The sequence below is a fragment of the Roseibium sp. AWQ4_290 genome (assembly GCF_056160985.1).
On record NZ_JBSWYG010000011.1, the window covers coordinates 57,672 to 115,342 of the forward strand.

A 57,671-nucleotide genomic window follows, 5' to 3' on the forward strand; every position below is an offset into this window, starting at 1 on the left:
ATTGGCAGCAGACTCCTGCGGGCGGCTGGGAGCGCAAAGCGTAATACCAATCCCCTTTGATAGATGCCCAGCAAAGGGGGCTCTATCAAAGGGGATTGGCAATACGGCCTGAAAGAGAGGCGCGCATGAGCAGATTGAAAGTATCGTCGGCAGAGCTTGTGGCCCGAGCAAGAGCGCGGATCGTGGAAGTCGAAACCGCGGACGCCATCGCAAAGCTGCAAGAGCCAGATGTTGTTTTTGTCGATCTCCGGGACATCCGCGAGCGGCAGAGACAGGGCTTCATTCCCGGCAGCGCCCATTGCCCGAGAGGCATGATCGAATTCTGGATCGACCCGGACAGTCCCTATTTCAAGCCGGTCTTTGCGGAAGATAAAAAGTTCATCTTTCATTGCGCTGCGGGCTGGCGGTCCGCTCTTACGGTGGCAACGCTGAAGGATATGGGGTTTGACGCCGCCCATCTGAAAGACGGTTTTGCAGATTGGGTGGAGAAGGGGGGCCCGGTCGAAAAGAATGAACCGGAAAAGACCGGTCCGCAGGCTTCAAAAGAACACTGCGATTAAACGGGTTTGCCTCCATTTGACCGCGGTGAGCTCTCAGGCGCGCTGCGCGTGTGGGGTCTTAGCCTGCCTCTTCAAATTCGGCGGACAGCTCCAGCCATTCTTCTTCGGTCTTCACCAGTTTCTTTTCGCAATAGGCCCGTTCCTTGGCGAATTTGGTCGCCCGCTCCGGTTCCTTCTGGAAAAAGTCCGGATCGGCCAGGGCCGTGTCCAGCTTGCCGATTTTTTCCTGAAGGCGGGCCATCTCCTTTTCCGCCGCATCAATCTTCTTTTTGAGCGGCTTTAGCTGGCTGCGCTTTTGGGCTGCTTCCCGGCGCTTTTCCTGGGCGCTGGCCTTGTCCGCATCCTCTGCCGCCACCCGGTCCCGGGCTTTCTGAACGGCCTCGGGCCCCTGCAGGATCAGGCGGCGGTAGTCTTCCATGTCGCCGTCATAAGGCGCAACCCGGCCGTCCGCGACCAGCCACAGCCGGTCGGCGCAGGCTTCCACCAGATGCCGGTCGTGGCTGATCAGCACAACGGCGCCTTGAAAATCGTTGAGCGCCATGACAAGCGCTTCCCGGCTGTCAATGTCGAGGTGGTTGGTCGGCTCATCGAGGATCAGCAGATGCGGGCCGTCAAATGTGGCAAGCCCCAGCAGCAGCCGGGCCTTTTCCCCGCCCGACAGATCCTTTGCGGGCGTGTCCATCCGGTCGGTCGGCAACCCGAATCGGGCGACGCGCGCCCGGACCTTGGCTTCGGGCACATCCGGCATCAGCGCGCGCACATGGGCAACGGAGCTTTCGGCCGGTTTCAGCTCATCCAGCTGGTGCTGGGCAAAAAAGGCGATCTTCAGCTTTGATGCTCTGGCCATCTCGCCGCCCATCGCCTCGAGCCGCCCGGAGATAAGCTTGGCGAAGGTGGATTTGCCGTTGCCATTGGCGCCGAGCAGGGCAATCCGGTCATCCGTATCGATATTCAGGGTTAGGCCCGAGAGGATCTTTGTATCGCCATAACCTGTCGACACGCCTTCCAGCTTCAAAATCGGTGGCGCCAGAAGGGCTTCCGGGTCGGGGAAGTGGATCGGCTTGCCGCTTTCTTCCGTAAGTGCAGCAATCGGCTGCATCCTTTCCAGCATCTTGAGCCGGGACTGGGCCTGCCGGGCCTTGCTGGCCTTATAGCGGAACCGGTCGACAAAGGCTTGCATGTGCTTGCGCTGGGCGTCCTGCTTTTCCTTGGCCTTTTCAGCGAGGATCATGGCTTCCCGGCGCTGCCTGTCGAAACTGTCATAGCCGCCGGAATAGAAGGTCAGTTTGCCCCGCTCCAGATGCACTATACTGTCCACCGCCTTGTTCAACAGATCCCGGTCGTGGGAGATCAGCAGCACCTGGTGCGGATAGCGAGCGACGTAGTTTTCCAGCCAGAGCGTGCCTTCGAGATCCAGATAGTTGGTCGGCTCGTCCAGAAGCAGCAGGTCCGGTTCGGAGAAGAGCACGGCGGCCAGGGCAACGCGCATGCGCCACCCCCCGGAAAAGGACGAGCAGGGGCGTTGCTGGGCAGCCGCATCAAAGCCGAGCCCGGACAGGATCGCCCCGGCGCGCGCTTCCGCGGTGTGCGCCCCGATATCGGCGAGCCGCGTATGAATGTCGGCGATCCGGGTGGGGTCGGTTTCCGTCTCTGCCTCTGCGAGCAGCCGGCTGCGCTCCTTGTCGGCCGCGAGCACCACGTCCATCAGCGTTTCTTCCGTGCCAGGAGCCTCCTGGGCCACCTGGCCGATCCGTGTCCGTTTTGGGACCTGCACAAAGCCGGTTTCGGTGGCAAGGTCCCCGGTGATGATTTTGAAAAGGGTCGACTTGCCCGCGCCATTGCGGCCCACAAGACCGGTTTTTGCTTTGCCGGGCAGGCTCACATTGGCCTTGTCGATCAGGAGACGGTCCCCGATGCGGTAGGTGAGGTCAGAAATCTGCAACATGGCCGGATGTTTGGCGGAGCCGGAGCGGCGATGCAAGCAGAAAGCGCGCTGGAAAAGCGCTGGGCCTCCATGTTGTGACATTGCCGCAGGCTGGGCCTGGGGAAAAATCAGCCGTTCTCTTGCAGTGTCTGGAGAAAAAGCTCTGCAAAGCCGCCAAGCAGCTCGTGGCAGATGACGACTTCCCGCGTGTCCGGATCCCAGAACGCGTTGTCCTCGCCGCAGGTTTCCGCCTTGAACGTGACATTCTCGGGCAGGTCGTACAGCGCATCGATCTCCTGCGCGACCATATCCATCAGCCCTTTCTTTTTCAGAAAGCTAGCCAGAAAGGCAAGGGGGGCGGGGGCCGGATCATGAAGGATCGCAATCCGGCTGGCCGGGTGGTCTTGTTTGTGCAGATGAGGGGCCGTCACAAGGTCCCAGGAATCTGCGGTCTGCTCAAAGTCGTCGGCACAGCTGTCGATCCGGTCCTCAGGCAGGTTCAGATCCCTGGCAAGGTCCAGAAAGGCCGCTTCATCGGTGCCGACCATCAGGCACAGAATGCGGTAGCCGCGTTGTTCGTCCAGATCATGCGCCCCAAAAAAGACCAGAGGCCCCTGATCGCTCTCCGCCTGCAGGAACCAGCCTTCCATGGCGTGGAAGAGATAAAGATCCATCTCGTCCGTGTCGGCACTTAGCATCGACAAGGTGGCCAGATTGTCGACCGCATCTTCTTCCTGGGCGAGGACAGGGAGCCCGAGTTCGGACACGAGCATGTGACCGGCTTCGTGGTAGATCACGAACAGCGTGTTTCCGGCGATGAAGTCATAGAGCTCCTGCCGGTCTTCTTTTGACAGACTGTCAATCTGTGACTTGAGACCAGAAAAGGCCGGTCCGTCGGGCTCCGCTTGATCCTGGGCGGCCAGGGTTGCGCCGGGGCGTCCGGTCACCGCTGCAAAGGTCAAGAAGAAGAGGACGAGAAAACCGGACATTCTTGTCATGGCAGGGCCCTTGAGCCGGAACTGAACCACCGTGCTGTTACGTGTGGTTTTGCCGCTAGGTTAGGCGCAGAGGGCACTGTTTGCCAGCGCGCCAAGAGGAGTGCTGGCATGAATCTTTTCTGCAACAGAGGCCTTGCGGAGCTTCCGGCGCACCGTGACATGAAATTGTCATGCCGGGGCCCCCTTGCGGGCGCGGCGGCGCGCCGTTATTAAGGCCGCGAAATTTCTGACAATCTGCGGGTAGCACCGGGCTGGCCCGCTGAAGAACCGAGAAAGACCAAACCATGGCGATTGAACGCACGTTTTCCATGATCAAGCCGGATGCAACCAAGCGCAACCTGACCGGCGCTATCACCGCAAAGCTGGAAGAAGCTGGCCTGCGGGTGGTTGCGTCCCGCCGCGTTTGGATGTCCCTTCGTGAAGCTGAAGCTTTCTATGCAGTTCACAAAGAGCGTCCGTTTTTTGGTGAGCTGACCGAATTCATGTCCTCTGGCCCGACCGTTGTTCAGGTTCTGGAAGGCGAGAATGCCATTGTGAAGAACCGTGAAGTCATGGGCGCCACCAACCCTGCAGAAGCTGCGGAAGGCACTATCCGCAAGGAATTTGCGCTGTCCATCGGCGAAAACTCCGTCCATGGGTCCGACGCTCCGGAAACGGCTGCGGAAGAAATTGCTTTCTGGTTCTCCGGCACGGAACTGGTCGGCTGACGTTCCAGTCTTCTTTTTTGGAAAAGCCGGTCCACAAGGGCCGGCTTTTCTTTTTTTGGCATCTTTCTCAGCGGTGAGACCGCCTTTTTTTTGCGTGTCCAGGCGCGCAGGCGCGCTTGCAGAGAGCTGCCCGGCGCTTGACGGCGCCCCGGTTTGTTTTCCATAAGTCAGGGTTCCGGAACGCTCTCAAAAAGCCAGCCGATTGGATCTTTCATGAATCAGCAAGCGCCCAAAAGCACTTTTTCCACCTGCCCGCATGACTGTCCGTCATCCTGCGCGCTGGATGTGCATTTGACCCCTGAGGGGGGCGTGCGCCGCCTGAACGGGGCGAAAGACAACAGCTATACGGCTGGGGTGATCTGCGCCAAGGTCGCCCGCTATCCGGAACGGCTCTACCACCCTGAGCGCCTGACACAGCCCCTGCGGCGGGTTGGTAAAAAGGGCGAGGGCTCCTTTGAGGCGATTTCCTGGGAGGCGGCGCTTGATCTTGTTGCCGCGAAGTTTCTGGAGGTGGAGGCCGAGTTCGGTGCCGAAAGTGTTTGGCTGAACCACTATGCGGGCACAATGGGCCTCGTCCAGCGCGACAGCATTCACCGCTTGCGCCACGCCAAAGGCTATTCCCGCCAGTTCGACAGTTTCTGCACCAATATGGCCTGGACCGGCTATGTTGCCGGAACCGGCAGCCTGACCGGGCCGGACCCCCGCGAGATGGCCCTCTCCGATCAGGTGGTGATCTGGGGCACCAATCCGGTGGCCACCCAGGTCAATGTCATGACCCATGCCATTGCCGCCCGCAAGAAACGGGGCGCCCGGATCATCGTCGTGGATGTCTATGAGACGGAAACCATGAAACAGGCGGATCTTGGCCTCATTTTGAAGCCCGGGACCGATGCGGCTCTGGCCTGTGCCATCATGCATGTGCTGTTCCGCGATGGCCATGCGGACCGGGACTATCTTGCCGCCTATACCGATTGCCCTGAGGAACTGGAAGCCCATCTCGAAACAAAAACTCCGGACTGGGCGGCTTCGGTCACCGGTCTGAAGGCACAGCAGATCGAAGACGTAGCCCGGCTGATCGGGGAGACGAAAAAAACTTATTTCCGCCTCGGCTATGGCTTCACCCGCTCACGCAACGGCGCGGTTGGCATGCATGCGGCAGCGTCGATTGCAGCGGTAACCGGATGCTGGCAGCACGAGGGCGGGGGTGCGTTTCACAACAATGGCGGCCTCTTCAAGTTCAACAAGGAGATGGTCGAGGCGAATTCCCTGCGCGATCCGTCTGTGCGGGCGCTCGATCAAAGTCTGATCGGCCGTATTTTGACCGGGGATGACACCGCGCTTCTGGGCGGACCGCCGGTCAAGGCCATGCTGATCCAGAACACAAATCCCATGTCCGTGGCCCCGGAACAGGAGCTGGTGCGCCAGGGGTTCTCAAGGGAAGATCTCTTCACCGTTGTGCATGAGCAGTTTTTGACCGAAACGGCAGAAATGGCCGATCTCGTGCTGCCCGCCACGCAATTTCTGGAGCATGACGACATCTATAAAGGTGGTGGCCACCAGCATATCTCCCTCGGGCCAAAAGCCGTTGAACCGCCGGAAGGTCCAAGAGAGAATATATTTGTTATCAATGAGATTGCGAAGCGGGTTAAAGTAAAACCTCATCCCGGCTTCGGGATGAGCGCCCGCGAGCATGTGGACTGGATGCTGCGCGAATCCGGTTATGGCAGTTTTGAAGAACTGGAGGCTGAAAAATGGCGGGACTTGCAGCCCGATTTCAGAACGTCCCACTATCTGGACGGTTTTGGTCACGCGGACGGGAAGTTTCATTTCAAGCCTGACTGGGGGCGGTCCGCTGCGCCCAACAAACCGGAAGACGGGACGATCTTCGGCGCGTATGCCGACATGCCGGTGTTGCCGGACCAGTGGGACAGCATCGATCTGGCCGACGCGCAACACCCGTTCCGCCTTGCCACGTCCCCGGCACGGTCCTTCCTCAATTCGTCCTTCAACGAGACCGAGAGTTCGCGCAAGAAGGAAGGGCGGCCGGAAGTCTGGCTGCGTCCGGACGATGCAGCCAGGTTTGGCATTGAAGACGGTGCAAAGGTGAAAATGGGTAACAGGCGCGGCATCGTCACGCTGCATGCCCGCCATGTTGCGAGCTTGGCGCCGGGTACGGTGATTTCCGAAGGGCTGTGGCCGAATGGGGCGTTCGAGGACGGCAAGGGCATCAACACCCTGACCGGCGCCGACCCGGTGGCGCCTTACGGGGGCGCAGCCTTTCATGACACCGCCGTCTGGATCAGACCGGCCTGACGAACAGCTGTGCGGTTTCAAACAAGAAAGTGGCAGCGCCGTTTCAAAGAGCGCTGCCTTGTGCGTTTCAGGGGCGCTGGGGCTGCCTCAAAGGGCTCTTTCAGAAGTGCCCCTAAAGCCAGACCAGATCCGGGACGGCCGCCTCTTCAGATCCGGTGAGGACGCGAGCCCCGGATATTTTCGTCCGGCCGCTGGCAACCAGCGCGAGCGCTTGCGGGTAGATCTTGTGTTCCACGTCCAGGACCCGCGCTGCCAGCGTGTCGGGCGTGTCGCGGTCCAGAACGGGCACAGCCCCTTGCGCGATGATTGGCCCGTCATCCATTTCCGCTGAAACGAAATGGACGGTCGCGCCATGCAGCTTGACCCCTTCGTCCAGAGCCCGCTCATGGGTGGCCAGTCCCTTGAAGGAGGGCAGCAGGGCCGGGTGAATGTTGATCATGCGCCCGGCCCAGGCATTGACAAGAAACGGCGTCAGGATGCGCATGAACCCGGCAAGGGCAACCAGTTCGATCTTGTGATCGCGCAGGACCGCATCCAGCGCCTTTTCAAAGGCTTCCCGGTCGCCGCCAAAATCCTTGTGGTCCACCGTTGCGGTTGCAATACCAAACTCGGCGGCCCGCTCCAGGCCCTTGGCCTCGGGCCGGTTGGAAACCACAAGTGAAATCTCAGCCGGATAGCTTGGCGCCATGGAGGCCGAGATCAGAGCGCCCATATTGGTGCCGCGTCCGGAAATCAGAACGGCTGTGCGTTTGCGGCTCATGCGCCAAACCCGAAACTGTTGTCAAACAGCACCGGCTGATCCCCGGCGGCTTCAATCTGGCCGATCCGGGAGACGGTTTCTCCTGCTTCTTCAAGAACGGCAGTCACTGCAGCCACGTCCTCGTCAGAGACCACCAGCACCATACCGATGCCGCAGTTGAAGGTGCGCAGCATTTCGCCTTCGGCAACGCCGCCACTCTTTGCGAGCCAGTCAAACACAGGAGGGGCGGAAATTTGGGCCAGATCGATCCTGGCGGAACAGTTTTCCGGCAGAACCCGGGGCAGGTTTTCCGGCAAGCCGCCGCCGGTGATATGGGCCAGCGCCTTGATGCCGCCGGTGGCTTTCAGGGCGGCCAGCAGCGGTTTGACATAAATCCGGGTCGGTTCCATGAACGCCTGCCCAAGGGTCTTGCCCTTGGCGAAGGGAGCAGCGTCGTCCCAGGAAAAGCCGCTCAGGCCGATGATCTTGCGCACCATGGAAAAGCCATTGGAATGCACACCGGAAGAGGCAAGGCCCAACAGCACATCGCCTTGTCCCACATCCTTGCGCGGCAAGATCCGGCCGCGCTCAACCGCGCCGACGGAAAACCCGGCAAGGTCATAGTCGCCGTCACCATACATTCCCGGCATTTCCGCCGTTTCCCCGCCGATCAGGGCTGCGCCTGCCAGTTTGCAGCCCTCTGCAATCCCGGCCACCACTTCGCTGGCCGTGTCCACATCCAGCGCGCCGGTGGCAAAATAATCGAGGAAAAACAGAGGCTCGGCCCCTTGCACCACCAGATCGTTGACGCACATGGCGACGAGGTCGATGCCGACTGTCTTGTGTTCGCCGGTTTCAATGGCAATCTTCAGCTTGGTGCCGACGCCGTCATTGGCAGCCACAAGGACCGGGTCCTGGAACCCGGCGCCCTTCAGGTCAAACAAGCCGCCGAAACCGCCAATGTCGCTGTCCGCACCGGGGCGCGCCGTTGCTTTGACCAGCGGTTTGATCCGCTTCACAAGTTCGTTGCCGGCATCAATATCAACGCCGGCATCGGCGTAGGTCAGACCATTTTGTCCGGTGGGCTTGGATTGGCTCATGACAGCTCCCGACAGGTTGTGCGCGCGGCCAAGGCCTGCTTGCGTTCAAAAGTCACTGCCGCGCATACAGCCTTGCGGGCGGTTTCACAAGGCCCGGCGCGCGCCATCACCGCAATTCCGCCAGCTCTTGACCGGGGCAGGCCCCCCAACCTATGTGCAGCACGGCTAGGGCTGTAAGACTTGCTGTCCGCGTTGTGGCCTTAGTGGTGTATGGTGGCACGTAGAGTGGCAGTGCTGCCCAGATCTCATTCGATGGATCCCCGTTCGGGAGGAATTTTATGACTTTGCGCCGTCAGGTCCAGTTCTGGCTCATTTCCCTGGCCGTCTTCTGTGTGTTCCTGTTTGTCTTTTCCGGTGTGCTGCTGCCCTTTGTCGCCGGCATGGCGGTTGCTTATCTGCTGGACCCGGTCTGCGACCGGCTGGAAACGCTGGGCATGGGCCGGTTGTGGGCGACGCTGACGATCCTGCTCACTTTCCTTGTGGTGCTGGTGGTGTTCTTTGTGCTGCTGCTGCCGGTCTTAGGCTCGCAGCTTGCGTCCTTCCTGGAGCATTTTCCCGACCTTGTGCGTGGACTGCAGGCGCTTTTGGCAAAGTATTTTCCGGCTAATCTGGCAACATTGGCCGGGCTGTCGCCAACAGATCTTCAATCCTCTCTGACGAATTTGATCGGGCAGGGAGCGTCTTTTGTCGGCAAGCTGGTCCAGTCGATCTGGAGCGGCGGCCAGGCGCTCTTGTCGATCCTGTCGCTTTTTGTCATCACGCCCGTGGTGGCGTTCTATCTGCTGTTGGACTGGGACCATATGGTGGAGCGGATTGACAGCTGGATTCCCAGGGATCACTTGCAGGAAATCCGGGGACTGGCGAGCGAGATGGATGCAGCCGTTGCCGGGTTTGTGCGTGGGCAAGTGTCAGTCTGCGTCATCCTCGGGTTTTTCTATGCGGTTTCTCTTGCACTGGTTGGGCTCAATTTCGGATTGCTGATCGGCATGGCCGCTGGTCTTGTAAGCTTCATTCCGTTTGTGGGCGCTGTGCTTGGCTTTGTTCTGTCCGTCGGCGTGGCGCTGGTCCAGTTCTGGCCCGATTGGCCCTGGATTCTGGTGGTCGGCGGCATCTTTGCGGTTGGGCAGTTTCTGGAAGGCAATGTGCTACAGCCAAAGCTTGTGGGCGAGAGCACGGGGCTGCATCCGGTCACGCTGATGTTTGCCCTGTTTGCCTTTGGATATCTCTTTGGATTTGTGGGGATGTTGATCGCCGTACCGGCCGCAGCAATGATCGGGGTGCTTGCGCGCTTCGGCCTGAAGCAGTACCTAGCAAGCCCGGTTTACAAGGGGATAAGACGTTCCTCAACGGTACCTGAAGAGTTAAGCGAAGAGTAAGTGTTAGGATGATGGGCGAGCCCCCCCGCCAATTGCCGCTGGAACTGCCGCACGAAGCTGCCCTTGGCCGCGATGACTATCTTGTCGGCGCGTCCAACAGGGCCGCCTTTGAGCTGCTGGAACGCTGGCCCGACTGGCCGTCTCCGGTGGTGATCCTGGCCGGTCCTGTGGGCTCGGGCAAAACCCATCTTGTGCGGGCCTTTCAGGAAGACACCGGCGCTGCGGTCTGCGCCGCGCCCGACTTGAGTGAAGCTGCGGTGCAGGATCTGGTGGCCGCGCCGGCTGCGGTCATTGAAAACGCCCATCTTGGCGTGGTGGACACGGCTTTTTTCCATTTGCTGAATGCGTCCCGGCAGGCAGGCAAGAATGTGCTGGTGACCAGCCGCACCTGGCCGGCCAGCTGGAAAATCACGCTGCCGGATCTGATGTCGCGCCTGCGGGCGGCCACCCCGGTGGAGATTCTGGAGCCGGATGACGATCTCCTGCGCCGGGTTCTGGTGAAGCTTTTTGCCGACCGCCAGATTTCCGTTGATTTGGGTGTGGTGGACTATCTCGTCGTACGCATGGAACGCTCGCTGGAGGTTGCCCTGCGCTCGGTGGAAGCCATTGACCAGGAAGCGCTGGCCGGACGGGTCAGGATCACCAAGCCGCTTGTTGGCCGGGTTCTGGAAATTGTGCAAAAAGGACAGTGAGTTGCCGCCTTGCGACATTGGTGTCATTTGACTGTGCGGAACACCATGCTACTGACGGCGGCAGAGAGCCGGGCAAGGGTTGCACAACAAGTCTGAAAAAAGGGCACGCCATGGATGAGACGACCGATCTTTCGGACATTCTTTCCGCATCATCTGATCTGCGGGGGCAGGATGATCCGGCGCCGGAAATCAGCCTGGCCCAGTCGCCCGCCCGGTTCATGAACCGGGAACTGTCCTGGCTCCAGTTCAATTTGCGGGTTCTGGAAGAGGCCATGAACACGTCCCATCCCCTTTTGGAGCGGGTGCGGTTCCTGTCGATTTCAGCCAACAATCTCGATGAATTCTTCATGGTCCGCGTTGCCGGGCTGCGCGGTCAGCAGCGCGCCGAGGTCACGAACCTGTCTGATGACGGGCTGACCCCCACCGAGCAGCTTGAGAAAATCAGCGAGGCGGTGCGCGACCTGCAGGCCACGCAGCAGAAAATCTGGGTTGAGCTGCGCCGGGAAATCGCGGGCAAGGGCATTGAAATCCTCCATGGTGACACGCTGGCCGACAGTGACCGGGCCTGGCTGCAGGACTATTTCCTGTCCTATATCTTCCCGGTGCTGACCCCGCTGGCCATTGATCCGGCCCACCCATTCCCCTTCATTCCCAATCTCGGCTTTTCCATCGTCTTCGATCTGGCGCCTGTGTCGGGCGGGCGCGGCATGATTGCGCTTTTGAGAATTCCGAACCAGGTCGACCGGTTTGTACGCTTGCCCAATGACGGCAATGGTGCAGCGCGGTTCATCGCGATTGAGCGGGTCATCAGCCTGTTTATCGGGCGGTTGTTCCCCGGCTACGAGATTCGCGGCAAGGGCGCGTTCCGGGTCATCCGGGACAGTGATCTGGAAATTGAGGAAGAGGCGGAAGATCTGGTCCGCCTGTTCGAAAGCGCGCTCAAACGGCGCCGCCGGGGCTCGGCCATCCGACTTGAAATTCAAGACACCACCCCGCCTGCATTGCGGGACTTTGTGGCCGATGCGCTTGCAGTGGAAGACAGCGAGATTTTTCTTGCCGATGGCCTCCTGGCCCTGAATAACCTGTCGCAGATTGTCGATCTGGAACGCTCGGACCTGAAATTCGAGCCCTATTCCGCGCGTTTTCCCGAACGTATCCGGGAACATGGCGGGGATTGCCTCTCGGCGATCCACCAGAAGGACATCGTTGTTCACCACCCATATGAATCCTTCGACGTGGTGGTACAGTATCTGCGCCAGGCGGCCCGTGATCCCAATGTTGTGGCCATCAAGCAGACCCTTTACCGGACCTCCAACAATTCCCCCATTGTGAAGGCACTTGCGGAAGCCGCCGAGGCGGGCAAGTCGGTCACTGCGCTGGTGGAGCTGAAAGCGCGCTTTGACGAAGAGGCCAACATCAAATGGGCGCGGGATCTGGAACGGGCCGGTGTTCAGGTGGTGTTCGGCTTTATTGAGCTGAAGACCCATTCCAAACTGTCCATGGTGATCAAACGCGAACATGGCCAGCTGAAGACCTATTGCCATATCGGTACCGGCAATTATCACCCGATTACGGCGCGCATCTATGAGGATCTGTCCTTCTTCACCGATGATCCGGGCATTGCGGCAGATGCGGCCAAGGTGTTCAATTTCATCACCGGCTATGCTGAGCCGGAAGAGCTGCAGCATCTCGTGATTTCTCCAGTCAACCTGCGTCAGCGCATGCTGGAGCTGACGGAAGCCGAATGCGATCATGCCCGGGAAGGCCGTCCGGCACAGATCTGGATGAAGATGAATTCTCTGGTCGACCCGGAAATCATTGATGCGCTGTACCGGGCCAGTCAGGCCGGAGTGCAGATTGATCTTGTCATTCGCGGGATCTGCTGTCTGCGCCCGGGGATTGCGGGCCTGTCGGAAAACATTCGGGTTAAATCGATTGTCGGCCGCTTTCTGGAACATTCACGCATTTTCTGCTTCGGCAATGGCCAGGGGCTGCCGTCGCCGGAAGCCCATGTCTATATCGGCTCTGCCGACCTGATGCCGCGCAATATCGACCGGCGCGTGGAAGTTCTGGCGCCCTTGCTCACCTCGACCGTGCATGAGCAAGTGCTGGACCAGATCATGGTCGCCAATTTGAAGGACAACCAGCAAAGCTGGCGCATTCTGCCTGATGGCAGCCATGAGCGGATTGTCCCGGCCGCCAACGAAGAGCCGTTCAACGCGCACCGTTACTTCATGACCAACCCGTCCTTGTCGGGACGGGGAAAATCCTTGAAGAGCGACCGGCCAAAGCCGTTCCTGAAACGGCAAAAACGAGGATAAGATGAGCAGCCAGTTTCAGCCGGCCCGGGGGCGGCTCAATGGAACCGGACCTGTCGCGGTTGTCGATATCGGCTCCAATTCGGTGCGTCTTGTCATCTATGAGCGCAAGGCACGCACCCCGACCATGCTGTTCAACGAGAAACTGCTGGCCGGCCTTGGCCGCGGGATCGCGGCAACCGGGCGGTTGGCGGAGGAATCCGTCACGATGGCTTTGGGCGAGCTGGCGCGGTTCAAAGCGCTGATCGACCACACGAGCTGCAAGGAACTGCACATCATCGCGACGGCTGCAGCCCGGGATGCGGAAAACGGCCCGGAGTTTGTGCGCGAGGTAGAGCGCTTCCTGGAGGCGCCGGTACGGATTCTCGATGGAAGCGAAGAAGCCTATTATTCGGCCCTTGGTGTGATCGCCGGGTTCTGGCAGCCCCGCGGGATTGTCGGTGATATGGGCGGCGGCAGCCTGGAGCTGGTGGAGATCAAAGGCCAGAAACCGGGCAGCGGGGCGACGTTCCCGCTCGGGGGCTTGCGCCTGTCGGAAGAAGCTGAGGGCAAGATCGCCAAGGCTCGCAGGATCACCGAAGAGGCCCTGAAAGGGTTTGACTGGCCGGACCTCGCGCTTGGGGAACGCACGTTTTATGCCGTGGGCGGCACCTGGCGTTCCCTCGGCCGTCTGCATCTCATGCAGAACAAATATCCGCTGCATGTGATGCACAACTACGAAATCGGCGCTGAAGAGGCGATTGACTTCTGCCGCAGGATTGCCGTGCCCAATCTGGAGGGGGTTGAGCAGGCAGAGGTCGTTTCCAAGCAGCGCCGTCCGCTGGTGCCCATCGGGGCCGTGGTACTGGAGCAGGTGTTGACAGCCATGAAGGCTGAGCGGGTGGTCTTTTCCGCAACCGGCGTGCGCGAAGGGCTGCTGCATGAAAAGCTGCCCGGCGAAATGCAAAGACATGATCCGGTGATCGAAGCGGCCCGCGAATTGTGCATCTTGCGGTCCAGGTCGCCGGACCATGCCGATGAGCTGATCCAATGGACCGATGACATGTTCCGGACCCTGGACATTGAAGAAACGGCCAATGAACGGCGCTTGCGCCACGCGGCCTGTCTCCTGTCGGATATCGGCTGGCGGGCCCATCCCGACTACCGGGGCGAGCAAAGCCTCAACATCATTTCCAATGCGTCTTTTGTCGGGCTGGATCACGCCAGCCGCGCCTATCTGGCCGCAGCCGTTTTCTACCGCCATCAGGGTCTGAGGGAAGGGGCACTGTCCGAGGTGATCCGACATTTGTTCACCGACCGCCTGCGCATCCGGGCAAAGGTGCTGGGGGCGGCGTTGCGGGTGGCGTCCCTGCTCAGCGCGTCAACATCCGGCCTTCTGCCCAAGGTCGGCATTGCCCGCACGGACACTGGCCTGGCGTTCGATCTGGGCGGAGATCAGGCCAATCTGGACGGTGACCGCCTGCGCAAAAGGGCCAGCCAACTGGCCAAGGCAATCGGGGCCGAGGTTCAGATCCGAATCAGATAAGCCGTGGGCTTGCGATATCCTGAAGGAGGATCGCGGCGCGGCTGATCTACTCAGCCGCCTGCTTGGGTTCGGTTTCGCGGGCGCCTTGCGGCAGGGCCACGATTTGCCGGTCCTGGAAGGCGAGGGCGACTTCGCCACGCTTCAGCTGCAGGGCCAATTCTCCGAAGAGCTCCCGGCGCCAGCCTTTCAAAGCGGCCACATCGGCGGTGTCATCGGCCGCGATCTTTTCCAGATCATCGACTGTTGCAATCACCTTGGCGGCAACCCCGTTGGCTTCGCTGACCATTTTCAGGAGCACCTTGAGCAGGTCAACCGCCGCTGCCGATCCGTCCGGCGCCTGCCGGCCCTTGGGCAATTTGGGCAGTTTGCCTTTGGGCACATCAAGGGCCCGGCGCACGGCCTTCAGAATGTCGTCTGCTGCTCTTGACCGCTCAAACCCCCGGGGGATGGTGCGCATACGTCCGAGCGCTTCAGTATCCTGGGGCTGCTGGGCGGCGAGCTCATAGATTGCGTCATCCTTGATGACCCGGCTGCGGGGAACATTGCGCTCTTGCGCCTCGCGCTCGCGCCAGGCCGCCACTTCCATCATCACGGCAAGTTCCACCGGCTTGCGGACCCGAAGCTTCAGCCGTTTCCAGGCCTGGTCCGGGTCGGCCCGGTAGGTGCCGACCGAGGTCAGGACCTGCATTTCGTCCTCGACCCAGTGGCTGCGGCCCTGTTCTGCAAGATTTGCCTTCAGGAACTGGTAGGCATCCCGCAGATGAGTGACATCCGCCAGCGCATAGTCGAGCTGCTTGCTGGTCAGCGGCCGCCGCGCCCAGTCGGTGAAACGGGACGATTTGTCGATGCGCGCACCGGTGACTTTGTAGATAAGCTGGTCATAGGAAATGGAATCGCCAAAGCCGCAGACCATCGCTGCCACCTGCGTGTCGAACAAGGGCGCGGGAATCAGCTCTCCCAGATGATAGACGATCTCGATATCCTGCCGTGCCGCGTGAAACACCTTTGTCACACTGCCGTCGCGCATAAGGTCAAAGAATGGGCTCAGGTCAAGGCCTTCGGACAGGGCGTCGACGATGAATGCCATATCCGGCCCGGCCATCTGAATGACGCAGAGCTTGGGCCAGAAGGTGGTTTCACGGAGAAACTCCGTGTCCACTGTGACGTAATCATTGGCGGCGAGCCGCTCGCAGGCGGAGGCGAGATCTTTTGTTTTTGTAATCACATGCATGGTGACGTTCAGCTATACCCGAGTTCTGCCGCTTTGTCGCCACGAAATGGTAAATTAAGATCTTTGATCTCTTGAAAAAGCGCATTTTGTGCGCCTATGTTGAGGGGCGAAACAAGTTGCCCCGGCCATGGGCCAGAAACGGGGCCAGAAACGGGGCCAGAAACGAGGCCTGAAACGACAGCCGGTGATCGGGGAGCGAAAATGCGCAGGATACTAGTGGTGAATTCCAAGGGCGGATGCGGCAAGACCACGGTTGCCACGAATCTTGCGGTTGCTCTTGCTGCTCGTGGGGAAGATGTGGCGCTGGCAGATGCGGACCGTCAGAAATCAAGCCTGTCCTGGGTCAAGCGGCGGCCCAAGGCACTGACACGGATCGATGGATTGAACTGGACCAAAGAGGAGGCCATTGGCGGCAAGGACAAGTCGCACGATGCCATCGTCATCGATGGGCCTGGCGGCTTGCGCTCGGAACTGGCCAAAACTCTGGTGGCCGAAGCGTCGGACATTGTCGTCCCGGTGCTCGCCTCTGCTTTCGACTGGGATGCGACGCTGAAATTTCTCGACGGCATCTCCGAAATCAAACGCGTGCGCAAGGGCAAGGCAGATATTTTCGTGGTTGCCAACCGCATCAATCCCCGCTCGACCCAGGTCGCGAACCTGGAAAAGACGCTTTCAAAGAAAGGCTATCCCGTGCTGGCGCGGATCTCCGACCGGGTAGCCTATGCCAAACATGCGGCGGCTGGGTCGGGCATATTCGACTACAGCGACATGCGCTCTCACGAGATCCGGGGCCAATGGCACCCCTTGCTGCAGGCTGTGGATACGTGAGGAGCCCCGGGCGGCAGCCAAATCCGCCGCAGGCACGAAAAGGTTCCCGTATTGGAAAGGGGATGCAGGGCGCTCCCGATGCGCCTCTCCCTTGACTTTGGCCGCGCAACATGGCTTGTGCAGCCCGAAACGGCCTGCCTTTGGCGGGCCTAAATAATTTTTCCTGCCAAGAAGAATGCCGAGGAACCAGAATGCACCCCTACCGTAGTCACACGTGCGGTGATCTCCGTCTGTCCGACGAAGGCCAGACCATCCGTCTTTCCGGCTGGGTCCATCGGGTCCGCGATCACGGCGGGGTGCTGTTCATCGATCTGCGTGACCATTACGGCGTGACCCAATGTGTGGTCGATCCGGATTCGGCGGCCTTTTCCCTGGCTGAAACGGTGCGGTCCGAATGGTGTATCCGCATCGACGGCAATGTGAAGAAGCGCACGGACGAGACCATCAATCCGGAGCTGCCGACCGGCGAGGTCGAGATCTTCATCCGCGAGATGGAAATTCTGGGGGCCGCAAAAGAGCTGCCGCTGCCCGTCTTCGGCGATCTGGACTATCCTGAAGAAGTGCGCCTGAAATACCGCTTCCTCGACCTGCGCCGGGAGAAGTTGCACGAGAACATGATATTGCGGTCCAATGTGGTCCGCGATCTGCGAGACCGTATGTGGTCTATCGGCTTCAACGAATTTCAGACCCCGATCATCACCGCGTCTTCTCCGGAAGGAGCCCGGGACTTCCTGGTGCCGTCCCGTCTGCATCCGGGTAAGTTCTATGCCCTGCCGCAGGCGCCGCAGCAGTTCAAGCAGCTGCTGATGGTCTCCGGCTTTGACAAGTATTTCCAGATCGCGCCGTGTTTCCGCGATGAGGATCCCCGGGCGGATCGGTCCCCGACCGACTTCTATCAGCTTGATATGGAGATGTCCTTCGTCACCCAGCAGGAGATCTTCGACACCATCGAGCCGGTGATTGCCGGCTGTTTTGAGCGGTTCGGCAAGGGCCGTCCGGTGAACCGGCAATGGCCGCAGATCGCCTACAAGGAGTCTGCGCTTTGGTATGGTACGGACAAGCCGGACCTGAGAAACCCGATCAAGATGCAGATTGTTTCCGAGCATTTTGCCGGATCCGGCTTTGCCATCTTCGCCAAGCTTCTGGAACAGCCGGGTACGGAAATCCGGGCGATCCCGGCACCGAAAGGCGGCAGCCGGAAATTCTGCGACCGGATGAACAAGTTCGCGCAAGGCGAAGGCCTGCCCGGCATGGGCTATATCTTTTGGCGCAAGGCCGAAGACGGGTCAATGGAAGCGGCCGGTCCGCTGGCCAAGAATATCGGGCCGGAGCGCACGGAAGCCATTCGCGTGCAGCTTGGGCTCGAAGTTGGCGATGCCGCCTTCTTCCTGGGCGGCAAACCGAAACAGTTTGAACCGGTGGCGGCCAAGGCGCGGCTGATCATTGGCGAAGAACTGGGCCATACGGACAAGGACCGCTTCGAATTTGCCTGGATCGTCGATTTCCCGATCTATGAACGTGACGAGGAAACCGGTGAGATCGATTTCGAGCACAATCCCTTCTCCATGCCCCAGGGTGGGATGGAGGCCCTTGAAGGGGATCCGCTGGAAGTGCGCGGCTGGCAATATGATCTGGCCTGTAACGGCCATGAGCTGGTGTCCGGCGCGATTCGGAACCACAAGCCGGAGATCATGTACAAGGCCTTCGAAATCGCCGGTTATCCGGCCGAGGAAGTCGACAAACGCTTTGGCGGTCTGGTGAATGCCTTCCAGTACGGCGCGCCGCCCCATGGTGGCTGTGCGGCTGGTATCGACCGGATGGTGATGCTGCTGGCGGATGAAGCCAATATCCGTGAAGTGATGCTCTTCCCGATGAACCAAAAGGCAGAAGACCTGATGATGGGCGCCCCCGGTGAGCCGACCGCCGCCCAGCTGCGGGAGCTGCATTTGCGGCTGAACCTTCCGGAAGAGTAAGATATCGGTCCTTAACGGACGCCTATCGTTTAAGAGTAGCTCTGTGCTTTTGGCGAGAGGCCGGTTCAACCGGCCTCAGCCGTCAATTGGGTAAAATGCCCCTGGAAAGGAACGCCTCGTGCGCAATCCGTTCAAATCCAAAACCTGGACAGATCCGAAGGGAACGGTGCAGCTGATCAAGCGATTGTTCAGCGAAAATTTCCGGAAATACATCTCGCAATATGCGCTCGCCTTTGTGTTCATGGGGATCATCGCCGCAACGACAGGTGCAAGCGCCTGGATCATGAGAGATGTGGTCAACGAAGTCTTTGTGAACAAAGACGGGCAAATGGTCTATCTGATCGGCTTCGCCGTTCTTGTCATCTTCTCTCTCAAAGGGGTTGCAACCTTCGGGCAGGTGGTTGTTTTGTCTCGGGTGGGCAACCAGATCATCCGGGATTTGCGGAAGAAGATGTTCAATATCCTTCTGCGTCAGGATCAGGCCTACTTTGACAAACACTCCCTTGCGGAGATCAATGTCCAGGTAGGACAAGGGGTTGGCGCAGCCCGCACGACACTCGATCTGGTCATCACCACGCTCGGCCGCGATGTTCTGACGCTGTTTGCGCTGGTCTTCGTGATGATTTTCCAGAACCCTTTTTTGAGCCTGTTTGCCATCGTGATCATGCCTCCAGCCGTTATCGGAGTCACGTTTCTGATCCGCCGGGTCAAGGAATATGTGAAGCGGCAGGTGGTTTCGAACGCCAAGGTCGGGGCCGTCATGCAAGAGACAATTCTCGGCATTCGCATCGTCAAGGCCTTCGGCATGGAACAGACCATGCGCGGCAAGATGGATGTTGGGCTGCTCGAAGTTCAGAAACAGGCCAACAAGATTGCCTCCCTGACCGCTCGCACGTCTCCTCTGATGGATACACTAGGCGGCATCGCGATTGCTTGCGTGATTTTTTATGGCGGGTACTCGGTGATCGAGCTTGGTCATGATCCAGGGGCGCTGTTCTCTTTCATCACCGCGTTGTTGCTCGCCTATGATCCGGCCCGACGGGTGGCGCGGCTGAATGTCAATCTCGGCAAGCAGATTGTGGGATTGCGCATTATGTATGATCTGATCGACCGGAAACCGGGTCTGAGCGATGCGGAGAATGCCACCGATATCGCTGTGGGTGAGGGGGCAATCGAGTTTCAGGACGTGGCCTTCGCCTATGGCGAGAGCGCGGCGTTGCATGGCACCAGCTTTGCCGCAGAACCGGGCCGGATGACGGCCCTTGTCGGAGCGTCTGGCGCGGGGAAGTCGACGGTTTTTGCTCTTCTTGAGCGGTTTTATGATCCGCAGTCCGGCGAAATTCTGATTGATGGCCAGAACCTGAAAAGCGTGACTCAAGCCTCGTTGAGAGAGAACATTGCCTATGTCGGCCAGGACTCTTTCCTCTTCAATCTAAGCCTGAAGGAGAACATTTCCTTCGGCAAACCCGACGCCACCCAGGACGAAATCGAGGCGGCCGCAAAGGCTGCCAATGCTCATGACTTTATCTCTGCTTTGCCGCAGGGCTATGCGTCAAAGGCTGGGCAGGGGGGCAACAACCTGTCGGGCGGACAGCGCCAGAGGATTGCAATTGCGCGGGCCATGCTGCGGGATGCTCCGATCCTGCTTCTGGATGAAGCAACCTCCGCGCTGGATGCGGAATCGGAACACAAGATCCAGACGGCGCTGGAAAAACTCATGGAAGGCCGGACAACACTTGTGATCGCCCATCGGTTGAGCACCGTCCGCCACGCCCACATGATCCATGTGATGGATCAGGGCAAGGTCATTGAAAGCGGTACCCATAATGAGCTTTTTGAGCATGACGGCATTTACCGCCGCCTGTGCGAACTTCAGTTTCAGAGCAAGACAGAAGCTGCCGAATAGTCCGGTCTGGTTTTAAGATCGAAACGCAAAAAGCCCGGACGCGTTTGTCCGGGCTTTTGTTTTTGAAAGGCTAGAGCATCGTGCAGACTTATCGCACGATGCTCTAAGCCGCCTACTGGTTGGCGGTGATGCCCACAGACAGGATCTGCGGGATCATTTGCGGAGCGAACATCGCGGTTCCCATGATCTGGGCGAATGGCACGGGGGCTGCCGGAGAAGCAGCCACTTCCAGGGAACCGGGGGTGGTCAGGAAGTCGCTGACGGACTTGGCAACCTGACCTTCAAAATCCTTGTTCTGCAGCACACCCAGCATGGCGGGCAGCGCACCGGTGAGACTGGCGACATAAGTCGGCGTGTCCAAACCGGCCTTCTTGGCTTCCTGATCCAGAATGCGTCCGGTCAGGGTGTCGTCCTCCAGCCGGATCTTTGCGGTGATGATCGAAACATTCTGGAGAAGGGCGAGGGCGTCTTCCGGGTTCTGGGACTTTTTTTCCAGTTCTTCCACGACCTGGCGGGTGACGCCGCCAAGCGTGAGGGCAAGAGACAGGCTTGCCGCATCTTTGGCATCGATCTTCAGGTCCGGAATGACAATGGTTGCCGCCTCCGGATCCCAGGTCGCAGAGGCTGCGATATCCATCGTAAGGGTGTCATAGCCGAGTTCGCGCAGGGTCTTTGTTTCATCTGCTTCAAGCTCGTTGACGTCAATGGTCGCTCCGGTGACGGCGAAGCGGCCCGCCGTCGGCAGATCACCGTCCATGGCGTCAATGGAGGAGGAAATGGCTGCGATATCGGCAACCTTGCCGTCTTCGTCCGTCACCTTGATGTTCTTCACATCAAACGTGCGGTAGCCAGGGTTCGCCGGCTTGTCCTTGGCTGCAGCTTCTTTGGGAGACGGCAGCACCAGATCCGTCACATCCAGGCTTTCCAGTGTCATGCCGCCATCATCGGCAGTCAGGCTCAGGGCCGACACGCCGAGGCTTTCGAGTTTGAGACGGCCATTGGCGAGTATTACGCCACCTGTCAGCACCGTGGACGCGATCGAGACTTTTTCGTCTTTGTCGTCTTCGTTTGTCAGGACAAGGTTTTCAATCGTCACCGCTCCGCCGGACTCAGAGACGTTGCCATAGCCTTCAACAACTCCTTCCTGAGCATCCAGGACCTCAAGAAACGCATCGGCAACCGCATTGCCTGTGGGCTCGAACGCCCAGGCCGTCCCGGTTTGTAGGGCAATCAGGCTGACGGCAGTGGCCAGTCCGGTCAAGGTGCTGCGCGCGGGCGAAAACATCATTTAAGAACTCCAAGGAGACTATGGGCGCTCACTCTGCTTCATGTCGCAGAAGGAGGCAAGGTGAAAGCAAGTGCTCTGGACGCCGAGTGGCAAAGCCGGTCAATGGCGTCCAAAACTATATAGGCAGGCCTGTCAGTTTTTCTCGGAAAAACGGTGCCGGGCCCGGTCGATATCCTCCAGACTTGGCAGGCTTGCCTCGTTGCCCAGGTGCTGAATGGCGTGTGTAGATGCTCCGCGGGCAAAGGAGAAATGGTCCTCCCACGCCAGCTCCGGATGGTGCAGATAGGACGCAATGTAAGCCCCGTGGAAAACGTCGCCAGCCCCGTTGGAATCCAGCACCTTGTTCAAAGGCACATCAAGAGCCGGCAGGACCCGGTCGGGTCCGGAGCCCTCATACCAGACGGTGCCTTGTTCGCCGAGCGTGACCGCGCCAACAGGGCAGTTTCTGGATCTGAGATAGGCCAGGGTCTCGCCCGTGGTTTTGCCAAGCTGCTGGCAGAACCGTTCCGAGACCACCGCAACATCGATATGGCCCAGCAATTCGTCCGTATTCTCACGCACGGCTCCACCATCAAGAGAGGTCAGGATGCCCTGATCCCGGCAGGCCGAAGCGTAGTGCAGGGCGGCGTCCGGCATGTGGCCGTCCAGATGCAGCGCGCGCATTCCGGTCAGCGTCAGGGGGGGGAAGGGGTGCAGGAATTCATTGTCGCGGCAGCGGACAATGGCGCGCTTGCCGTTCTTGGGCATGATGAAGGACAGCGAGGATTCGCGCACTTTGCGCCCATGGATCGAAATGCCGTAGGCAGCGGCCATGTCCAGAAACATGCGGGCCAGCCAGTCATCGGCCTGGGAACACAGCAGCTCAGGCCGGCAGCCCAGTTTGGCGCAGCAGAATGCGGCCGTAACCGCATTGCCGCCAAAACTGATGGCATAGTCCTCGGCAATGGTCTTTTCGTCGCCGCTCGGCAGGGTGTCGGTCAAAAATGTAACGTCGATATAGGCTTGGCCGATAAACAGCGCCTGCATGAACAACTCCCTTCATCCCGGACCTTCGCTCCTGCACCCTAGTCACGGCGCGGTCCGGTTAGCTTTGATCTGGATGAAACCTTGCCATCTTCAGTCCTTGTTTACCCAGATCGTCCATGGTCAGAAAGCGTTAATTGGTAAACAGGCCCCGTTTTGTCTTTCCGGTATGTTGGCTTTGCAAAGACCGTATTGCTCGCCCTTGTTCTGGCGACAACGCCGCTCTTTGTCATCAACGTCATCCTCAATCAATTTGCCGAAAGCCGGGCCGTGACCGAAATGGAGGCCATGGGCCAGGTTTCCATTCACCGGGCCGAGGAAGCCATCAGCACCACGGTGACGCTCTTGCAGCGCCTGGACCGTGACGATGTGCAGACCTGCAGCGCCGAAGACCGGGTCATTTACGAAAAGCTCATTATCGAGAACGGCATGATCGATGCCATCGGTCTGGCGGATGCGGATGGCCAGCGCATGTGCATCATTCCGGACCGGGAACTGGCGGGAGAGATTGTCCTGCCGCCGGTGCGCGCCGATGGTCCGCTTGTCGGCATCGGCATGCTCGACCGGGAATATCTCGGGGCCAGGGCGGCCGTGATCAGCTGGGATCTGAAGGACGGCACAAGGATCTTTGCCGAGGTCACCCCGGCGGTCATTGCCATGGATCCCGGGCCAGAATATCTGCGCTCCTACCGCCGCTCGGAGCTGCGTCTTGGAAATGACCTGCTCTGGTATCATGTGGGCGGGTACAATTCCGAAGGCTCTAAACCTGAAGGGGTTCTGTCGGTCGATGTGCCTTCAGAACTCTACCCGCTGGTGGCCACCATTACGGCGCCGGAAACCGCAGCACTTCATGTGGTCAAGGACCTGAAAGTGGTCGCGGCCACGGCCTGTGTCGGGATTGCGGTCCTGTTCGTGGCCATCGGTGTCTGGTTCTCCTGGCGGCCGGAAAACGAGGCCAACGATGAATTTGTTGCGGCGATCCGCAATGGCGAATTCATTCCCTATTACCAGCCTGTCATGGATATTGAGACCCTGCGGCTGCGCGGCTGTGAAGTGCTGATGCGCTGGCGCCGCCCGAATGGCATGATCGTGTCGCCCGGGCAGTTCATGGCCTATGCGGAAAACAATGGCCACATCTTCGACATGACCCGGCACATGATGCGACTTGCAAGCGAAGAAGTCGGCGATCTTTATGGCGACAATCCGGATTTCAAACTGTCGATCAACCTCTTTGCCGGCCATTTCCTCGATCGGGAGGTGGTCTCCGATATCAAGACGATCTTTGAAAAATCCAAAATCTCGTTCCAACAGATCGTGGTCGAGGTCACCGAGCGCCACCCGCTTGAGGACATGGAACTGGCCCGCAAGATCATGTCTGAACTTCAGGCTCTCGGGGTCCGCATTGCACTGGACGATGTGGGCACAGGCCATGGCGGTATGGCCTATCTGCAGAAGCTCGGTGTGGATATCATCAAGATCGACAAGATGTTCATCGACACGATTGGTTCCGACGACAGTTCCACCACGATTGTTGATTCCATGGTTGAGTTGGCGGACAATCTGGGCATGGGCATTATCGCCGAGGGCGTGGAGCAGGAAGACCAGATCGAACGGCTGCTGGAGCTTGGCGTCACCGCCGCCCAGGGCTATTATTTTGCTCCTCCAATGCCTGCGAAAGACTTCGTAGAATTCTCCGAGCGGATGGAAGAAGAAGCGCGGGAACGCGCAAGGCTTGCCGCAGAAGCCGCCGCTGCAGAACAGGCCGCCAACGAAGCGGCCATGGCGGATGCGGCCGCCTAATCGACTGCGACTGGCCAATTTCGAGCCGGTTGTCTTCACCGGACGGCTTGAAAGCATACGAAAATCAGGTCTCGTGCCACAGCCTTGAACAGGTGGTGCCGAAGTTTTGTTCTTTACTGTACCGTCCAGACGGTATAGGAGCGCAGGATGGGACAGACTGGGCGGTAATTGATGTCGGCGAAGGCTTCGCGAACGAAACAGGATTCCAAAACTGAAATTCTGAGTGCGGCGATCAGTCTGATACGCCGAGAAGGTGCCGCGAGCCTGACAATTGACGCGGTGGCCGAAGAGAGCGGCTTTTCCAAGGGAGGCGTGCTCTACAATTTTCCGACAAAGGATGCCCTGATCACCGGGATGGTGGGTTTTCTCGGGGCCCAGTTCGAAGCCGATGTCCAGTCGGCCAGGGCCAGAAACACGGGTTCACAGTCCCCGACCTTAAGCGGCATGATTGATGTTACCGAGCGGTGGCTCGAGACACGCCGAGACATTGCCCAGGCCATTCTGGCAACAACCGCAAGCCGGCCGGAACTCAGTGACCCGTTCCTGCAGGTCCGCAAGCGGTTGAAACAGGCCATTTGCGAGGAAATGAGCGACGTGAACCGGGCAATGGCCATCTGGGCCGGTCTGGAAGGTCTTCATTTCACAACGGCCCACAGCGTTTCAATTCTCAGCGAAAACGAATTGGCAGGCGTTCTGCAGGACTTGCGGCGCCGCCTTGAACACGATTGAACATATGACGGAAAACCTGATGCGTGGATTTCAAAGAACCGTGGCCGCCCGTTGGGCTGGGATCTTCCTGACAGCCGGATTGCTGGCCTCATGCCAGGATGAGGCCACCGATCCGGTGGCAGAGGCGGAAGCCAAACTGCATGCGGCGCCGCGGCCGGCAAAGATCTTCACCGTAAATGACCAGATCGGCCTGATCGAACGGCGCTTTGCCGGGCGGGTTGCGGCAGTCAAAACCGTTGATCTGTCATTCCAGGTCGCGGGCAAACTGGTGGAGCTGCCGGTGCTGGAGAGCCAGGACGTGAAGCGGGGGGACCTGATCGCCAAGCTCGACACGACCGACTATGACCGTGCCGTGCGGGAGGCGACTATTAAGGTCGAGCAGGAAAAGCGCGAACTGGACCGGCTGGAGACCTTGCGCGAGCGCTCCGTGATCTCCCAGTCCTCTTATGACGAGCAGAAGAACGATTACGACCTTGCTGTGGAAGATCTGAAAGAGGCGCGCCAGAACCTGGACTATACCACCCTTGAGGCCCCGTTTGACGGCATCGTCTCCCTGCGGCTGGTGGACAACTTCACCACAGTCGACGTGGCGACACCGATTGTGCGCATGCAGGATGTGTCGGAAGTCCAGGTCGATATCAACGTTGCCGAAGCGCTGTTCGGAAGGGTCACCGCTTCAGATGTCGCATCGACGGAAGCAAGCTTTCCAGCTTATGGCGACAAGGTGTTTCCGCTGGAATACCGCGAACACTCCAGTCAGGTGGACGAGGTGACGCAGACCTACCGGATCACCCTGGCCATGCCCCGTGCGCAAGCTGAAGGGCTGTCCCCGGGGATGACTGCAACGGTGATTGTGAAATTCCTGCCCGAGGGCTTTGAGCTCGGTGAACAGTTTCTGGTTCCTTCCGCTTCGATCGCAGTGGACGGGGAAGGGGGCACCTACGTCTGGAAATTCTCCGAAGACACTGGAGCCGTGGCCAAGCAGCCGGTCGAGATTGGCACGATCATGGGAGACTATATACCCGTGCGATCCGGCCTCAAGGCCGGAGACGAGATCGTTTCCGCAGGTGTTGCCTATCTGAGCGACGGTCAGGTCGTTCAGCGTTTGCACTGATCCCCTTTACGACAGCTACAAGGATCACACACCTTGGATATTGCACGCTACTCCATCCAGAAGCCGGTCAACACCTGGATGATCGTCGTCATGTCTTTGCTGGGCGGGCTGTGGGGGCTGACCTCCGTGGGCCGTTTGGAAGACCCCGCTTTCACCATCAAGGAAGCCCAGGTCATCACGGCCTATCCCGGCGCCACGGCAGCCGAAGTGGAAAACGAAGTCACCGAAATTCTGGAGACCGCGATCCAGCAGATGCCGCAACTGGACAAGATCCGATCCGTGTCCGAGCCGGGCCTGTCGCGGATCAGTGTCGAAATCAAACCAACCTATGACGGTACCGAATTGCCTCAGGTCTGGGATGAGCTGCGCCGGAAAGTGGGCGACGAGATCCGCAACCTTCCCGAAGGCGCCCAGACCCCGCTGGTCTATGACAGCTATGGCGATGTCTATGGGCTGTTTTACGCCTTCACCGCTGACGGATACACCAACCGGGACATTCGCGACACGGTCAAACGGATCCGGCGGGAGCTGCTGGCTGTTCCGGGGGTTGGCAAAGTGGAGATTGCCGGCGAACCGGAAGATGTCATCTACCTGAATGTCGATCAGGACAAGATGGCCGGACTGGATATCTCCATGAGCGATATTGTCAGCGTTCTGGACGCGGAAAACAGCATTCAGACCAATGGCTCGGCGATTTCAGGCCAGGCTCGCATCCGCATCATGACCCCGTCTGCCTTTGATGACTTCCGGGGCATTCAGGATCTGGTGATCGGCCGGGCCGGCTCCACGGCCATGATCCGCCTGTCCGATATCGCAACCCTGGAACTGGGGGAACCGGAGCAGCCGGACCGTCTGATCCACCACAACGGCCACAAGGCGGTCACTATAGGTGTGTCACAGGTGGACGGTACCAATATCGTCGAGGTCGGCAACCGGGTCATCGACAAACTCGCCCAGATCGAGGCGCAATTGCCGGTCGGCATGGAAATCCACCCGATCTATGAGCAGAATGTTGTGGTGGATGCCTCGGTCAACGGTTTCATTCTCAATCTGGCTGCCTCCGTCGTGATCGTGATCGCCGTCCTGGCGGTCTTCATGGGCTGGCGGGCGGCGCTGGTGGTGGGAACTGTGCTGCTTTTGACGGTGATGGCAACGGTCCTGTTCATGCGCATCTTTGCCATTGAAATGGAGCGGATCTCCCTTGGCGCCCTGATCATTGCCATGGGAATGCTGGTCGACAATGCGATCGTGGTCGCCGAAGGCATGATGATCAATATGCAGCGGGGCCAGAAAGCCATTGATGCGGCCAGCCAGGTCGTCCGTCAGACCAAGTGGCCGCTGCTGGGGGCAACCGTGATTGGCATCATGGCCTTTTCCGGGATTGGCCTGTCCCCGGACGCAACGGGGGAATTCCTGTTCTCCCTCTTTGCGGTCATTGGTATTTCCCTGCTTCTGTCCTGGGTCTTTGCCGTCACGGTGACACCCCTCTTCGGCAAGTATTTCTTCCGCACCGCGACCGGAGATCTGAAAGGGCATGATCCCTACAAGGGCATTTTCTATGCGCTTTACCGCCGCTTTCTGGTGGCTGCACTGCATGTTCGCCTTCTAACAGTAGCCGCTCTCATAGGCATTACGGTGGCCTGTGTCATGGCCTTTGGCAATGTGAAACAGGCTTTCTTCCCGGACAGTAACACGCCGATCTTCTACATCCACTACTGGTTGCCGCAAGGTACAGATATCCGGTCCACGGAAGCCGATCTGAAGGCGATGGAGGATATCATCCTGGCAGATGAGCGGGTTGTGACTGTGACGAGTTTTGCCGGGGGCGGGGCCACGCGCTTCATGCTCACCTATGGGCCTGAAGATCCCAATCCGGCCTATGGCCACATGCTGATCCGCACCCATAGCCGGGATGACATCAACATGCTGGCGCTGGATCTGCGCAAGACTTTCGGCGAAATGTTTCCGGCAGCGCAGGTGATCACAAAACGTCTGGTCTTCGGGCCCGGCGGTGGAGCCAAGATCGAGGCCCGCTTCTCCGGTCCCGATGCCAATGTGCTGAAGCGGCTCGACGATGAGGCCCAGGCGATCTTCTCCCTGCCGGAGAACAAGCTTGCGGATGTAAACACCGACTGGCGCCAGCGCGAGCTGGTTGTGAGGCCGATCTTTGACGAAAACAGGTCCCGTATTTCCGGGGTCACCCGGGAAGAACTGTCCCTGTCGCTGCAATTTGCGACCGAAGGGGTCCAGACCGGTGCCTACCGGGATGTGGATGAAAGCATTCCGATCGTTGCCCGGAAGGCTGGAACACATGGCATTTCGGTGAATGAAAGCGTGTCCGACTCTCTGGTGTGGAGCACCGGTCAGCGCCGCTATATCCCGATGGACCAGGTGGTGCAGGAATTCGTCATGGAACCGCAGGACACGCTGATACACCGGCGGGACCGGGTCCGGACCCTGACCGTGAAGGCGGAAACGACGGCGGGCGAAACGGCCTCGGCTGCCCTTGCCCGGGTCCGGCCACAGATCGAAGCGATGGCGCTCCCTCCCGGCTATGCTCTGGAATGGGGCGGCGAATATGAAAGCACCAATGACGCTCAGAAATCCCTTGGTGCCCAGCTTCCGCTCGGTTTTCTGGTGATGCTGATCATTTCCATCCTGCTGTTCGGCTCGGTCCGTCAGCCGCTGATCATCTGGCTGATGGTGCCCATGTCGATCAACGGGGTTGCGATTGCACTTCTGGCAACGGACACGCCCTTCGGCTTCATGTCACTGCTTGGCTTCCTGTCCCTGTCCGGCATGCTGATCAAGAATGCCATCGTTCTGCTGGAAGAGATCGACCGGCTGATCGAGGAAGAGGGCATGGAAAAATATCCGGCCATCGTGACAGCGAGTGTGTCGCGTATGCGGCCTGTTCTTTTGGCGGCCGTCACGACGATCCTCGGCATGGCACCACTTTTGTCGGATGCGTTCTTCCGGGGCATGGCGGTCACGATCATGGGCGGGCTTGCCTTTGCGACCGTGCTGACCTTGATTGCTGCCCCAGTGCTCTATGCCCTGTTTTTCCGGGTCCGTCCGGCGAAAAAGGGCGCGACAGGACGGGGCGCGGGCATTGGCGAGGCCAGCCCGGCCTGACGGTTCAGCCGGTTCGCTTCAGAAAAAAACCCGTCCGCGTGGCCTGTGCGCGGACGGGTTGATCCAGCGGTGTGGCGTTTCCGGGCTTCGGAAGGAGATCCCGGGCCGGGCTGTCAACCGGCAGCCATCTCACGCTGGACGGTCGACTTGGCGACCTTGATGTTGTCGAGCACCTTTGGGCAGCTGGTGCTCGAGACCTGCTTTTCAGACAGGAAGGACGTCATGCGTGCTTCCAGATCCAGCAGCCGGGCTTTGCGGGATAGGCCAGGCTGCATCGCAGGAAAGAACGTGGGCAGGGGCGTCCTGATAGGTGCCGGTGCTGGCATCTGGGACACAGATCTGCGCGGGTACTCTGAGCGTGGTGCCTTTCTGGGGGCACTCGGCGCACCTGACGCTGCGTTCTCCGGTTTGGCCCCATCACCCGATGACTTTGCCGCGTGATCGGCCTCGGTCTGCAAGACTTTCCTGCGGGCCTGTCCGGCCGGCCCAAGCGCGGTCAGCTGACCCATGATCAGGGCGTTTCGGTAAAATGCCAACCAGGGCCAGAACGGGGTCATGAGGCTCCTCCTTTCAATGGGGCCGTAAAGCGGTGTCAGTAGGCAAGACGGTTGCTGTTGAGACCGGTTTCAATCCTTGAGATTTCATCGCGCAGCCGCAGCTTGAATTTCTTCAGGGACCGGATGTGCTGGGTGTCGGGATAGGGATGCAACTCCTCGCGCCGAATCAGGCTGTCCAGCGTGTTGTGCTGGCTGCGCAGGGATTTTAAACGGTTGTACATCGCCTATCTCCATAACGTTAGCTGTTGTTGCTACCCACGATATGGGATGGAATTGACATAGAAGAAATACATTGTTTGTATCACACCAATAGAAGAAATCTATTGACCAGAGGAGACGGCATGCGATTCCGGCCATCCCCCCGCCAGCTTGACTATTTCATCGCCCTGGCAGAGACCTTGCACTTCGGCAAGGCGGCGGAAAAATGCCATGTGTCCCAACCGACTTTGTCCTCACAATTCAAGCTCTTGGAAGAGCAGCTGGGCAGCAGTCTGCTGGAACGGGGCAATGGTGGTATTGCGCTGACGGCGGCTGGAGAACGGCTCTTGCCGCTGGCCCGGCAGGCGCTGGAAAGTTTGGACGAAATTGTGATCGAAGCCCAGGCAGGGCGCTCCAATCTTGGTGGGCTGATCCGTCTTGGCGTCTCACCGACCTTCGGTCCGTATTTCATGCCGTATCTGTTGCCGATTCTCAAACGGGCCTTTCCCGATCTGGAACTCTATATCCGGGAGGACCGGCCGAACCTTCTGGAAGACGGGCTGGCGTCCGGCGCCCTTGATTGTATCATCTCTCCGGACATCACCCCGTCTGCCCAGCTGGCAGAGCGTGAGCTCTGCCGGGAAGATGTTCGTCTGGCCGTGCCCCTGTCCCATCCCTTTGCCGGTCTGGATGTGGTGCCGGTCTCGCTTTTGAAGGGCGAGAAACTGTTGTCCTTGGGGCAGGGCTTCCGCCTGCACAATGACGTTCAGGCCCTTGCCCGGGCCGCCGGAGCCGACTTCCTGCAGGACTATGAGGGCACCAGTCTGGACGCGTTGCGCCAGATGGCTTCGATTGGCATGGGGCTGGCGCTGTTTCCGGCCGCCTATATTGCCTCTGAATTCGCCAAGGAACCCAATCTCCTTCTTAAAAAAGTGGATGGAATTGCCATGCGCCGGATCATGTACCTGGTCTGGCGCAGCGGCAGTTCCCGTGCGTCCCATTACGAGAAACTGTTGTCCCTTGCGCTTGAGGCTGTCGAGAGCATGCGTGCACAAGGTGTCGAGGCGGCACTACGCTGAAGGGGCTGTCATTAAGAACAGGGTGAAGGTGCACCTGCCTGCGGATCTGGATATCGCCTTGGGATAAGGGCCGGGGACGTGCTTGCTGCACCTGTAAAATCGTGCCAGCCTCGTAGCGTCGGGGCAGAGGAGGAGGAGACCCATGCCTGAGATATCCAGCGGAAGTGATTGCCAGACTGTTATCACCACGTTCGAAATGACACCGGGAACCTGTTTCGATCTTCTCGACGAGCTGAAGGACGCCTATGAAGAGTTCATCCGGCACCAGCCGGGATTTATTGGCGCAGGGCTGCATGTCAATGATGCCCAGACACGGATTGCCAACTACTCCCAATGGCGCCGGCGAGAGGATTTTCTGGCGATGCTGCGCACGCCGGAAATGCGTGACCGCAACCGGCGTATCCATGCGCTTTGCAAAAGCTTTGAACCGGTCATGTATGATGTCGCCGAAAGTTTTAACTGACGCCTGACACTCATCAGTTTTCCAAACAGACAATTCTCCGGACCACCATGTCTTATACCATCACCGATTGCCAGGGCCTTGAGCCTGGGCGGCTCTGTGCGGCCATGAACGAGGCATTTGCCGACTATCCCGTCCCCCTCAGCAAGACGGTTGATAAATTCGTCGATTTCCAGAAACAGCGTGGATTTTCTGCGGAATTCTCTTTCGTGGCCCGGCAGGGAGACGACATAGCCGCATTCTGGTTCTCCACGGTCCCGCTTGGCGCTTATGCAGGGCGGGCCTACACCGTATCGGTGGGCACGCTCCCGGCGCACCGCCGGAAAGGCCTGTCCCGGCAGCTCTTGAAAGCTGTCGCCGAGCGCCAGCAAAATGCTGCTGCCAAGGGCCTTCAGCTGGAGGTCATGCATGCCAATGAAAAGGCGGTGCAGGCCTACCGGACCTTCGGATTTGTGGACCACCGGCCCTTGCGGGTCTGCAGGGTTCCGCTTCAGGTCCCCGGCCTCCAGGGAGCGCCCTCCGTGACGCTGGAAAAGGTGGCAGCGCAGGATCTTCCTCAGGACGAAAGCGTCTATTTTGATACGCTGCCCACCCCGCAGAATTGCAGGGAGGCGCTGAAGGCGCTTGGCGGCAAGGTCCATCTGGTGGGCGCGCGGGAGGGCCGCCAGCTGCTGGGCTGGGCCGCCATTTATCCCGATGGAGCTCTGGCCCAGATTGCGGTTCACAAGGTGCACCGCCGCAAGGGCATCGGGACGTCCCTGCTGTCAGCGCTGAAACAGGCCATTGACGCGGACTTCCTGCGCTTTGTCAATGTGGATGCGGGCTCAATTGCGGTGAATGCCTTCATGGACAAGGCGGGTGCTGAGGATCTGCTCTACCAGCAGGAAATGCATCTCGTTTTCTGAGGACACGCCGCGCTCAGTCCGATGTGCTTTTCTTGAAAGGCGCATGGTCTGCCAGGGCTTCATTCTCGCGCTCCACCGCATAGCGCTCCTGTTCCAGAAAGTCGGCGACCGCCTGGTGAAGCCCCTCATGGGCGATCCAGTGGGCGGAATAGGTGGTGGCCGGCATATAGCCGCGGGCCAGCTTGTGGGCGCCCTGAGCACCGGCTTCCACCCGTCTCAAACCCTTGGCGATGGCGAAGTCAATCGCCTGATAGTAGCAGAGTTCAAAATGCAGAAACGGGTGATCCTCCGTGCACCCCCAATGGCGCCCGAAAAGAGTGTCGGAGCCGATAAAATTGAGCGCTCCGGCAATATAGCGTCCATGGCGTTTGGCCAGAACCAATAGCGTGCGGTCTGCCAGACGGGCATTGATCAGGGAAAAGAAGGTACGGTTGAGATAGGGGCGGCCCCATTTGCGTGCTCCCGTGTCCATATAGAATTGGTAGAACGCATCCCAATGGGCCTCGGTGAGATCGGAGCCTGTGACCCATTCCACCTCGATTCCGTCCGCGCTCAGGGCCTCCCGGCGTTCCTTCCGGATGGCCTTGCGTTTTCGCGAGGCAAGGTCGTCCAGAAAGCTGTCAAAGCTCTCATAGCCCTTGTTCTCCCAGTGGAACTGCTGGTCCGTCCGCTGCAGATAGCCAAGCTCTCCCAGACTGTCCCATTCCGGTTTCGTCAGGAAGGTGGCATGGACGGAGGACGCCCCGGTGCGCCTGCACAATTGCACCAGCCCGGCGGCCAGCGCCTGAACCCCGGCGTCCCTGTTCAAACCGGGGGCTGTGAGAAAACGGCGGCCGGTGGCCGGGGTGAATGGCACGGAGATCTGCAGCTTCGGATAATAGTCGCCGCCAGCCCGGAAAAAGGCGTCCGCCCAGCCATGGTCGAATACATATTCACCCTGGGAATGGCTTTTCAGATAGGCCGGAACCGCCCCGGAGACCCGGCCAGAACCATCTTCCAGCAGAAGATGGCGCGGCAGCCAGCCCGTATCTTTAGTTGCACAGCCAGAGGCTTCAAGGGCGTCAAGAAAAGCATGAGATAAGAAAGGATTGAATGAAGAAACTTCAGAAAATGGTTGAGAATTCCCGTTCAGAAGTCCAGTGAGGTCAGATGCCTCCGCCGGAGGACAGGCGGGCCTCCTCGCCAGGCTCCCGCTTGGTCCCAGCTCCCATCCCGGATTGGCCACGGCGTCCCATGTCTTCGGGGCGATATCCTGAAGGCAGGACAGAATGCGCAGGGAAAAGTTCTCTCCGGGGCTGTTAGCGTCCGGAGTGCCGTTTTCCTCGGTCGGGGATGAAGTCATGCGTCAAGGCAACCACAGTTGGGGATCTGCTTAAAATGTAGCGCTGTCATTTTGCAGCGCAAGAGGGGGCGCCGAAACGGGTGTACCCCAGCCGGAGACGTCAGACCTTTTCCGCAGCATCCGGATCAAAGCCTTCAAACACGATCTGATCCGCGTGGCGGGCTGCGATGGCCCGCTGCTCGCGGGTTCTGACGGTCCAGGCCATCAGCGGGCGGTTGAATACGGACCGGAGCAGGCTCGGACCGGCCTTGGGAAGATCCTTCACCCCATAGGAGATGAAATGAGGGCGGGTGCGCGGCGCGTGCAGGATGTGCCGCAGGATGAACCGGTCGGTGCGCCCGAAACGGGCATAGTCCGGCCCGGGCTGGGCCCCGTCGGCAACGATGCCGCGCAAGACGGCACTGTTGTGGTCTTTGATGTGGCCCAGCAGGTCCGGGTCAAAGGTCTTGAGACAGGCCGGGCCCTGGTAGCGGGCCACCTGATCCGTCACATGCCGGGCAAAATCTCCTTGAGCGTCGCGGCGCATCAGGGACTTGATCTCGATGACCAGGGGCACTTTGCCGTCCACAAGATCAAACAGATCCTGAAGCAGCCAGAGTTTGTCCGTTCCCGTCTTCATCTGGATCCGAGTGAGATCCTTTGAGTGCCAGTCAATGACCTTGCCCGTGCCCTCGGCCAGCCGCTCCAGCGTATAGTCGTGAAAGACCAGCGCTTCCCCATCGGCAGTTTCCTGAACATCGACCTCAATGCCAAAGGTCCGGTCTTTCGCCCCTGACACCGCCGACGGGCTGTTTTCGATGATACCTTTGTCAGCATCATGATACCCGCGATGGGCGACCGGACGGGCGAAGATGGTTTCAAGCTCGGATGTCATGGCGCAATCGCTCTGAAATGGGACCGTTTGTGTCAGTCCGCGAGTTCAAAGATCGCTTCGATCTCGACCGAAGCGCCAAAGGGCAGGGAGGCGGCACCTACCGCAGAGCGGGCGTGACGGCCGGCATCGCCCATGGCTTCGACCAAAAAATCAGAGGCGCCGTTGATCACCTGGGGCTGGTCTGTGAACTCTGCCGTGGAATTGACGAACCCGACAATCTTGACGAGACGGACAACCTTGTTCAGATCCCCGGTGGCAGCCTTGGCCTGGGCCAGCAGGTTGATGGCGCAGAGCTTGGCCGCCTCCTTGCCTGCCTCCAGATCCGTCTCTGCGCCAAGCTTGCCGGTGATCTTCAGCTTGCCGTCTGCCATCGGCAGCTGCCCGGACACAAAAAGCTGATTTCCGGTCTTTAGGGAGGGCACATAATTGGCCGCCGGGGCTGCGGCTTCCGGCAAGGTGACGCCGAGCGCGGTCAAACGGGTTTCAATGGTGCTCATGGGGAGGCTCCGCTTTTGGATTTTGCGATGTCTTGGAGCAATTCGCTGCTGCTGACAAGGTCAAATCCGGCGGCGGACCAGTGCGGGTCCAAGGCACTGGCAGAAGATTGACTTAAAGGGACAGCCTCTCTCTCGCCGATTTTTCAGGGTTTTGTTTCAAGACGTTTTGCCGTGGCTTTTGGGCTCCAAGGGCATTTCTGTGTGGCGAAAGGGGCGGATAGTCGCATAATAAGGGTTGGCGGGCCTGTGCGCAGCAGGTCTGGCCATGTGTGAATAGGAAAATTCTGATGCAGCGTGTTCTCAAGTCCGTGTCCGTCGCCAGTGCTCTTGCCGCCCTGATTGCGGCTGCGCCTTTCTCAGCGCAAAGCGCAGTCGCGGCAGGAACCGGGGCTGCGTCCGGGATCAAGCTGGCACCGCATCGCGCAGTCTACAACATGAAGCTGGGCGACAAGGAAGACGGCTCCGGCATTGCGGGGCTCAGCGGACGAATGGTCTATGAGTTTTCCGGCAATGCCTGTGATGGTTATAGCGTGAGCTTCCGGTTTGTTACCCGGTTCCAGAACACTGATGGCGGCTCCCAGGTCACCGATCTTCAGACAACATCTTTTGAAGAGCCGGAAGCGGAAAGTTATCAGTTCCTGTCCAAGACTTACGTCAATCAGCAACTGGTGGAGGAAACCCGGGGCACGGCCAAGGCCGGGACGAAGGCCAAGACAATCGAACTGAAGGAACCGTCTGAAAAGTCGCTCGAAATCGGCCGGGATGTGCTGTTCCCGACCGAACATTTGCGGTCCATCTTGAAGGCGGCTCAGGACAAGGTCCCCTTCATTGCGGCCGATATTTATGATGGGGCGGAAACCGGTGAAAAGGTCTATGCAACGACGACCGTGATCGGCTCGGAAAAACATGCTGCCGCTGTCAAAGCGGACAAGGATCCTGACGCGCCGCTGGCGGGTATGAGTTACTGGCCGGTAACCGTCGCCTATTTCGATCCGTCAGATGAAGATGCAACGGGGGAACTGACGCCGGTCTATCAGCTGTCCTTCCGGCTGTTTCAAAATGGCGTCAGCCGGCATCTGACCCTGGACTACGGGGACTTCTCCATCAAGGGCCAGATGGAAAAGCTGGAAATGTTCGAAGATAGCGGCTGCGCGCAGGACTGATCTTCTTAAACACACCGCGTTCGATGAGAAGAGAACCGTGTTGTGTTTGCGTTGAAATCTGTGACTGCAGGCAGACTGATCGCCCGGTGCTATAGGCAAGTGCGAAGAAACGGGGCTTGCCTTATACCAACCTCAATAGATAGAACCCCATCTGATGGCGCTGGTCCGGATTGGCCGGCAAGGCGCGTTGCGCAGGACGGCCTGGTTGGCCGTTCAAGCGGCGCAACGCAGTCCGGCGGGCCGGAGCAGGCCACCGAGGCCGTGTTTGAGGACTGTTCAGCTGCGTCCCAGGTTTTGAACGATAAACCATATCGCCCTGCAACCTGCTCCTTGACGAACAGTCCCAAAACACGGTCAGATCGGTTCCTATCTATTGAGGTTGGAATTACCCTTTGCCGTGACGGCCCGAGGGGCGGGCCGCATGGGTCAGACCCAATTCGACAGCCGATTTGCCGAATTTTTCCCGTAACCTGTCGACGGCAAGCTCCGCATTCTTGCGACGTTCGGCGCCTTCATCGACCAGATCCAGAGGATCGGCCCGCTCCGAGGGCTCCAGATCGCTGACGCCAATGCCGATCAGCCGGAAGCGGCGGCCGTCGGCCTCATGCTCCAGCAGCGCGTCGCCAGCCGAAAAAATCTTGTCGGCCAACTGGGTTGGATCGCCCAGGTGCCGGGCCCGCGTAATGGTCTTGAACTCGGCCGTCTTGAGTTTCAAGGTGATGCCGCGCCCGCAAAGGCCCGCTTTTTTCAGGCGTGCCGAGACCTTTTCGGACAGGTCCCGCAGAACCGGCCGCAGGGTCGCAAGGCTCGAAATATCCGTGTTGAAAGTGGTTTCGCTGGACACGCTCTTGGCGCCTCGGGACGGGGTAACAGAGCGACCGTCTTCGCCTTTGGACAGATGCGCCAGCCTCAGACCGATGGAACCATAGCGGCGGGCAAGATCGGCTGCGTCCATGGTTTGCAGCTGGCCAATTGTTTTGATCCCGTCCCTGGCCAAGGTCTTTTGAAACACTTTGCCAACGCCCCAGATGCGCCCAACCGGCATAGGCGCCAGAACAGCCCGGGCTTCCTGCGCGCCGATAACCGAAAAGCCTCGGGGTTTCTCCAGATCGGAGGCGAGTTTCGCCAGAAATTTGTTCGGGGCAAGACCCACCGATGCAGAGATGCCGATATCTGTTTCAAGCCCCCGGACAAAGGCGGCCAGGGTCTCGGCCGGGCTGGCTTGGTGAAGGCGCTGTGTTCCGGTGAGATCCAGAAAGGCTTCATCGATGGAAAGCGGTTCAACGAGCGGGGTGAGAGCGCGCATGCGCTCCCGGATCTCCTTACCGACCTTAGCGTATTTGTCCATGTCCGGCTTGACGACGACCGCATCCGGGCAGGCCTCAAGCGCCTTGAACATGGGCATGGCGGAGCGCACTCCGTAGATGCGCGCAATATAGCAGCAGGTTGACACCACCCCGCGCTTGCCCCCGCCAACGATGACGGGCTGGTCCTGAAGCTCAGGCTTGTCACGTTTTTCAACAGAGGCATAAAACGCATCACAATCGATATGAGCGATGGAGAGGGCGTCCAGTTCCGGATGGCAGACAAGGCGCGGACTGCCGCAGGACGGGCAGCGCGCGGCAGGGCCGCGGGATCTGCTGCCGCAGTCCCGGCACAGGGCGCTTTGGTCTGCCTTGGTGCCGTTCACGATGGTTCGCTGCCTTTGCGGGCATCCAGCACCCGTCTCATGAAAAAACAGGCTACAGAATAGCGCTGATGAAGTGCGCCGTCTCCTGCCAGTCGCCCGTCAGAAGATCGATATGGGCTTCAGGGGGAACCGCATTGCGGAACCGGTCATCGGCTATGAACTGAATCTGGCAGGCGTCAGGCATCGAGGCCATGACCGAAACGTGATTGACCGGACTGTCATCAATAAAAACCAGCGGTCCGGACCGCCCGGCGGCCAGGGCTGCAACCGCACCGCCTTTGGGACCGCGATTGGTCAGCACTGGATAGGACAGTCCAAGGCTGGCCAGAAGCTTTTCGCGCACGGGCTTGTTGTGACCGCCGGGCAAGTTGGTGAGAAAGACGATGTCCCACGCGCCGGCCAGGCTGTTCAGGGCCGTGTCCGCGCCAGCGACCATGTCCTGGTCAGCGCTGACTTCGTCGAAAAACCTATTCAGGTGCGCGCGCACCGCGTCTGCGGAGAGCACGCTGCCATCCGCAACCGAAACGATATTCCCCGTGAATTTGTATTCGTGTTTCAAGAAGGACAGGCTGCGGGCGGCCAGATAGTCTTCAAGATGCCGGATCATGTGCAGGATCACTTCATCCACATCACAGACAATCAGCCGGTTTTGCGAAGGCGGCAGGGTTCTGATCTGGGCCAGGACCTCCGGCAGCACTGGGGTGGGTTCAGGCATCCTCTTCGCCTCCGGCAAGCGCATAACGTGCAGCGGCCATCATAGTTGGCCGCAGGCCGGTGTTTTCACAAAAGGCAAGCAGAAGCGCCTCGTCCGTCATGTAGAACTCCAGAACACCAGCCAGAAAGCCCGGTTCGCTCGCTGCGGTACGAATCATCTCCGGACCAATCCCGGAAAATGCCAGAAACCGGCCAATCAGCTCCGGGTCGCGGCTGAGCTGAAGCAGGGCGTCTGTGGCAATTCCCTGAGCATCTTCAACGGATAATGACTTGCCATGCACTTTTTTCATTGTGTTTTTTTGCCTTTCTGAAACGATTCCGGGTTACAACAAATCTAATGCGGGTGGGGGCAGGGATCTACCGCAGTGGAACACTGGGTTGAGACAATGGGACCGGTCAATGACCGGGCAAAGGGCCGAACTGTATGGCAAAAACCGTGTTGATCGTGGAAGACAACGAGCTGAACATGAAATTGTTTCATGATCTGCTGGAAGCCCACGGCTACAATACCCTGCAAACCCGCACTGGCATCGAGGCTTTGCAGCTGGCCCGGGACAATCATCCTGATCTTATTTTGATGGATATCCAGCTGCCGGAGGTCTCTGGCCTGGAAGTCACAAAGTGGATCAAGGAAGATGAAACGATTTCCTCCATACCGGTGATTGCGGTGACCGCCTTTGCCATGAAAGGGGATGAGGAGCGGATCCGCCAGGGCGGCTGTGAAGCCTATATTTCCAAACCGATTTCCGTTGCCAAGTTTTTGGAGACTGTGCGCGCCTTTCTTGGAGAAGCCTGAAAGGGCTGGCGTTGCACAAACGCGACAGAAGCAAGCAGAACGTGGATTTCAACTTACGTTTCAATCTTGGGCTGTCGATTATGGCAAGAATTGCCTATCTTTCGCCGCGTTTGCAGTGTCCGGCACGCTCGTTAAGGTTACAGATTTACTAAAATCAAACTGATTCTGTGCATATTTCACGGAAAATATTGCATTCGACTAACAATAGGGTAGGGTGGCCGCATCTAGGAGAAGCATTGCAAATGTGGATCCAGTGAATTCTCAGACCTTACGCAAGTAAGGGACAGTATCCCCTCGGAGTGCTCAGGTCCGCCGCATCTCCTGGGTCCGTGGGGCAGGTCGGCAGGGAACCGGTCGATGAGTGGCCTCCTCGAATACCGTGTTCCCGCCGACCACTAATCTCCCCATTCTCTTACCTTTCAGGTCCGCCCGCATCTGCTGATGGCGACTTTTTACCAAGCCGCAATTGATCTTGCCCTATGTGGTGACCTACTTCCGTCCACCGGAGATCGTGGCACCGTTTACCCGGTCAACCAGACCGGGTGGCGCGAGGCGCCTGGCCGCTGAAGGGCAATGGGGCATGAGCAACTGTGCTTGGTCTTAGCCCAGTTGTGTTTCTGGTGGATCTCAAGACCGGTTTATCAACAAAAAACCCGCCGGGACGGCGGGTTCTTGCAAGCGGTCAAAAAGCCAAACCTTATTTGATTTTGGCTTCCTTGAATTCCACATGCTGCTTTGCGACGGGGTCGTACTTCCGCTTCACCATTTTTTCGGTCATCGTGCGGGAGTTCTTCTTGGTGACATAGAAGTAACCGGTGTCCGCCGTGGAGAGGAGCTTGATCTTGATTGTTGTCGCCTTGGCCATGGCCTTGGATCCTGTTCTCTGTTGTCGGGCAAAGGGTTCTCATGGCCAGATTGGCTGGCGAGGAATCTGCCCCAATGTCTGAAATCAGCGCGCAAACTACTCATCGCAGCGTGAAAGTCAAGCGATTGCTTGTTCCTGCGGTGGAAATAGGGACAGAAAACCGCAGGCTCCTGCATCTTGACGGTTCAAAGGTCTCGTGCCCGGTGCCCGGCTAAAGAAGCGCACGCACAAAGGCGCCATTCCGGAAGAAGTAATACGGAACGTCCGTGTCCGGCGACAGGTCCGGATCAACGGAGAGCCGCTCTTCCAGGTCGCTCAGGATCTTGGTGGTGATCAGCGGCAATTCCTTGGCGCGGGCCTCGTCAAAAGTCAGCCAGGCGCAATCTTCAAGCTCTCCGGAGGGGCCTGTGCCCTCCGGCAGCCTGTCGGCAATGGCATCGGACCAGACGGCCAGAAACCGCGTGTCAAAGCGCCGGGGCCTCTGGGGCGGGGTGATGGCCCGGGCAATCATGCGCAGGCCCCCTAGGTCCGGCTGAATGCCCCGTGAGGCAAAGGCATCGAAGCCTGTCCCCAGCCGCAGCGGGCTGTCGTGGTGTTTTGTGCCCACAAACAGCCCGGCTTCCTCATAGGTTTCCCGGATGGCAGCCAGGGCAAAGGCGCGCACACGAGCCGGGGACTTGCCGTTTTTCAGGTCCCGGGACAGTCTGGCTTCCACATCCGGGTGATAGGGGCGGACATTGCCAATGCGCGAATCTCCCGGATCGACCCGGCCGCCTGGAAAAACAAATTTGCCTGGCATGAAGGTGTGCCGCTGATGCCGGCGGCCCATCATCAGCCGCACTGTGCCATCGGCATCCCGGTCCAGTACCAGCAGCGTTGCCGCGTCTTTCGGCCGGATATAGGGGTAATTTCCAGCCTTTTCGTCCTTGGCCAGCTGTTTTTCAAACTGTCCGCTCATGACGTCCTGTCCGGGTTTGCAGGGACCGCCGGGAAGTCGTCTTCCGCGTCCGGATCGAACCCGTGCATATAGAGCGCCCATTGCAGGGCCACGAGGGCTCCCTTGATCGGACGCATCAGGGAAAGGGTAAGAAGCAGCGTCAGCGGGATCCAGATCGTCATATGCAGCCAGATCGCCGGATGCCACAGCATCTCAACCGCCAGCAGGGCGGGGATGATGATATGGCCAACAATGGTGATGGTGAAATAGGGCGGGGCGTCATCGGCCCGGTGATGGTGGAAGGCCTCGCCGCAGGCCGGGCAGGCATGGCGGGTTGTCAGAAACCCTTCCAGAAGCGGCCCTTGGCCGCAATTCATGCATCTGTTGCTGGCCCCGCGCAGCATCGCCGGAAGGACGGGGCGTTGCGGTTTTTCTGGCTGGTCCGCCGGAGATTGAAGCCCGTCTTTCACATCATATCGAACCGTCACTTGGACCTCCTGCGCCCCTTGTTGCTGGAGGAGGTCCTGGTTCGCCCGCCCTTTGGCGGGCCCCGCCGCGCCTTTGGCGCAGCCTTGCGGATCTTCTTGCCGGCGATCCGTCCGTGACTGAGAAGCTCGAATGTCAGCGCCCCGGCAAAGGGTGCAGCTTCCACCAGTCTGACCTCCACTTGATCCCCAAGTTGGTAGGTCTCGCCGGTTTTGTCACCTATGAGGGCATGCGACCCTTCGTCATAGCGGTAATAGTCAAGGCCGATCGTGGACGCGGGTACAAATCCGTCGGCGCCCGTGTCCTTCAACCGGATGAACAGGCCGGATTTCACCACTCCGGCAATCCGTCCCTGAAAGGTCGCCCCGATCCGGTCACTCATCCAAAGGGCGATCAGCCGGTCAATCGTGTCCCGTTCGGCCAGCATGGCCCGCCGTTCAGAGCCGGAAATTTCCGCGCCGATGGTCTCCAGCTTGCTCTCGATGCCGTCAGGCAGCCCGTCCTTGCCAAGGCCGAGCGCGGAAATCAGGCCCCGGTGCACGATCAGGTCGGCATAGCGGCGGATCGGCGAGGTGAAATGGGCATAGCGTCGCAGATTGAGCCCGAAATGACCGATATTCTGAGGCGTATATTCGGCCTGGGCCTGGCTGCGCAGCACAACTTCATTGACCAGATGGGCCTGAGGCGTGTCCTTGACCTTCGCCAGGATGCCGTTGAAGACAGACGGGCGCAGGCCGCCGGAGGATGGCAGTTTCATGTTCAGCGTCGACAGGAAATCCTTCAGGCTTTCCAGCTTCTCGGGGGTCGAGGCATCATGGACACGGTAGAGCAGGGGGCTCTTGTTCTTTTCCAGGGTTTCGGCGGCGGCCACATTCGCCTGGATCATGCATTCTTCGATGAGCTTGTGGGCGTCGAGCCGCTCGGGCACGAAGACGTGGTCGACCATGCCGTTTTCGGTCAGCTTGATCTTGCGCTCCGGCAGATCCAGCTCCAGCGGTTCGCGGGCATCCCGGCCGGCCTTCAGGACCCCATAGGCGGCCCAGAGCGGCTTCAGCACGCCATCAAGCAGCGTTTCCGTCTTTTCATCCGGCAGGCCGTCAATGGCCTTCTGAGCCTGCTGATAGGACAGTTTCGCTGCCGAGCGCATCAGGACCCGGTGGAAGCTGTGGCTGAGCTTGCGTCCCGTCCTGTCGAAGACCATGCGCACGCCCAGCGCAGGTTTGTCCTCCTTTTCGCGCAGAGAGCATAGCTGGTTGGAAATGCGCTCCGGCAGCATCGGGATCACCCGGTCGGGAAAATAGACCGAATTGCCGCGGATATTGGCTTCCCGGTCCATGGGCGAGCCGGGGGTAACATAATGGGCCACATCGGCAATGGCGACATAGACCACATGGCCGCCCTTGTTGCCGGGACCGTCGTCGGGCTCGGCAAAGACCGCGTCATCATGGTCCTTGGCGTCGGCCGGATCGATGGTGATCAGCGGGATCTGGCGCCAGTCCTCCCGTTTGCCGAGTTTTTCGACGGGCTTGGCGGCCTCTGCCTGAGCTTCGACTGCATTTGGAAAGACGTGCGGAATACCATGTGAATGCAGCGCGATTTCCGAAACCGCCTTTTCGGACTTCATGGATCCGAAGCGCTCAACAATGGCGGCGCGCGGATGGCCGTAGCGGCCGGAGCGGGAGATCTGGACACTGACCAAGTCGCCGTCATCGGCCTCTTTCAGGTCCGTCGGGTCCACATCCAGTTCGCGCTGTTTCCGGTCGATGGGCTCCAGATAGGGGGGGCGGTTGCCGCCCCGCTTGCGCAGAATGCCCAAAATGGCGCCCTGCTTTTTTTCCAGCACCTTGATGACCCGGGCCACATGGTCAGCCTCCGGGCCGGGCTCGGCTTCGGCAAGACGGATCAGCGCCCGGTCACCAACGCCCGGTTGAGTGGCCTTGGTCTTGCCGGTCAGAACCAGAATTTTGGGTGGGGGGCCAGCCTCTTCGTCCCAGTCCAGCGGGGTTGCCAGCAGCTCCCCGTCACTGTCCCGGCCAATCAGACCGGCGACAAAGACAGGCGGCAAATCTCCCGGGCGGAGCATGCGCTTGTTGCGCTTTTCAACCAGACCTTCGTCGGCAAGGTCCTTCAGCATCTTTTTCAGATGAATGCGGGCGCCGCCTATGATGCCGAAATGGCGGGCGATTTCCCGCTTGCCGGCCCGGCCTGGATTGTCGGCCACAAAGGCAAGAATGTCCTCACGGGAGGGCATCTCGCCGGGCACTTTGCTGTGTTTGCGTTTGGTGTGTTTACGGGTGTTCAGTTTTTTGGCGCTCAAGTCGCATCATCCCAGGGAACCTCTTCCGACGACGTGTCCACCTTGGCTTTGGCGGATTTTGCCGCAGCCGTCTTCTTTGCCGCAGCCTTTTTGGTTGCGGGCTTTTTTGTCTTTGTGTCGTCTGTGCCGGTTTCCGCCTTGGCCTTATTGGCCGTTGTCTTCTTGGCAGCCGGTTTCTTTGAGGCCGCCTTTTTCTTGGTGCCGCCCTTGGCGGCCTTGGCCGCGATCAATTCCAGTGCCTGTTCCAGGGTCACGGCTTTCGGGTCCGTCTCCTTCGGCAGGGTCGCGTTGATCTTGCCATGTTTGACATAAGGCCCGTAGCGCCCGTCATAGACATTCACCGGCCCGCCTTCTTCCGGATGCTCGCCGAGTTCTTTCAGCGGGGTTGCCGCCGCGCCGCGGCGGCCGCCGCCCTTGGCTCGCTTTTCCGCCAGGGCATCCACCGCCCGGTTGATCCCGACAGAGAATACCTCGTCCGGAGAGGACAGGTTGGCATAGGTGCCTTCGTGCAGCACAAACGGGCCATAGCGGCCGATTCCTGCGGTAATCATCTTGCCGTCTTCGGGATGCAGGCCGACCTCGCGGGGCAGCGAAAGAAGCTGCAGGGCCTTGTCCAGATCCATGTCCGGCGCGGACCAGCCCTTGGGCAGGGAGGCCCGTTTCGGCTTGGCTTCTTCACCCAGCTGCACATAGGGGCCAAACCGGCCGGTGCGCAGCGACACATCCAGCCCGGTTTCCGGATCGGTGCCGAGCACTTTCGGGCCTTCATCGGCCTCTGCGCCATCCCCATTGGGTTTGCCGAGCTGGCGGGTGTAGCCGCATTCGGGGTAGTTGGAACAGCCGATAAAGGCGCCCCAGCGGCTGACCTTCAAAGACAGCTGGCCGCTGTCGCAGCTCGGGCATTTGCGGGCGTCCGACCCGTCTTCCTTTGGGGGGAAGATATGGGGGCCCAGCAATTCGTTCAGATTGTCGATGACTTCGGAAACACGCAGATCCTTGATCTCGTCAACCGTGCCGGAAAAGCTGGTCCAGAAGTTGCGCAGAACCTCCAGCCATGACAGTTCACCGGCGGAAATCTTGTCGAGCTGCTCTTCCAGGCTGGCAGTGAAATCAAATTCCACATAGCGCTGGAAAAAGCTCTCCAGAAACGCGGTCACGATCCGGCCCTTGTCCTGGGGAACCAGCTGTTTTTTGTCGAGCTCGACATAATCGCGGTCGCGCAGGGTCTGCAGCGTGGAAGCATAGGTGGACGGGCGGCCGATCCCCAGCTCTTCCATCTTCTTCACAAGGCTTGCTTCCGTATAGCGCGGCGGCGGCGTCGTGAAATGCTGGCTGGCCTCAATCGCTTCTTTTTCGCCGTCAATGGCAGCCGCCGTCAGGGCCGCGCCTTCATCAACGGCGGGCAGGCGGCGGGAATTTTCGTCTTCCTCGTCATCGCGGCCTTCCTGATACAATGCCAGAAAGCCGTCAAAGCGGACAACGGAACCAGTGGCGCGCAGATTGGCCCTTTTGCCGGAGCCATCTGCAAGAATTTCAATGGTTGTGCGTTCCAGAACCGCCGATTCCATCTGCGAAGCCATGGTCCGCTTCCATATCAGCTCATAGAGCCTTGCCTGATCCGGATCGAGGAACCTTGCCACATCCTTCGGGCGGCGGGACAGGTCCGTCGGCCGGATCGCCTCGTGGGCCTCTTGTGCGTTTTTTGCCTTGGACGAATAAACGCGCGGCTTTTCAGGAACGTATTTGTCGCCAAAATCCTGACCGATCACGGAGCGGGCGGCTGCGATGGCCTCTCCGGCAATCTGGACCCCGTCCGTTCGCATATAGGTGATCAAGCCGGACGTTTCGCCGCCAATGGAGATGCCTTCGTAGAGCTTTTGCGCCACCTGCATGGTCCTTGAGGCGGCAAAGCCGAGTTTGCGCGAGGCTTCCTGCTGCAGGGTGGAGGTGGTGAAAGGGGCGGCGGGATTGCGCTTGGCCGGTTTGGAGGCGACGCTGTCCACGGTGAAGCTGGCGCTTTCCAGCATCGTCTTGATGGTGCTGGCTTCGGCCTCCGTGCCAATGTCGTGGCGGCCGATCTTGCGGCCTTCAAATCCGGTCAGCCCGGCCTGGAACAGGTCTCCGGCCGGGGTCTTCATATTGGCGAAGATCGACCAGTATTCCTGAGGCTGGAACACTTCGATTTCCATTTCCCGGTCGCAGATCAGCCGCAGGGCAACCGACTGAACCCGTCCGGCGGAGCGGGCGCCGGGCAGTTTGCGCCAAAGAACCGGCGAGAGGGTGAAACCCACCAGATAGTCGAGGGCGCGGCGCGCCAGATAGGCGTCAACCAGGGGCGTGTCCAGCTGGCGCGGATTGTCCATCGCATCCAGGATCGCCTTCTTGGTGATCGCGTTGAACACAACGCGCTCGACCTGCTTGTCCTTCAGCACCCGCTTTTTTTGCAGGACTTCCAGAACATGCCACGAAATCGCCTCTCCTTCGCGGTCGGGGTCAGTTGCCAGAATGAGGCGGTCGGCATCCTTGACCGCATTGGCGATTTCGCTGAGCCGTTTCTGGGACTTGCTGTCCACTTGCCAGCTCATGGCGAAATTGTCGTCCGGCTGCACCGAGCCATCCTTGGGGGGCAGGTCGCGCACATGACCATAAGACGCCAGGACCGTGTAGTCGGAGCCGAGATATTTGTTGATCGTCTTGGCTTTCGCCGGCGATTCCACAATGACGACGTTCATTCTTACCCAAATTTTTTTGCCGGAAACGGAGCCCCCGTCCGGTGAAGAAGGAGATTTGACAGGCGCAGACGATCACGGATCATGCGCCGACTGTCAAATGGACCTTTGTCTTGCTGCGGTCAAGTGACCATCTCATACCGCAAGTCTGTGCGGTAAAAATCCTTGTTGCATGGGCCCGGCAAGGCATGCAAGCCCCACCCGGTCGCCGTCAACATCCAAGGCTGGATGCGGCCGGAGCCTATCACAGGGATCCGTCATGGGCGGCCATTCAGCCGGAAATGGGGCACGCTCACATCAGGAGGGAAATCTTTTGCCCGCCATGGCGGTCGAGCCGCCCGGCAAGTTCCAGTTCCAGGAGGATGACATTGACCGCGCGGGCTTCGGCCCCTGTAAAGCGGATCAGTTCATCCAGTTCCATGGGGGTGGGGCCGAGTGCGTCCAGAACGAGATCCCGTAAGGTCTCGTCGCCGTCCGCTTGCGGCACCTCTGGCATCAGCGGGGGCAGGGGACGCTCCGGCTCCGTGATGCCGCTGAACAGGGGCAGGTCCGGCTCAAGCCGCCCGGCCAGGCCCTCCAGCACATCGTCTGCAGATCTGGCCAGAACCGCCCCTTGCCGGATCAAGCTGTTAGCGCCTTCAGAGCGGGGATCAAGCGGCGACCCGGGCACGGCATAAATGTCCCGGTTCTGCTCCAGCGCGTAGCGGGCAGTGTGCAGGGAGCCGGAAGCCTTGGCGGCCTCGATCACGACAACGCCGAGAGAAAGGCCCGAAATCAGCCGATTGCGCCGGGGAAAATCCCGGCCGCGCGGTTTCCAGCCAAAGGGCATCTCGCTGATGGCCGCGCCGCCTGCGTCCAGAAGGGCTGCAAGCAGCCGGTCATGTTCTTGCGGGTAAAGCACATTCAGACCGCCCGCGAACACCGCCACCGTGCCGGTGGCAAGGGCTTCCTCGTGGGCGCTGGCGTCAATGCCCCGGGCAAGTCCTGAGGCAATGGCAAAGCCTTCCGCGCCAAGACCGCGGGCGAAAGCGGCGGCGAGCTTGCGGCCGGACAGCGAAGCGTTGCGCGCCCCGACGATGGCGGCCATGCGCGTGTTTTGAAGCGCACCGCCCCCTTTGACGGAGAGCAGGGGCGGCGGGCTGTCGATGTGTCTGAGATGTGGCGGGTAGTCTGCTTCGCCCAGGGCCACCAGACGGGCGCCAAACCTCAGATGGGCCTCCATCTCGGCGGCCGCTTCTTCTTCTGGGCACAGCCGGTAGCTTTTCTTGCCGCCGCGTTTGGACAGATCCGGCAGAAGGTCCAAAGCGCGCTCTGCAGAGCCGGCATGGTTCAGAAGATCACGGAAGGTGGCCGGGCCGATATGTTCAGAGCGAATCAGGCGCAGCCAAGCCAGACGCTGGTTGTCGGACAGGCTGCGCGTCTGAGCGGCGAGGGGAGCTGTCATGAGCCTCCGTTGCCCGGATCGGCTTCCGCGTCTGTGCCTGCGGCCGGTGTGGCTTTGGAGCCGATGCGGCTTTCCTCGCCGCGCATGAGACGGCCGATATTCTCATGGTGCTTGGCCCATAGCAAAACGGTCATCACCATGGCCATTTCTGCCAGCTCCACCTTGTGGAAAAGAATGTAAAGCAGCAGCGGAGTGACGAGGCTTGCCGTCAAGGCGGAGAGGGAGGAGTAGCGCAGGCTGACAGCAACCCCGATCCAGACCGCAAGAAAGATCAGCCCGGCGGGCCAATAAAGCCCAAGTAGAATCCCGATATAGGTGGCCACCCCCTTGCCGCCCTTGAAACCGAGCCAGACCGGAAAAAGGTGGCCGAGAAACGCGCCAAGACCCGCCACCAGGGCCATTTGGCCGCCGAAGAAATGCCCGGCAATCAGAACCGCCGCCGTCCCCTTCAGCGCATCGCCCAAAAGCGTTGCCGCAGCTAGGGATTTGCGCCCGGTTCTCAAAACGTTGGTCGTACCGATATTGCCCGAGCCGATGTCTCTTATGTCGCCGAGCCCGGCCAGTTTCGTGAAGATCAGGCCAAAGGGAATTGAGCCGAGAAGGTAGCCGAGAAAAAGGGCGGCAAGATAGAAGAGCCAGGCAAGCTCCCAGCCGGTCGGATCAGTCACGCGGAATGTCTCCTTTGCCGGCTCTTATGCCAGCTTCCAGATTTCTGATGCGGCACTGTAGCGATGCGGATTGGAGGATCAAGTCCCGGGTCGTGAAAAGCTATGTCGAGGACGGAAGGAGAACTACTCTCCAAGATCGTTTTGCTGGTTGAGGTCGTGTGCGTGTCAGAGGCCTATCGGGCAATCCACAAAGGTTTCAGGCCGTTCTCGTCATGCCAAACGGAAACCGGATGCAGGCTATCAGGCTGCCCGCATCCGGCCGAAAAGCTATGCTTGGTTTTCAGGCGCTGCCGTTAGGCCGTTGCGGCGGTCCGTTTGCGGCGCCGGGCAACAAGGCCGAGGCCTGCGAGTGCCGATCCGAACAGGAGCGCACTGGCCGGAAGCGGGATCGAGGCGACGAGCTGGTCATAGGTGAGCGTTCCATCCTTGAACTGGAAGCTCTCCCAGGAGGTCAGACGCAAGGTCGCGTCTCCGCCAAGGCCAAGAACCTGCAGGATCAGCGCGCCGTTATCCAGCCAGACCCCCAGAATGTCGCTGGTCAAAAGCCCCAGGAACCAGACATCATCTTCGCCTTCACCGCCGTCAAACAGCGCGCCGCCTGCGAAGAACCCGACGGGCAGGTCGAAAAAGTCGGCGTCAAAAACCAGCGAGTCGTTGCCGGTGCCGAAATCGGCGCCGCCGATGACCTTGCTGCCCTGCAGATTGATCAGCGCGTCTTCTCCGCCGCCCAGATAGAGCGCGGTGCCGCTGGTGCCTTCAAGGGTGCCGAAATTGGCAATGACCTGGCCTTGCGTGTCCGCATCATCGGTGTTGACGGCGATTGTGCCGGTAATCAGTCCCAAATTGTCAACAATAGACCCTTCCGAGCCCGGGTCGAAGTCAATGGCCGAATTGGTGGTGGAACGGATCTCACCGGTATTGAGGATATACCCGCTGTCGATATCAATCGCGTCCTGAGCTTCCAGAGAGGGATCGGCCGCCAGATCAGCTGCGGTCTGAGTGTTGGCGATCAGGCCATGGTTTTCGATCGTGGCCTTTTCACCCACCTGAACCGCATCGTCGAAGGCAAGGATCTCGCCATAGTTGACGACTTCTGCGAAATCGCCGGCCTCAATGGCCTCGTTCGTGGACGATTGGATCACGCCGGTGGTCTCATTGGTGATTTTGGCGCCGTCCCCATTGGCGTCAATGGCCTTTTCCACGGCGGAAATGGTTCCGGCGTTTTGTACCGTCAGATCATCGCCCCCCTGAATGCCCTCATCCTGGGTTTCGATCAGTGCGCCTGCCGTGTTTTCTACGGTCAGATCCGTGCCGCTGCCCACATTGACAGCTCGGTCGTCGGTCTTGATGGTGCCGCTGTTGATGATCTGAACTTCGTTGGCGTCGCTATCGTCTTCGTTTTCGCCAACAATGCCCTGATCCTGTGCCGTGATCAGGCCGGTATTGACCACTTTCAGCTTGTTGCCGCCGACAATGGCTTCATCCCCGCCGGCAATCGTGCCGTTGTTGTTGACCGTGTTGTTCTTGTCTTTCAGCTTGATCGCGTCGTCGCCGGATGCCGTGGTGTCCAGGGTTGCACCTGTTTCGACATTCACCGTGACATTCTTGCTGCCATCATCGAGGGCGCGCGTTTCAATGGCGTCCGGTCCGTCGAACACATCTGTGGCCGAACAGGTGACGGTATCGCCGCTGCCCGGAGACAGGTCGTCACAATCGGCATGCGCCAAACTCGCAAAAGAAAAAGGAACAGCCGCGAGCGCAGCCGTCATCAAAAGACGTTTCATCAGAACCCCCAAAATTAATAAAGTGTTTCAGTAATCAGGCGAGATGACATTTATATGTCAAAATGACGATGCCGTCAGGGAGATGATGCAGCGGCAAAAATTAATTGGGACCGGGCAATTCTTGGAACGCCCGGCCGGGCTCGCCTGCCTGCCGGCAGACGCTCAAATGCTTCCAGACTGCCGCTATTGGCGAAACGGTTCCTCAGCGGGACAGCTTGTACTTTTCCGCTTCCACGACAAGCGGACCAAATGGCGCTGTGATGCTGGCCCGCAGAGGCACCAGGAAAGGCGTCTTGCCAATCTGGCCCAGCCAGATCTCCAGCGACTTGTTTTTGGCCAGTTGCTGAATGGTTTTGCGTTTCGGCCGGTGTCCGGAGACCGGTTCATAGCGGGCCCGGCAGACCAGTACCTTGCCCTTGAAACGGCCATCGCTGGTCCGGGTCTCACGCTTGCTCTTGTAGCTCAAATGCACATCATAGCGCTCCTTGCCATCATAGAGCCGGAGCGTGCGGTTGCAGCTTTCCGCGGCAAGGCCCTTGGGGGCGGGAAACACGGCCGCCGTCAACGGGTCCAGCACATTGGCCAGATGAGCGGCGGTCACCTTGACCCGCTCGTTCATCCGGTCCTGGGGGGGATTTACCGCCACCTTGTCGATTGACCCGTTCTTGAGCTGTATGGAGACCGTGCCGCTGTCATCATCGCTGGTCATCTTGAGATCATAGTCTTGCGGTGTCAGAGCGCCGCCCTCAAGGCTACCGCGCACGGTGACCGATCCCTTGCCGTTTGAAACCAGCTTGCCAAACGCTGCCGTGCCGCCCTTGGCCGACAGGGCATAACTATCCTTGTCAAAATCGATGGTTACAGTGCCCGATCCGATGGGCAGGCCCACCGCATAGAGCTTGTATTTGATGTAAAGGTCGGCGGCCTCTGCCCGGCTGAGGCTCAGAGCAAAGGCAAAGAGGACAAGAAGGGTCGGACGCATGCGGGCTCCTCAGGTATGAGTGGCAGCGCCTCAAAGTGGCGCTGCGGATCAGAGGGCCCGATAAAGCCCGGCACCGCCTGAATGCAGCCTGAACACCCCATTTATCTGCGGTCCAGCCTGTGCCCAGGCAATCCGGCGATGTGCCGGAGACCGCTTATGCGTAAGAATAGACGACTTTGCCGCCAACAACCGTGTGCAGCACCCGGCCCGAAAAGCGTGCATCCTCGAAGGGGGAGTTTTTCGAGCGGGAGCGGATCGCGCTTTTCTCCAGAACCCAGGGCCGGTCCGGATCAAACACGGCAATATCCGCCGGAGCGCCCTTGGCAAGCCGTCCAGTCTCAAGCCCGAGCCGGTCTGCAGGGTTCGCTGTCAGGGTCCCGAGCAGGGTGGTGAGGTCAACCTGGCCGGAATGATGAAGACGCAAAACCGCCGCCAGCAGTGTCTCCAGGCCGATGGCCCCGTCTTCAGCCTCCGCCCAGGGGTGCCGCTTGGTTTCCACGTCCTGCGGGTCATGGTTGGAGCAGATGATATCGATGGTGCCGTCGGCGACAGCTGCGATCATCGCCTGCCGGTCGTCTTCATCGCGCAGCGGCGGAGACATTTTGAAGAAGGTGCGGTAGGCGCCGATATCATTTTCATTGTGGGTCAGATGGTTGATCGAGAGCCCGGCCGTGATGTCGAGCCCCCGGTCTTTTCCGGTGCGCACCGCTTCTGCGCTGTCGGAGGTCGAAATCAGGTTTGCGTGGTATTTGCCCTTGGACATGCCCACAAGGCGCAGGTCCCGCTCCAGCATGATGATTTCCGCCTCGCGCGGCACGCCGGACAAACCTTTCCAGCTGGCATTCAGCCCCGCATTCATCACGCCGCCCGCCAGATCCGGGTCTTCGGTGTGGTGAATGACCAGCGCGTCGAAATCGCGGGCATAGGTCATCATACGGCGCATCACCTGGGCGTTTTTGACCGAGGCATGGCCGTTGGTGAACGCAACTGCCCCGGCTTCCTGCAACAGCCCGATTTCCGACATTTCAGACCCCTTGAGGCCCTTGGTCAGAGCGGCCAGGGGATGCACATTCACAATGGCCGTATCCCGCGCCCGGCGCAGGATGAAGTCGACCAGGGCAGGATCATCGATCACCGGATCTGTATCCGGCATGGTGCAGATCGTGGTGACGCCGCCTGCGGCCGCCGCCTGGGAGGCGCTGGCCAGGGTCTCGCGGTGCTCGGCTCCGGGCTCGCCCACCGACACGCAAATGTCGATCAGGCCGGGGCAGGCAATGGCGCCCTTGCAGTCAATAATGTCGGCGCCATAGGGCGCGCCCTGGTTGGCGGCCGCCGGACCGGCTTCCAGAATGGTGCCGTCGGCAATGATGATCGAGCCAGGCGCATCCAGCCTGCGGACCGGGTCAATCACCCGGGCGTTGGACAGGACCAGAGGTTTCGGGGTGTCGAGTGCCACTTTGTCTATCCTCTGAAGCCTTAGTTGTTTGGCAGGTTGGCGGCGAGCGCCTCAAGAACCGCCATGCGCACGGCGACCCCCATTTCCACCTGTTCGCGGATCAGGCTCTGCGGACCGTCGGCGATGGAGGCGTCAATCTCCACGCCCCGGTTCATGGGCCCTGGATGCATCACCAGAACATCCTCCTTCGCGTGGGAGAGCTTGTCCGCATCAAGGCCATAGTAGCGGTAATACTCGCGCACCGAGGGAATGAAGGCCCCGTTCATGCGCTCCCGCTGGAGCCGCAGCATCATGACGATGTCCGCACCTTTCAGGCCCTCGCGCATGTCGTTGAAGACTTCGACCCCCATCTTGGCAATGCCGGAGGGCAGAAGCGTGGAGGGGGCAACCGCCCGGACCCGTGCGCCCAGGGCGTTCAGCAGGATGATGTTGGAACGGGCCACCCGGGAATGGGCTATGTCACCGCAGATCGCGACCGTCAGCCGGGCGATCTTGCCCTTGTGCCGGCGGATGGTCAGGGCGTCGAGCAGGGCCTGGGTCGGGTGTTCATGCGGGCCGTCACCGGCATTGACCACGGAGCAGCCCACTTTGCGTGCCAGAAGATGCACGGCACCAGCTGCGTGGTGGCGCACCACAAGAAGATCCGGATGCATGGCGTTGAGCGTGGCAGCCGTATCGATCAGCGTTTCGCCCTTTTTTACCGAAGACTGGGACACCGCCATGTTCATGACATCCGCGCCGAGCCGCTTTCCGGCCAGCTCGAACGAGCTTTGGGTACGGGTGGAGTTTTCGAAAAAGAGGTTGATCTGGGTCCGGCCCTGCAGCACATGCTTGCGCTTGCTGATCTGCCGGGAAACCTCGACGGCTTCCTCGGCCCTGTCCAGAAGGCCCAGAATTTCATGGGGGTGAAGACCCTCTATGCCCAGCAAATGACGATGGGGAAAAGGGTTGTCTCGATGGGTGTCTGTCGCGGTCATCGAGACCATCCCTATAGGGGGAATCGGGCCGGGGCACAAGATGCGATTTTACCTTCTGCCCGCTGTCCACATCACGCATGGGAGGAGGTGCAGGTATTTGATCAAATGGACAAATTTAAGGGTGTGCCGGTGGCAGATCAGGTCAGCAGCAGCAGGGCAAGCGGCAGCGTTCCGGTGGCGGCCAGGGTCTGCAGTGTGATGATTTCCGCCATCAGTTTCGCATCGCCGCCCATTTGCCGGGACAGTAGATAGGAATTGCTGGCACAGGGCACGGCCGTGGCGATGATGATCACCGAAAGCGCGGGGCCGGTCACCCCGAACAACCAGGAAAATCCGAACGCCACAAGCGGCATCAGCACGGGACGCAGAAAGGTGCCAAGCGTGAGCGCAGGCCCCGGTTTGCGCAGGGAGTTGAGGTCGAGACCAGCGCCAACACAGATGATGCCAATGGGCAGGGCCGCGCGCGCGAAAATCTCCAGTGTATCGGCGACGGTGCCGGGCAGGGACAAACCGCTGAGATTGAACAGCACTCCTGCACCAATCGAGACGATGAACGGGTTGGTGTAAAGATCCCGCATCACCTTGGCGCCGCTGGGCGCGGTGCCGCTGGCATAGTGGGAGAGCACCAGAACGCACATGACATTCAGAACCGGGATCATGAACACGATCGCAACCGCCAGAAGGGCGAGCCCGGTCTCTCCGGCGATAGTGTTCGCCAGCGCCAGCGCGATCATGGCGTTCCAGCGCAGGGTTCCCTGAAAGATCGAGGTGAAGCGCACGGCGGGGATGCCATAGCGGCGCTCCAGCAGCGGGCGCAACAGCAGCAGCAAGCCAGTGACGGCGGCGAGCGTGCTCAACAGGGCGGCGCCCATGTCGAGGGTCGGAAAACTGGAGAAATCCGCCTGGGAGATCGTGCGGAACAGAACCGCCGGAAAAAGCACGATATAGGCGAGCTTCTCAACACCGCGCCACTGTTCGCCGGTGATCAGGCCGGTGCGGGCGATCAGGTAGCCGCAGGCAATCACAAGGATGACCGGTGCGAGGGCCGCGAGGGTGGTCAGCATCAGAGCGTGCTTTCAAACATCCAGGATCAGCGTCTGTCCAGAAACCCGAGCCGGTCGAGAAACCCTTGCAGGATGAACGCAGCGGCCATCTTGTCGACGACCTCGGCCCGCTTGGCCCGGCTGGAATCAGCCTCCAGAAGCGTGCGCGTCACAGCGGCGGTGGACAGGCGCTCATCCCAATAGGTGACCGGCAGATCGGTTTTCTGGGACAGATTGCGGGCAAAGGCCCGGGTGGCCTGGGCGCGAGGGCCTTCGCTGCCATCCATGTTGAGCGGCAGGCCCAGCACAAGCCCGCCGACGCCTTCGCGGGCGCACAGGGCCAGAAGATATTCCGCATCCAGCGTGAATTTCTTGCGCCGGATGGTTTCCATCGGTGTCGCGATGCCGCGCCCGAGATCGGACAGGGCAAGGCCAATGGTCTTGGTGCCCAGATCAAGACCGATCAAACGGCTGTTCGCGGGCAGGACTGCGACAAAATCTTCAAGGGAAAGTGCGGGATCATGTGCCATTGGCGCGCTTTATCAGGCCCCATGGAAAAAGGCCAGATCGATCTTGCGTTCAAAGCAGCCGCGGACAGGCAGCCTGCGCTTGCGGTTTCCGCTTCGGGGCCTATGCTCCGGGTCCGGTTCTGATGTTCTTCGGGAGACCCTTCATGAAACTCACCTGGTATGGCCACTCCGCTTTCAAACTGGAATTTGACAAGACGTCCATCCTTATCGACCCGTTCTTGTCGGGCAATCCATCCTTTCCGGACAGCCTGTCAGTGGCGCAGGTGGCCGAAGGCGTCACCCATGTGGTCCTGACCCATGGTCATGACGATCATATAGGGGATTCCATCGAGATTCTGCGCAAGACAGGCGCGCAGCTTACCTCCAATTTCGAGATCTGCATGTGGGCCAACCGGCAGGGTGTGGAGAATTTCAACCCAATGAACAGCGGCGGGCTTGTGGATACGGGCACGTTCAAGATCGGACTGACCCGGGCCGAACATTCGTCCTCCAAACAGGGCGACGGCGAGGCAATCTATCTTGGCAATCCGCACGGCGTCATCCTTGAAGTGCCGGGCGAGAAGGTGATCTACCATATGGGGGACACGGATATCTTCACCGACATGTCCCTGATCAACGAGATCTACCGGCCGAAAATCGGCCTGGTCCCCATTGGCGACCGGTTCACCATGGGCGGCAAGGTGGCTGCCATGGCCTGCAGCCGGTTTTTCGACTTCGACACGATTGTTCCCTGTCACTATGGAACCTTCCCGCTGCTCGACCAGAGCGCGGACACGTTTGTGTCTGCCCTCGGGGAGGATGGCAGCAAGGTGGCGGCCATTGCACCGGGCGCCGCGCTGGAGTTTTAAGCGCACCTCGCTCCAAAAGCACGGCGTGACGCCGCAGACGGACCGTTTTTCGAAGACCGGCGGGCATTTGTGCCCGCCGGTCTTTCATTTCGGGCACCCGGCCTCAAACATGGACAAAATTTAATGGACTTCAGCGGTTCATGACCAAAGTTTCACGAGAAATGGCGGCCATGCGACTTATGTGACGGTTTGATGGCGCCGGAAAGCGGGATGTTGCCGGTTGAGGGCGCGGCACAAACAGGGTGACAGCATGCGTTTGGTAAAGTCGGACAGTCTCGTTGAAACCGGCCTGAGGGCGGCAGACAATACAATCTTTGAGCAGAACAGGATCTGGGCGCGCTTTGCGAGCGAAAAGCCTGACGTCTCCGCCAGCCTGATGAGGGCCATTCGGGCATTGCATGCCAGGGTGCCGGAGGACAGGCCCTTGTCGGCCCTGTCGATCGGAGCGGGCAGTGAGCCCCAGTTCCGCATTCTCCAGGCCGGGTTTGAGCGGGGGCTTTGGCTTTATGACATTGACGGCGCGGCGCTGGCCTCCTTGAAAGAGCGGCTGGTGCGCCAGCAGCTGGACAATGTGCACCTCGTTCAGGGGGACTATTCAAAGGACTTTCTGACCCCCGAGGTCGCCCGCCAGGCGCTGGCCAGTCTTCTTGACGGGGAAAAGCAGGATCTGATCACCCTGCATCACGCCTTGTATTATGCGCCTGTGTCCACATGGCCAGACCTGATCACGGCCCTTTACGGCCATATCCTTGCTGAAAATGGCGTTATGCACATGGCTTTGATGTCAGCAAGGGAGACCAGACCGCACACGTCGACCTGGCTCTACAATCATTTTGCCGGAAAATTCTTCGGCAGCGCCACAGATCAGGATCTGTTGCAGCTCCGCCAGGACCTGAGTTTGGGCACTGCGCTCAAGGACTGCCAGATTGTCACGGAACAGAAGGACGTGACCTTCTGGGCCGATGACTTTGAACTGTTCATGTCCGCGGTCTGGATGATCCTGCTGCACCCGCATGCCCATGAATTCAATCTGGAACAGCGTGTGGAAATC

At 59.7% G+C, this 57,671-nt stretch carries 50 protein-coding genes (2 of these 50 cut by a window edge); 22 read left to right on the forward strand and 28 right to left on the reverse strand.

Going from position 1 to position 57,671, the window contains the following annotated elements; translation table 11 throughout:
- Both ACXAH0_RS12670 and ACXAH0_RS12675 read left to right on the forward strand, forming a co-directional pair.
- A protein-coding gene (locus ACXAH0_RS12670; RefSeq protein ID WP_475191641.1) for a DNA polymerase III subunit chi crosses the window boundary here: on the forward strand, positions 1-44 show its 3' end. Its footprint begins 409 nt before the window's first position; the window shows 44 of its 453 coding nt (coding positions 410-453); the start codon falls outside the window, past its left edge; the stop codon is at positions 42-44.
- An 81-nt stretch (positions 45-125) separates the two neighbouring features.
- Complete coding sequence (locus ACXAH0_RS12675) at positions 126-560, forward strand: rhodanese-like domain-containing protein (protein WP_475191646.1); 435 nt, start codon at positions 126-128, stop codon at positions 558-560.
- Between the two features lie 58 nt (positions 561-618).
- Here the strand turns inward: ACXAH0_RS12675 and ACXAH0_RS12680 are convergent, their stop codons facing one another.
- Complete coding sequence (locus tag ACXAH0_RS12680) at positions 619-2,505, reverse strand: ABC-F family ATP-binding cassette domain-containing protein (protein WP_475191648.1); 1,887 nt, start codon at positions 2,503-2,505, stop codon at positions 619-621.
- A gap of 107 nt (positions 2,506-2,612) precedes the next feature.
- Positions 2,613-3,482: a DUF4344 domain-containing metallopeptidase gene (locus ACXAH0_RS12685; RefSeq protein WP_475191652.1), complete on the reverse strand. Its 870-nt coding sequence runs from the start codon at positions 3,480-3,482 to the stop codon at positions 2,613-2,615.
- A 284-nt stretch (positions 3,483-3,766) separates the two neighbouring features.
- Here ACXAH0_RS12685 and ndk point away from each other — a divergent pair, with 284 nt between their 5' ends.
- Complete coding sequence (ndk, locus tag ACXAH0_RS12690) at positions 3,767-4,189, forward strand: nucleoside-diphosphate kinase (RefSeq protein WP_475175222.1); 423 nt, start codon at positions 3,767-3,769, stop codon at positions 4,187-4,189.
- A gap of 213 nt (positions 4,190-4,402) precedes the next feature.
- Positions 4,403-6,502, forward strand: a complete 2,100-nt coding sequence (locus ACXAH0_RS12695; protein WP_475191657.1) for a molybdopterin-containing oxidoreductase family protein — start codon at positions 4,403-4,405, stop codon at positions 6,500-6,502.
- Between the two features lie 112 nt (positions 6,503-6,614).
- Here the strand turns inward: ACXAH0_RS12695 and purN are convergent, their stop codons facing one another.
- Positions 6,615-7,262: a phosphoribosylglycinamide formyltransferase gene (purN, locus tag ACXAH0_RS12700; RefSeq protein WP_475191660.1), complete on the reverse strand. Its 648-nt coding sequence runs from the start codon at positions 7,260-7,262 to the stop codon at positions 6,615-6,617.
- Positions 7,259-8,341, reverse strand: coding sequence for a phosphoribosylformylglycinamidine cyclo-ligase (gene purM / locus ACXAH0_RS12705; protein WP_475191662.1), 1,083 nt, complete (start codon positions 8,339-8,341; stop codon positions 7,259-7,261). Before purM ends, purN begins: the two co-directional genes overlap by 4 nt.
- Positions 8,342-8,619: 278 nt before the next feature.
- Between purM and ACXAH0_RS12710 the strand changes: the two genes are divergently transcribed.
- From ACXAH0_RS12710 to ACXAH0_RS12725, 4 genes are all read left to right on the forward strand, one after another.
- Positions 8,620-9,717, forward strand: a complete 1,098-nt coding sequence (locus ACXAH0_RS12710; RefSeq protein ID WP_475191665.1) for an AI-2E family transporter — start codon at positions 8,620-8,622, stop codon at positions 9,715-9,717.
- Between the two features lie 11 nt (positions 9,718-9,728).
- Entirely contained in the window at positions 9,729-10,409 is a 681-nt protein-coding gene (locus tag ACXAH0_RS12715) for a P-loop NTPase family protein (protein WP_475175209.1), read from the forward strand.
- 110 nt (positions 10,410-10,519) lie between these two features.
- Complete coding sequence (locus ACXAH0_RS12720) at positions 10,520-12,730, forward strand: RNA degradosome polyphosphate kinase (protein WP_475191668.1); 2,211 nt, start codon at positions 10,520-10,522, stop codon at positions 12,728-12,730.
- A 1-nt stretch (position 12,731) separates the two neighbouring features.
- Complete coding sequence (locus ACXAH0_RS12725) at positions 12,732-14,252, forward strand: Ppx/GppA phosphatase family protein (protein WP_475191672.1); 1,521 nt, start codon at positions 12,732-12,734, stop codon at positions 14,250-14,252.
- Positions 14,253-14,298: 46 nt separating this feature from the next.
- On the opposite strand, the gene rnd is transcribed toward ACXAH0_RS12725, so the two are convergent.
- Positions 14,299-15,477: a ribonuclease D gene (rnd, locus tag ACXAH0_RS12730; RefSeq protein WP_475175332.1), complete on the reverse strand. Its 1,179-nt coding sequence runs from the start codon at positions 15,475-15,477 to the stop codon at positions 14,299-14,301.
- Positions 15,478-15,684: 207 nt separating this feature from the next.
- Between rnd and ACXAH0_RS12735 the strand changes: the two genes are divergently transcribed.
- From ACXAH0_RS12735 to ACXAH0_RS12745, 3 genes are all read left to right on the forward strand, one after another.
- Positions 15,685-16,311, forward strand: coding sequence for a nucleotide-binding protein (locus ACXAH0_RS12735; RefSeq protein ID WP_475175202.1), 627 nt, complete (start codon positions 15,685-15,687; stop codon positions 16,309-16,311).
- A gap of 191 nt (positions 16,312-16,502) precedes the next feature.
- A complete protein-coding gene (gene aspS, locus ACXAH0_RS12740) occupies positions 16,503-18,284 on the forward strand; it encodes an aspartate--tRNA ligase (RefSeq protein WP_475175199.1) in 1,782 nt (593 codons plus the stop codon).
- Between the two features lie 118 nt (positions 18,285-18,402).
- Entirely contained in the window at positions 18,403-20,190 is a 1,788-nt protein-coding gene (locus tag ACXAH0_RS12745) for an ABC transporter ATP-binding protein (RefSeq protein WP_475191675.1), read from the forward strand.
- Positions 20,191-20,302: 112 nt separating this feature from the next.
- Here ACXAH0_RS12745 and ACXAH0_RS12750 read toward each other — a convergent pair whose 3' ends face one another.
- Entirely contained in the window at positions 20,303-21,478 is a 1,176-nt protein-coding gene (locus ACXAH0_RS12750; RefSeq protein ID WP_475191677.1) for a hypothetical protein, read from the reverse strand.
- A gap of 132 nt (positions 21,479-21,610) precedes the next feature.
- Positions 21,611-22,504, reverse strand: a complete 894-nt coding sequence (locus ACXAH0_RS12755; RefSeq protein ID WP_475191680.1) for a sugar kinase — start codon at positions 22,502-22,504, stop codon at positions 21,611-21,613.
- A gap of 189 nt (positions 22,505-22,693) precedes the next feature.
- On the opposite strand from ACXAH0_RS12755, the gene ACXAH0_RS12760 reads away from it, so the two are divergent.
- The 4 genes from ACXAH0_RS12760 to ACXAH0_RS12775 all read left to right on the forward strand — a co-directional run bounded on the left by ACXAH0_RS12760 (position 22,694) and on the right by ACXAH0_RS12775 (position 29,279).
- A complete protein-coding gene (locus ACXAH0_RS12760; protein WP_475191684.1) occupies positions 22,694-24,301 on the forward strand; it encodes an EAL domain-containing protein in 1,608 nt (535 codons plus the stop codon).
- Between the two features lie 171 nt (positions 24,302-24,472).
- Positions 24,473-25,030, forward strand: coding sequence for a TetR/AcrR family transcriptional regulator (locus ACXAH0_RS12765; RefSeq protein WP_475175187.1), 558 nt, complete (start codon positions 24,473-24,475; stop codon positions 25,028-25,030).
- Positions 25,031-25,049: 19 nt separating this feature from the next.
- Entirely contained in the window at positions 25,050-26,144 is a 1,095-nt protein-coding gene (locus tag ACXAH0_RS12770) for an efflux RND transporter periplasmic adaptor subunit (protein WP_475175184.1), read from the forward strand.
- A gap of 33 nt (positions 26,145-26,177) precedes the next feature.
- Complete coding sequence (locus ACXAH0_RS12775; RefSeq protein ID WP_475191689.1) at positions 26,178-29,279, forward strand: efflux RND transporter permease subunit; 3,102 nt, start codon at positions 26,178-26,180, stop codon at positions 29,277-29,279.
- A gap of 113 nt (positions 29,280-29,392) precedes the next feature.
- Here ACXAH0_RS12775 and ACXAH0_RS12780 read toward each other — a convergent pair whose 3' ends face one another.
- Together ACXAH0_RS12780 and ACXAH0_RS12785 are read right to left on the reverse strand one after the other, a co-directional pair.
- Positions 29,393-29,836, reverse strand: a complete 444-nt coding sequence (locus ACXAH0_RS12780; RefSeq protein WP_475191693.1) for a hypothetical protein — start codon at positions 29,834-29,836, stop codon at positions 29,393-29,395.
- A 35-nt stretch (positions 29,837-29,871) separates the two neighbouring features.
- On the reverse strand, positions 29,872-30,057 hold the full coding sequence (locus tag ACXAH0_RS12785; RefSeq protein ID WP_475175177.1) for a YdcH family protein: 186 nt from the start codon (positions 30,055-30,057) through the stop codon (positions 29,872-29,874).
- Positions 30,058-30,177: 120 nt separating this feature from the next.
- Here ACXAH0_RS12785 and ACXAH0_RS12790 point away from each other — a divergent pair, with 120 nt between their 5' ends.
- From ACXAH0_RS12790 to ACXAH0_RS12800, 3 genes are all read left to right on the forward strand, one after another.
- Positions 30,178-31,113: a LysR substrate-binding domain-containing protein gene (locus ACXAH0_RS12790; protein WP_475191696.1), complete on the forward strand. Its 936-nt coding sequence runs from the start codon at positions 30,178-30,180 to the stop codon at positions 31,111-31,113.
- A 142-nt stretch (positions 31,114-31,255) separates the two neighbouring features.
- Positions 31,256-31,576, forward strand: coding sequence for an antibiotic biosynthesis monooxygenase family protein (locus ACXAH0_RS12795; RefSeq protein WP_475191700.1), 321 nt, complete (start codon positions 31,256-31,258; stop codon positions 31,574-31,576).
- A 47-nt stretch (positions 31,577-31,623) separates the two neighbouring features.
- Positions 31,624-32,478: a GNAT family N-acetyltransferase gene (locus ACXAH0_RS12800; RefSeq protein ID WP_475175171.1), complete on the forward strand. Its 855-nt coding sequence runs from the start codon at positions 31,624-31,626 to the stop codon at positions 32,476-32,478.
- Positions 32,479-32,491: 13 nt separating this feature from the next.
- Here ACXAH0_RS12800 and ACXAH0_RS12805 read toward each other — a convergent pair whose 3' ends face one another.
- The 3 genes from ACXAH0_RS12805 to ACXAH0_RS12815 form a co-directional block, all read right to left on the reverse strand.
- Positions 32,492-33,820: a GNAT family N-acetyltransferase gene (locus ACXAH0_RS12805; protein ID WP_475191704.1), complete on the reverse strand. Its 1,329-nt coding sequence runs from the start codon at positions 33,818-33,820 to the stop codon at positions 32,492-32,494.
- Positions 33,821-33,920: 100 nt separating this feature from the next.
- The gene (locus ACXAH0_RS12810; protein ID WP_475191708.1) at positions 33,921-34,694 is read right to left on the reverse strand and encodes a glycerophosphodiester phosphodiesterase family protein; all 774 of its coding nucleotides are present in this window, start codon (positions 34,692-34,694) and stop codon (positions 33,921-33,923) included.
- A gap of 32 nt (positions 34,695-34,726) precedes the next feature.
- Positions 34,727-35,191, reverse strand: coding sequence for a RidA family protein (locus ACXAH0_RS12815; RefSeq protein WP_475175164.1), 465 nt, complete (start codon positions 35,189-35,191; stop codon positions 34,727-34,729).
- 287 nt (positions 35,192-35,478) lie between these two features.
- Here ACXAH0_RS12815 and ACXAH0_RS12820 point away from each other — a divergent pair, with 287 nt between their 5' ends.
- Positions 35,479-36,354 carry a cell envelope integrity EipB family protein gene (locus tag ACXAH0_RS12820; RefSeq protein ID WP_475191711.1) on the forward strand — a complete coding sequence of 292 codons (876 nt, stop codon included), beginning with the start codon at positions 35,479-35,481 and terminating at the stop codon, positions 36,352-36,354.
- A gap of 385 nt (positions 36,355-36,739) precedes the next feature.
- On the opposite strand, the gene ACXAH0_RS12825 is transcribed toward ACXAH0_RS12820, so the two are convergent.
- Genes ACXAH0_RS12825 through ACXAH0_RS12835 form a run of 3 tightly spaced genes read right to left on the reverse strand, consistent with a single transcriptional unit; the run spans position 36,740 to position 39,048 of the window.
- Positions 36,740-38,044, reverse strand: coding sequence for a DNA polymerase IV (locus ACXAH0_RS12825; protein ID WP_475191715.1), 1,305 nt, complete (start codon positions 38,042-38,044; stop codon positions 36,740-36,742).
- Between the two features lie 52 nt (positions 38,045-38,096).
- Entirely contained in the window at positions 38,097-38,759 is a 663-nt protein-coding gene (locus ACXAH0_RS12830; protein WP_475175158.1) for a hypothetical protein, read from the reverse strand.
- The gene (locus tag ACXAH0_RS12835) at positions 38,752-39,048 is read right to left on the reverse strand and encodes a DUF3572 domain-containing protein (RefSeq protein ID WP_475175155.1); all 297 of its coding nucleotides are present in this window, start codon (positions 39,046-39,048) and stop codon (positions 38,752-38,754) included. The genes ACXAH0_RS12830 and ACXAH0_RS12835 overlap by 8 nt, the downstream gene beginning before the upstream one ends.
- A 134-nt stretch (positions 39,049-39,182) precedes the next feature.
- Between ACXAH0_RS12835 and ACXAH0_RS12840 the strand changes: the two genes are divergently transcribed.
- Complete coding sequence (locus ACXAH0_RS12840) at positions 39,183-39,554, forward strand: response regulator (protein ID WP_475175153.1); 372 nt, start codon at positions 39,183-39,185, stop codon at positions 39,552-39,554.
- A gap of 697 nt (positions 39,555-40,251) precedes the next feature.
- Here ACXAH0_RS12840 and rpmG read toward each other — a convergent pair.
- From rpmG to ruvX, 13 genes are all read right to left on the reverse strand, one after another.
- Positions 40,252-40,419 (reverse strand): 50S ribosomal protein L33, encoded by a 168-nt coding sequence (rpmG, locus tag ACXAH0_RS12845; protein ID WP_475175151.1) that lies wholly within the window; start codon positions 40,417-40,419, stop codon positions 40,252-40,254.
- A 211-nt stretch (positions 40,420-40,630) separates the two neighbouring features.
- Positions 40,631-41,377 carry an NUDIX hydrolase gene (locus ACXAH0_RS12850; RefSeq protein WP_475191718.1) on the reverse strand — a complete coding sequence of 249 codons (747 nt, stop codon included), beginning with the start codon at positions 41,375-41,377 and terminating at the stop codon, positions 40,631-40,633.
- Positions 41,374-41,844 carry a DUF983 domain-containing protein gene (locus ACXAH0_RS12855; protein WP_475175145.1) on the reverse strand — a complete coding sequence of 157 codons (471 nt, stop codon included), beginning with the start codon at positions 41,842-41,844 and terminating at the stop codon, positions 41,374-41,376. Before ACXAH0_RS12855 ends, ACXAH0_RS12850 begins: the two co-directional genes overlap by 4 nt.
- Positions 41,841-44,093, reverse strand: a complete 2,253-nt coding sequence (gene rnr, locus ACXAH0_RS12860) for a ribonuclease R (RefSeq protein ID WP_475191893.1) — start codon at positions 44,091-44,093, stop codon at positions 41,841-41,843. Before rnr ends, ACXAH0_RS12855 begins: the two co-directional genes overlap by 4 nt.
- A gap of 62 nt (positions 44,094-44,155) precedes the next feature.
- On the reverse strand, positions 44,156-46,891 hold the full coding sequence (gene topA / locus ACXAH0_RS12865) for a type I DNA topoisomerase (protein WP_475191721.1): 2,736 nt from the start codon (positions 46,889-46,891) through the stop codon (positions 44,156-44,158).
- Positions 46,892-47,180: 289 nt separating this feature from the next.
- Complete coding sequence (dprA, locus tag ACXAH0_RS12870) at positions 47,181-48,332, reverse strand: DNA-processing protein DprA (protein WP_475191726.1); 1,152 nt, start codon at positions 48,330-48,332, stop codon at positions 47,181-47,183.
- On the reverse strand, positions 48,329-49,000 hold the full coding sequence (gene plsY / locus ACXAH0_RS12875; protein WP_475175139.1) for a glycerol-3-phosphate 1-O-acyltransferase PlsY: 672 nt from the start codon (positions 48,998-49,000) through the stop codon (positions 48,329-48,331). Before plsY ends, dprA begins: the two co-directional genes overlap by 4 nt.
- A 293-nt stretch (positions 49,001-49,293) precedes the next feature.
- Positions 49,294-50,784 (reverse strand): VPLPA-CTERM sorting domain-containing protein, encoded by a 1,491-nt coding sequence (locus ACXAH0_RS12880; RefSeq protein ID WP_475191731.1) that lies wholly within the window; start codon positions 50,782-50,784, stop codon positions 49,294-49,296.
- 202 nt (positions 50,785-50,986) lie between these two features.
- A complete protein-coding gene (locus ACXAH0_RS12885; RefSeq protein ID WP_475191736.1) occupies positions 50,987-51,766 on the reverse strand; it encodes a DUF3108 domain-containing protein in 780 nt (259 codons plus the stop codon).
- Between the two features lie 154 nt (positions 51,767-51,920).
- A complete protein-coding gene (locus ACXAH0_RS12890; protein WP_475191741.1) occupies positions 51,921-53,222 on the reverse strand; it encodes a dihydroorotase in 1,302 nt (433 codons plus the stop codon).
- Between the two features lie 20 nt (positions 53,223-53,242).
- Complete coding sequence (locus tag ACXAH0_RS12895) at positions 53,243-54,199, reverse strand: aspartate carbamoyltransferase catalytic subunit (protein WP_475191745.1); 957 nt, start codon at positions 54,197-54,199, stop codon at positions 53,243-53,245.
- 137 nt (positions 54,200-54,336) lie between these two features.
- Positions 54,337-55,263, reverse strand: a complete 927-nt coding sequence (locus tag ACXAH0_RS12900; RefSeq protein ID WP_475191749.1) for an AEC family transporter — start codon at positions 55,261-55,263, stop codon at positions 54,337-54,339.
- A gap of 26 nt (positions 55,264-55,289) precedes the next feature.
- Positions 55,290-55,772, reverse strand: coding sequence for a Holliday junction resolvase RuvX (ruvX, locus tag ACXAH0_RS12905; protein WP_475175123.1), 483 nt, complete (start codon positions 55,770-55,772; stop codon positions 55,290-55,292).
- A 143-nt stretch (positions 55,773-55,915) separates the two neighbouring features.
- On the opposite strand from ruvX, the gene ACXAH0_RS12910 reads away from it, so the two are divergent.
- A complete protein-coding gene (locus ACXAH0_RS12910) occupies positions 55,916-56,620 on the forward strand; it encodes a metal-dependent hydrolase (protein ID WP_475191751.1) in 705 nt (234 codons plus the stop codon).
- Between the two features lie 250 nt (positions 56,621-56,870).
- A protein-coding gene (locus ACXAH0_RS12915; protein WP_475191754.1) for a hypothetical protein crosses the window boundary here: on the forward strand, positions 56,871-57,671 show its 5' portion. It continues 123 nt past the right edge of the window; 801 of the gene's 924 nt are visible here — the first part of the coding sequence; the start codon lies at positions 56,871-56,873; its stop codon lies beyond the right edge, outside the window.

Excerpts from the sequence above, each read along its gene's own strand:
- ACXAH0_RS12675 (WP_475191646.1), top strand. The coding sequence starts at position 126 with ATGAGCAGATTGAAAGTATCGTCGGCAGAGCTTGTGGCCCGAGCAAGA.
- ACXAH0_RS12680 (WP_475191648.1), bottom strand. The coding sequence starts at position 2,505 with ATGTTGCAGATTTCTGACCTCACCTACCGCATCGGGGACCGTCTCCTG.
- ACXAH0_RS12685 (WP_475191652.1), bottom strand. The coding sequence starts at position 3,482 with ATGACAAGAATGTCCGGTTTTCTCGTCCTCTTCTTCTTGACCTTTGCA.
- ndk (WP_475175222.1), top strand. The coding sequence starts at position 3,767 with ATGGCGATTGAACGCACGTTTTCCATGATCAAGCCGGATGCAACCAAG.
- ACXAH0_RS12695 (WP_475191657.1), top strand. The coding sequence starts at position 4,403 with ATGAATCAGCAAGCGCCCAAAAGCACTTTTTCCACCTGCCCGCATGAC.
- purN (WP_475191660.1), bottom strand. The coding sequence starts at position 7,262 with ATGAGCCGCAAACGCACAGCCGTTCTGATTTCCGGACGCGGCACCAAT.
- purM (WP_475191662.1), bottom strand. The coding sequence starts at position 8,341 with ATGAGCCAATCCAAGCCCACCGGACAAAATGGTCTGACCTACGCCGAT.
- ACXAH0_RS12710 (WP_475191665.1), top strand. The coding sequence starts at position 8,620 with ATGACTTTGCGCCGTCAGGTCCAGTTCTGGCTCATTTCCCTGGCCGTC.
- ACXAH0_RS12715 (WP_475175209.1), top strand. The coding sequence starts at position 9,729 with ATGGGCGAGCCCCCCCGCCAATTGCCGCTGGAACTGCCGCACGAAGCT.
- ACXAH0_RS12720 (WP_475191668.1), top strand. The coding sequence starts at position 10,520 with ATGGATGAGACGACCGATCTTTCGGACATTCTTTCCGCATCATCTGAT.
- ACXAH0_RS12725 (WP_475191672.1), top strand. The coding sequence starts at position 12,732 with ATGAGCAGCCAGTTTCAGCCGGCCCGGGGGCGGCTCAATGGAACCGGA.
- ACXAH0_RS12735 (WP_475175202.1), top strand. The coding sequence starts at position 15,685 with ATGCGCAGGATACTAGTGGTGAATTCCAAGGGCGGATGCGGCAAGACC.
- aspS (WP_475175199.1), top strand. The coding sequence starts at position 16,503 with ATGCACCCCTACCGTAGTCACACGTGCGGTGATCTCCGTCTGTCCGAC.
- ACXAH0_RS12750 (WP_475191677.1), bottom strand. The coding sequence starts at position 21,478 with ATGATGTTTTCGCCCGCGCGCAGCACCTTGACCGGACTGGCCACTGCC.
- ACXAH0_RS12755 (WP_475191680.1), bottom strand. The coding sequence starts at position 22,504 with ATGCAGGCGCTGTTTATCGGCCAAGCCTATATCGACGTTACATTTTTG.
- ACXAH0_RS12765 (WP_475175187.1), top strand. The coding sequence starts at position 24,473 with ATGTCGGCGAAGGCTTCGCGAACGAAACAGGATTCCAAAACTGAAATT.
- ACXAH0_RS12770 (WP_475175184.1), top strand. The coding sequence starts at position 25,050 with ATGCGTGGATTTCAAAGAACCGTGGCCGCCCGTTGGGCTGGGATCTTC.
- ACXAH0_RS12780 (WP_475191693.1), bottom strand. The coding sequence starts at position 29,836 with ATGACCCCGTTCTGGCCCTGGTTGGCATTTTACCGAAACGCCCTGATC.
- ACXAH0_RS12785 (WP_475175177.1), bottom strand. The coding sequence starts at position 30,057 with ATGTACAACCGTTTAAAATCCCTGCGCAGCCAGCACAACACGCTGGAC.
- ACXAH0_RS12790 (WP_475191696.1), top strand. The coding sequence starts at position 30,178 with ATGCGATTCCGGCCATCCCCCCGCCAGCTTGACTATTTCATCGCCCTG.
- ACXAH0_RS12795 (WP_475191700.1), top strand. The coding sequence starts at position 31,256 with ATGCCTGAGATATCCAGCGGAAGTGATTGCCAGACTGTTATCACCACG.
- ACXAH0_RS12800 (WP_475175171.1), top strand. The coding sequence starts at position 31,624 with ATGTCTTATACCATCACCGATTGCCAGGGCCTTGAGCCTGGGCGGCTC.
- ACXAH0_RS12805 (WP_475191704.1), bottom strand. The coding sequence starts at position 33,820 with ATGACTTCATCCCCGACCGAGGAAAACGGCACTCCGGACGCTAACAGC.
- ACXAH0_RS12810 (WP_475191708.1), bottom strand. The coding sequence starts at position 34,694 with ATGACATCCGAGCTTGAAACCATCTTCGCCCGTCCGGTCGCCCATCGC.
- ACXAH0_RS12815 (WP_475175164.1), bottom strand. The coding sequence starts at position 35,191 with ATGAGCACCATTGAAACCCGTTTGACCGCGCTCGGCGTCACCTTGCCG.
- ACXAH0_RS12820 (WP_475191711.1), top strand. The coding sequence starts at position 35,479 with ATGCAGCGTGTTCTCAAGTCCGTGTCCGTCGCCAGTGCTCTTGCCGCC.
- ACXAH0_RS12830 (WP_475175158.1), bottom strand. The coding sequence starts at position 38,759 with ATGCCTGAACCCACCCCAGTGCTGCCGGAGGTCCTGGCCCAGATCAGA.
- ACXAH0_RS12835 (WP_475175155.1), bottom strand. The coding sequence starts at position 39,048 with ATGAAAAAAGTGCATGGCAAGTCATTATCCGTTGAAGATGCTCAGGGA.
- ACXAH0_RS12840 (WP_475175153.1), top strand. The coding sequence starts at position 39,183 with ATGGCAAAAACCGTGTTGATCGTGGAAGACAACGAGCTGAACATGAAA.
- rpmG (WP_475175151.1), bottom strand. The coding sequence starts at position 40,419 with ATGGCCAAGGCGACAACAATCAAGATCAAGCTCCTCTCCACGGCGGAC.
- ACXAH0_RS12850 (WP_475191718.1), bottom strand. The coding sequence starts at position 41,377 with ATGAGCGGACAGTTTGAAAAACAGCTGGCCAAGGACGAAAAGGCTGGA.
- rnr (WP_475191893.1), bottom strand. The coding sequence starts at position 44,093 with ATGCCCTCCCGTGAGGACATTCTTGCCTTTGTGGCCGACAATCCAGGC.
- topA (WP_475191721.1), bottom strand. The coding sequence starts at position 46,891 with ATGAACGTCGTCATTGTGGAATCGCCGGCGAAAGCCAAGACGATCAAC.
- dprA (WP_475191726.1), bottom strand. The coding sequence starts at position 48,332 with ATGACAGCTCCCCTCGCCGCTCAGACGCGCAGCCTGTCCGACAACCAG.
- ACXAH0_RS12880 (WP_475191731.1), bottom strand. The coding sequence starts at position 50,784 with ATGAAACGTCTTTTGATGACGGCTGCGCTCGCGGCTGTTCCTTTTTCT.
- ACXAH0_RS12885 (WP_475191736.1), bottom strand. The coding sequence starts at position 51,766 with ATGCGTCCGACCCTTCTTGTCCTCTTTGCCTTTGCTCTGAGCCTCAGC.
- ACXAH0_RS12895 (WP_475191745.1), bottom strand. The coding sequence starts at position 54,199 with ATGACCGCGACAGACACCCATCGAGACAACCCTTTTCCCCATCGTCAT.
- ACXAH0_RS12900 (WP_475191749.1), bottom strand. The coding sequence starts at position 55,263 with ATGCTGACCACCCTCGCGGCCCTCGCACCGGTCATCCTTGTGATTGCC.
- ruvX (WP_475175123.1), bottom strand. The coding sequence starts at position 55,772 with ATGGCACATGATCCCGCACTTTCCCTTGAAGATTTTGTCGCAGTCCTG.
- ACXAH0_RS12910 (WP_475191751.1), top strand. The coding sequence starts at position 55,916 with ATGAAACTCACCTGGTATGGCCACTCCGCTTTCAAACTGGAATTTGAC.